Genomic DNA, 57,671 nt, shown 5'->3' on the forward strand with positions numbered 1-57,671 from the left:
AACTGGCTGCGGTCGTCCAGACCGCGAAACCGCTGGTCATCTCGATCGCCGCCGGCATCCGCATCGCCCAGATCGACGCCTGGCTCGGCGGCGGCCTCGCCATCGTGCGCACCATGCCGAATACACCGGCACTGATCGGTGCCGGGGCCACCGGCCTGCACGCCAACCCGGCCACGGGCACCGACGCGCGCGCCGAGGCCGAAGCGATTCTCGCCAGCGCCGGCGCCACGGCCTGGATCGACGACGAAGCGCTGATGGACGTCGTCACCGCCCTGTCCGGCTCCGGTCCAGCCTACTTCTTCCTGCTCATCGAGGCGCTCGAGGATGCCGCGGTCGCCGCCGGCCTGCCGCGCGACATCGCGCGCCGGCTCACCGTGCAGACCGGTGTCGGCGCCACGCGCATGGCCGCCGAGGACGGTGAACCGCCCGGGCGCCTGCGCGAGCGCGTGACTTCACCGGGCGGCACGACCCAGGCCGCGCTGGACGCATTCGCCGCAGGCGGCCTGCGCGACCTGGTCGCCAGCGCGATCGGCGCCGCGATCCGGCGTGGCCGCGAACTGTCCGATCGTTTCGACGCGGAGGGGGCATGAGCTACTTCGCCAACGCCGGCATCATCCTTGTCGGCTTCGCTTTCGGCATCGCCATCGGCCTGATCATGCTGCGCGTGCTGCTGCAGCTTGTGCGCGCGAACTTTCACAACCCGATCTGCCAGTTCCTGTACAAGGCGACCAATCCCGTGCTCATGCCGCTGCGCAAGCTGATCCCGGGCTGGCGCCGCCTCGATGTTGCCGGCGTGCTCCTCGCGTATATGCTGTTCGTCGTCGAGCATGCGGTCATCAGCGCCCTGCTCGGCCGCCTGCCGGCGCTGCCGGGCCTGCTCGTCGGTGCGTTGGCGAATCTGATCGGCTGGCTGCTCGTGCTGATCGGCGTGCTCATCTTCGTGCGCGCGATCCTGAGTTTCGTCGGCAGCGACAGCCGCCACCCTGTCGTGCCGCTGCTAATCCAGTTGACCGAACCGGTACTCGCGCCGATCCGGCGTCGCCTGCCGAACCTCGGTGGCCTCGATTTCTCGCCGATGCTGGCCATCCTTGCGATCCTGTTGCTGCGCGCCCTGGTCGTGCAGCCGATCGCGGACCTGGGCGCGCGCTTGAGCTGAACGCCACACTCCACAACGGCATATCGGCACTTGGCGATCATCCGCGATGGCTGCGCCGTGGCGCCCGGCATCGCCCGCACCAGAATCTCCGACCAGAGTCCAGACCATGCGCTTTCTCGCACCCGCCGCTTCCATTCCCGTCACATCGACCGCAGCGGCCGAGGTACCGACCTCGCGACGCATCGACGGCTACGAGCTCCACTACAACGCCCTGCGCACCAGCTTCCTCGATGCGGCGATGGCGCGGCGGTACGGCATCCAGCGCTCGTCGCGCGGCGGCATGCTCATCATCTCGGTACAGCGCATCGGCGACGATGGCTCCACGCACGCGCTCGCGGCGACGATCAGCGGCGAGGCGGTCAACCTGCTCGGGCGACGCACCCCGATCACGTTCCGCGAGATCCCCGGCGACTACATCAGCTACGTCGGCCTGTTCGAACTTGCCGGCCCCGACACCTGGACCTTCGAACTGTCGATCACGCCGACTGGCGCGAGCCGCCCGATGGCGCTGCGTTTCAGCCAGGATTTCACTGCCGACTGAACCGCCGCGCCCAGGCCTCGATGATCGCGTGGATCGCGGCCAGGCCGTCGAACAGCGCGGCCGGCCCGGGCTGCAGGATGATCGGTGACTTGATCTCGTGCAGCTCGCCATCGCGCACGGCGGGGATCGCATCCCAGCCGGAGCGTGCGGCCAACCTGTCGGGGCGGAACCTCTTGCCGCACCACGAGGCGAAGATCAGGTCCGGCGCGCGGCGCACGACTTCGTCGCCATCGGCGAGGATGCGATCACGAGCAAGCGAACAGGCCGCGCGCTCGGGAAAGATATCGTCGCCGCCGGCGATGCGAATCAGTTCGGCCACCCAGCGGATGCCGACGATGATCGGCTCGTCCCATTCCTCGAAGTAGACGCGCGGGCGGCGCGGCAGTTTCGCTGCCGCTGCGGCGACGGCGGCGATGTGCGCTTCAGCTTGGGCGGCATAGGCTTCGGCGCGCACGCTGGCGCCGATCAGCGCACCGAGCCGGCGGATGTAGTCGAGGATGCCCTCGACCGAGCGATGGTTGGCGATCCATACCTCGACACCGGCGCGCACGAGTTCGCGCGCGATGTCGGCCTGGATGTCGGAAAAGCCGATCGCGAGATCCGGCTCGAGGGCGAGGATGGCTTCGATCTTCGCGCTGGTGAAGGCAGACACCTTCGGCTTCTCGCGGCGTGCGCGCGGCGGGCGCACGGTGAAACCCGAAATGCCGACGATGCGCGCTTCCTCGCCGAGCGCGTAAAGCACTTCGGTCGGCTCTTCGGTCAGGCAGACGATGCGCTGCGGCCCGATCATCCTCACGGATACAGCAGGCCGCGTTGCCAGACTCCGTCGCTCAGCACGTGGACGACGCGTTCGTGCAGGCGGTAGCGCGCGCCATACCAGAACTCGACGCGGTCCGGCGAAAGACGGTAACCGCCCCAATGCGGCGGGCGCGGTACCGCTGCACCCTCGAAGCGGCGCTCGAATTCGGCATAGCGCGCCTCGAAGGTCGCCCGATCCGGCAATGGTTGCGATTGCAGCGAAGCCCAGGCGCCGAGCTGGCTCTCGCGTGGGCGGGTGGCGAAGTACGCGTCCGAATCCGCTTCAGTGAGGGTCGCGACGATGCCCTCGAAGCGCGCCTGCACCTGGTCGCCGAGCGTCTTCCAGTGGAAGGTCAGTGCGGCCTGCGCATGCGCGGCGAGTGCCGCGCCCTTCGCGCTCGAATAGTTCGTGAAGAAACGCAGGCCATCGGCGGCGACACCCTTGAGCAGGACGATGCGCGCGGCCACGCGGCCTTCCGCATCGACGGTGGCGAGGTTCATCGCGGTCGGTTCGGAATCGCCGCTTGCACGGGCCTCGGCGACCAGGCGTTCCAGGGTGGCGACGATTTCAGCGGGGAGGTCGGCGAGTGCGCTCATGCCTGCAAGTCTACACGCTGCATGACGGATACTCGCCGACATGCCAGTACCCGTGCCTTCCTCCTCGCGCCCCCGTGGCCACGGCTTCGACCCCGCACTGGTCGATGCCGTGCTCGATGCGATGCTGCCGGCACGTGCCTTGCGCCGACCGTTGCTGGCTGGTTTGTCGGGCCTGCAAGGCAGCGGCAAGAGCACGCTCGCCGCGCAACTCGTTGCGGCGGCACGAACGCGCGGGATCGATGCACTTGCGCTGTCGCTCGACGACGTCTATTTCGGTCGACGCGAACGACAGCAGCTCGCACGCGATGTGCACGCGCTGTTCGCCACGCGCGGCGTGCCGGGCACGCATGACCTCGGCCTGCTCGAACGCACGCTCGACGCGCTTGCACAGGCGTCGCCACAGCGACCGGTCGGCGTGCCGCGCTTCGACAAGGGCCGCGACACGCGCCAACCGCCGTCGCGCTGGCGTCGATGCACGCGCGCACCGGCCCTGATCATCCTCGAAGGTTGGTGCCTCGGCGTGCCGGCGCAGGCCGCGGCCGAACTGGACCGGCCGCTCAATGGCCTGGAACGCAACGAAGACCCGGATGGATGCTGGCGTCGCCACGTCAACGCCGTGCTCGCACGCGACTACGCACGCCTGTGGCGGCGACTCGACCGCCTTGTCGTGCTGCAGGCACCGGGCTTCGACGTCGTCCGCCGCTGGCGCGGCGAACAGGAGCGCAGGCTGCGGCACCGGAACAACGCACCGCGGATCATGGATGCCAGCGCGCTCGCGCGCTTCATCGCCCATTACGAGCGCCTGAGCCGGCACGCCTTGCGCAGCCTGCCCGCGCGCGCCGACCTGGTCGTTCGCCTCGACCACGATCGGCGTGCGGCGATTCGCGCCGCTCCCGCTGCCGGGATCAACCCACGCCGGTGATGCGCAACATCGTGCGCACGAACCGTTCGATGTGGATCGGCTTGGTCAGGTAGTGGTCGCTGCCGGCGGCCAGGGCCGTCGCACGCGCTTCTTCGGTCGGCGTGGCGGAGAGGGTCACGATGCGCCCCTTGTAGCCTTGCGCGCGCAGGCGGTAGACGACGGTGTTTCCGGACATGCCCGGCAACTCGACGTCGACCACGAGCACATCAGGCGGGTCGGCCAAGGCGAGATCGACCGCACTGGCCGCGTCGCCGGTGGTGCGCACGTGGAAACCAAGATCATCGAGCAGCAATGCGACGAGCTGGGCAATATCGGGATCATCGTCGACGACCAGGGCCTTGCAGCCGTGCAGCCAGGCCGTGGCACCGGTTTCGCCCACCGTCGGGGGCCGGTCCGGCTCGGCTTGGCCGAGCGCCGGCAGCACGACGGTGAAGGTCGTGCCGCGACCGGGAGCCGAATCGAGAACGAGGCTGCCATGCAGCTGCGCCACCAGACGCTTGACGATGCTGAGACCGAGCCCGGCCCCCTTGCTGCCACCCTGCCCCCCGCCATTGAAGGCGACGAAGACACGCTCGTGATACTCCTCGGGAATGCCGATACCGGTATCGCGCACCTCGACCGTGAGTGCGCCGTCGCGCCACGTGAGGCTCGCCGACACCTCGCCCTCCAGCGTGTAGCGCACCGCATTCGACAGCAGATTGACGAGGATCTGGCGCAGGCGCATCTCGTCGAGCACGGGTTTGCGCACGTCCTCGACATGCACGGCCATGGCGAATCCGAGATTCTTGTCCGCCGCGAGCGGGCGAAACATCGCCACGAGATCATCACGCAACGCGGTGAGGTCGACGATCGCTGGATTCAATACGCGCCCCCCGCTCTCCCGGCGTCCGTACTCGAGCAGGTTCTCCGCCAGGGCGAACAGGTAGCTCGCGTTGCGGCGTACCGCGCGCACGTGCTGGCGTGCGGACTCGTCGAGACCGGCGTTGCCTTCGAGCAGGTGCAGGTAGCCGAAGATCGAGGTCAGCGGCGAGCGGAAATCGTGGCTCAGGGTGGCGATCAGCGCGGTCTTCAGCGCATTGGCCTCCTCGAGGCGCGTGCGCTGTTGCTCGAGCTGCTCGCGGATGTGGCGCAGCTGGTGGATGGCCTTGGTTTTCTGTGCCGAAGCGATCGCCGCCTCGTTGCCGAGTTGTTGCTGGCTGCGCTGGCGGTCGTGTTCGTCCTGCGCGTCGAGCAGGATCACGCGAAAGCCGCCATCGCCCGCAAGCAGGTGCACATGTGCGTTGCGCCCGTTCGGCAACTGCACGAACGACAGGTCGACGCCTTCGTCGAGAGGCATGCCCAGAAACAGTTCCTGCAGTCCGCGCAGGGCCGCGTCGGCCGAACCCCCATCGAAGCCGAAGCGCGCCGCATCGCCGGCAATGTCGCGCAGATTCCAATCGCGGTCGAAGTCCAGTGTCAGGGGATTTGCGCGCTCGATCAGCAGACGCGCAAGCTCGAGATCGACGCCGACGGTCGAACTGGCCGGCGCGCCACTCATGCCAACCGCCTCGCCAGTTCGGCGAAGGCCGCCTCGACACCGTCACCGAAGCGCGCACTGGTCTCGAAAACAGGCAGGCTGCGGCGCAACTCGGCCAAGGTCGTCGGGGCTACTTCCCAGCGATCGATGATGTCGAGCTTGTTGACCAGCAGCACGACCTCGGCACCTGGCAACAGGTCGCGCGACTGCATGAGCAGATCGAGGGCGACGCGCAGAGTCGCCTCGCGTGTGCCATCGGCGACCAGCAGCAGGCCGCTCGCACCACGCAGATAGTTCATGTTGAGCGCGTCTAGGGCGCTCTTCCCGGCAATGTCCCAGACCACCAGCTTGAGCACGTCGCCGGAAGGCAGCGCAACCTCCTTGCTGTCGACCTTGGCGCCGACCGTGGTCAGGTACTGCTCGGAAAAGGTATTGCGCACGAAGCGCGCGACCAGGCTGGTCTTGCCGACGCCAAAGTCGCCGAGCATGCACACCTTGCGGGCGAGGGCACTCATCGCACTTCAGGCTCGGTCGACAGGCGCACCATTGCGCCGCGGAACTTCATGTTAGCGCCAACCGGTTCCACCTGCGCATCGATCGGACGGAGCAATTCGGATGGCACGCCTCCCGCCAGAAGTGCGTCGCGCAGCCACAGCGCACGCGACCGCCGCATGTCTGCATTGATCTCGTCCGAACCGGGCGCATCGTTGCAGCCGATCACGTCGACGCGGATGCCGACTCCGGCACGGTCGGCCAACTCGATCGCTTCGTGCAGGCCGATGACGATGGCGGCAACCGTCGCTTCGTTGCCGGGCAACGATTCGGCATCCCGCACGAAGCGCACCCGCAGGCCGGCCAGGCGCTCGGCGAGGTCGACCAGTCCGGCCCGCGCAACGGCCACCGGGTCGATCTCGTCAGCCGTCCCGAACACGACCTCGCGAACCCCCGGCACCCAGCCCGCACGTTCGCGCGCGCCGGCAATCCACGCCGCCGGCGCGCTGCCGCCCAGGCGCAGCTGGCCAGAATGTGCCTCTACCGTGACACTGGACGGCGCATCAAGCAGGCGCCGCGTACGCCGCACGACGATGGCATCGTCGGTCGAGACGTAGCCGGACAGCGTGTAAGCAGGTTCGATGCCGACGATCTCCGCCTCGGCCAAACGCGAGGCGATCGGATCGGCATCGGCATCGATCAATCCACGGATCGCCAGAACACCGCCACGCGCGTCGAGTCCGGTGAGGACAAACCCAGGATGAGCGGCCAGGATGCCGCGCAGGGCGTCGACCCGAGATTGCCAGCGCCATTCGCGCAGGCCGTACCAGCCGAGCGCGCTGATGGCGAGGGCAACCAGGATCAACGCCGGCCAGTAAGACGGGCGACGCTTGGCATCGCGTTCGGGCGCACTGGACCGCGCGAGTTCAGTCAAGTCGAGATCGACGGCGGCGACGTGCTCCGACGCCAGCGTGTCGATGCCCTCGATGCCGGCATGGATCGACTCGAGGCGCTGTTCGAGCACCTCGCGCAGGCCGTCCGGAGGCACGCCTTCGATGAAACACGCGATCGAGGCACGCGGACCGTCGATCAGCCACAGCAGATACTCGCCGACGCGCGCCTCCTCCAGCGAATCGCTGTTGGCACGCCCGACCGAGTCGCGCACGAAATGCCCGATCGCAGTCAGCATGCCGGCGATCGCGTCGGCGTCGAGGTCGGGCAGGCCGGGCGCCGATTCGCGGCGCAGGACGATGCCGGAATCGCGCTCGATCACGAACAGGTGGTCGATGCGGTAACGCAAGGTGTGCTTGAGCACGACCTGGGCATAGGGCACACCGCTGCGCCAGGCCTCGAGGCGCCAGCGCAGGCCACGCACGGTCAGGCTCTGTTCGAGCGCACCGTTGATGTCACCCATGAGACCACGCAGGGCCTCGGCGATCGATTTGCGGATCAGCGGGCCGATGACCGGGAACAACGCGTCCACGATCGAGCGCGATTGCGAACGCACCGCGCTGCCGAGCGCGCTCGCTACCGGCGTGGCCAGTGCATCGGCCATCGGTTTCGGCGGCGCTCGACGCACGATGCCCGGCAACTGAGCCGGCAGATCGTCGCGCACGCTGTCGAGCCGGTCGAGGCGGCGTTCGGCGCGCGCAAGCGCCTCTCGTTCCTCGGCGAGCAGCAGCTCGCGCAGACGGTCGAAGTCACTCATCGCGGCGGCCGCGGGGCGGTCAGCGCGTCGGCAGATCGAACTCGCCCTTGAGGCGCAAGGCCAGTTCGGTGAGCAAGCTGGAGAGGTCCTCGCGGCCGACCTTTTCGGCACGCAACTCGGCGTTCGCGCGGGCAAGCGCAGCGCTGGCTTCGCTGGCGCGCGCACCCAGCGCGCTGGACAGCTCGGCGATCGCGTCACGCAGCCGCTCGTCCGTCGCCGCCAGCTCCTGCTCGAGCGCTCCGATGGCGCCATTGACTTCGCCGCGTGCGGTGCGCGCCGCTTGCTGGACGCGCGTCTCGAGGTCATCGACGGCCTGGGTGCGGTCGCTCACTTCCTGGCGCACCTGCTTGCCGAGTTTTTCGAACTGCTCGTCGAGGCGACGCTCCATCTGCGCCATGCGCTTGTCCTGTGCCTCGCGCAGGCGTTTCATTTCGGCTTCAAGGCGCTGGCCAAGATCATCGAAGCGGCGTTCGTAGTCGCGCATCTGGCCGCCGAACAGGATGTCGCGAATCTGGTCGACGTTGCGGTCGGCCGAGGCGTCGGCGGCGGGCTTCTTCGGGTCGGACATGGACTTCTTCCTCGGGGGCTTGATGGCCACGGCCGCGCGACGCGGCGGCGGCACGGTGCGGGCCTTGCCACGGGAGGCGGTGCGCGCTCCCGGCTTGCCCTTGCGCGAAGCGGCTGTGGTCACGGTGCGGGTCTCCTCATCATGTTCCCACGGCACGCACGATACACGCCATGCCCTGGCACGTGCAGCTACGGCTTCAAACCGGCTCCAGGCGATAACCGTGCTGGTAGATCGCAGCGAGACGCCAACCATGCTCACCGTTGAGTTCGAGCTTCTTGCGCAGGCGGCTCACATGCGTGTCGACCGTGCGCGTCGATACCGAAGCGGTCAGATTCCACACGTTCTCGAGCAAGGCATCGCGGCTGACGATGCGGCCGTGGCGACGGAACAGGAAGGTGGCAAGGTCGAACTCACGCTGGGTCAACTCGACCTCGTTGCCGGCGAATGCGATGCGGCGGCGCTTGAAGTCGATCGCGTACGGAGCAACGTCGAGCGAATCACGCCCCCCGTCGTCACCGCCATGCCGACGCAGCACGGCCGAGACACGCGCCAGCAACTCGGCACGGCGTGGGGGCTTGACCAGGTAGTCGTCGCCGCCGACCTCGAGGCCGCGCACGATGTCGGCTTCGGCGCCACGTGCGGTCAGGAAGATGATCGGCAGGGTCGAATTGGCCGATTCGCGCACGCGCTCGGCGATCTCCGGGCCAGTGGAGTCGGGCAGCATCCAGTCGAGCAGGAGCAAGTCGACCGCCGCCGAACCCTGGCGGCGGTGGAACTCCGCCGCGGAGCGGAACAGGCGTACCGCATAGCCGGCCTCCTCGAGCCAATGCGACACCAACGCGGCCTGGTCGGGGTCGTCCTCGACGATGCCGATCACGTGATCCGATGTGTTCATCAGGTCTCGATCCTTTGCCGCACGACAGCGCCGCGCGGACCGGCACTGTCCGAACGGATTATTCGACGACGAAGGTCACGCGCATGTTGACGCGCCATTCCTCGATGGTGCCGTCGGCACGCGTTTGCACCTTGATCTCGTTGACCCAGGCACCTTGGATGTTCTTCACGGTCTCAGCAGCCTTGCGCAAACCGGACTGCACGGCATCCTCGACGCTCTTGCTCGACGAACTGCTCAGCTCGATGACCTTGGCGACCGCCATGGCTCTACTCCAACGGATTCGATGGGAAGCGAAAGAGTACCGCAAAGCCGCCGGTGCGAGAGCATCCTCAGGGGCTGGCGGCCCCCGCTTGGCGCATGGTCGATTGCACAGAGCCCAGCCGCGGCACCATGCGCAACCAGACGAGGAACACGATCAGCGCATCGAGCACGATCAGGGCCTGCCACAAGTAAAGGTGGAACCATTCGAACCACGTCCGGTGCCACAGGCCGAGAAAGAACAGGCTGACGATCCGCACGATATTGAGCAGCTGGACCGCCACGAGACCGGCGCCAAGGCCAGCAATCTTGTGCTTCCACGGCGCCGGGAAGGCGAGGATCGCCGCAAACAGGATGATCACCGCCTCGATCCCGTTGCAGCCGCGCTCGATCGAGACCAGGAAGGTCCCGTCACCGCCCTCGATGAACTTGCCGCTCGACCGTGTCGACGGGTCGAACCAGTGGATGATCCAGGCGCATGCGTCGGCGAGCATCGCGGTGAACGGCTCGATGACGTAGTGCTCGACCGGCGGGGTCAGCTCGGCAACGAACATCACCAGGAGAAGGACGAGAAAAATGAGAAGGAAGCGCAACATGAGGCCATTATCGCGGTTGGCCCGGAATACTTGTAGCACCCGGTTGCCGAGGTCGAAGGTGACATGGCTGCTCGGCGAGGTGTCCCTGATTCGCGCGGCGCGAGTTCAACTCTGAAGCGCAACACCTGTTCGCGTGAGGAGAATCAGGTGCCGGCACCAGCACTCGGCTGGAACGACGCATCAGGCAAACCGAGACCGCGCCAGCCAAGCTATGATGCCGACCGTCATGAATCCTGCGGCGAATCTCTATCTCGTCGGCCCGATGGGCGCCGGCAAGACCTCGATCGGCCGGCGTCTCGCCGAGGTGTTCGGCATGCCCTTCGTCGACCTCGACCAGGTCATCGAGGAGCACAGCGGCGCCAGCATCACCCTGACCTTCGAGATCGAGGGCGAGGCTGGTTTCCGCCGTCGCGAAAGCCGCATGCTCGGCGAGCTCGTGCAGCGTCGCGGCATCGTGCTGTCGACCGGCGGCGGCTGCGTATTGTCGCCGCACAACCGCGAACTGCTGCGTGCCAACGGCTTCGTGCTCTGGCTCGATGCCGATGTCGACTCGCAGCTTGCCCGGTTGCGCCATGACCGCAAGCGACCGCTGCTCGGTGTCGATGACCGCCGCGCGCGCCTCGAACAGCTCGCCGTGGAACGCAACCCGCTGTATGCCGAAGTCGCCGACCTGCGCATGCCGTCGACCGGCCAGGGCAGCAGCAATGCGCTCGCTTTCCAGGTCGGCCTGCGCCTCGAAAGCCAGTGGCGGCGCGAACCTGTGGAGCCAACCGCATGAACCTGTGCGTGGATGTGACCCTCGGCGAGCGCAGCTATCCGATCCGCATCGGCCGCGGCCAGCTCGCCGACCCGGCCAGCTGGCGCGCGGCGATCGGCGGGCGCGACGTTCTCGTCGTCACCGATGCGACGGTGGCGCCGCTCTATCTCGGTCATGTCCTGGCCGGCCTCGACGGCTTGCGCCACGCGAGCCTGATCCGTCCGGACGGCGAGGCGCACAAGACACTGGCTGGCGTCGAAGCGGTGTTCGACGCGCTGGCTGCGCTCGGCGCGAACCGCGACGCCACCGTGATCGCGCTCGGCGGTGGCGTGATCGGCGACCTCGCCGGCTTCGCCGCGGCCTGCTGGATGCGCGGCGTCGCCTTCGTGCAGATGCCGACCACCCTGCTGGCGATGGTCGACTCCTCGGTCGGCGGCAAGACCGGGGTCAATCTCGCCGCCGGCAAGAACCTGATCGGCGCTTTCCATCAGCCGAACGCGGTCATCGCCGACATCGACACCCTGGCCACCCTGCCGCCACGCGAGTACGCGGCCGGCATTGCCGAAGTGGTCAAGTACGGCGCAATCGGCGATGCCGCGTTCCTGGCCTGGCTCGAAGCGCACGCCGATGCGCTGGGCGCACGCGACGGTGACGCGCTGGTGCAGGCGATCGCGACCAGTTGCCGGCACAAGGCCGGCGTGGTCGCCCGCGACGAGCGCGAGCAGGGCGAGCGGGCGCTGCTCAACTTCGGTCATACCTTCGGCCACGCGCTCGAGGCGGAGGCGGGATACGGCCGCCTGCTGCACGGCGAAGCGGTCGCCATCGGCATGGTCCTCGCCGCGCGCCTGTCCACCCGTCTCGGGCACGCGCCGGCCGAAGACGGCGAACGCCTCGCCACCCTGCTTGCCCGGCTGGGTCTGCCCACCGCCCTGCCGCCCGGCTTCGACGCCGATCGCCTGCTCGCGCGCATGCAGCTCGACAAGAAGAACCAGAGCGGGCGCCTGCGCCTGATCCTGTGGTCGCGCCCCGGCAGCGCCGCCATCGTCGACGGCGTCGAGGCCGCTGCGATCCGCGACGTGCTGCTGGGGAAGCCCTGATCTGTTCCACAACGGCGACGCCGTCCTGTGCGGGCGCGGATCAGGGTGCAACGGCGACGTCAGACTGGCCGTCCGTCGAGCCGGCGCAACGCCGGGCTGAGCCTGCGCAGGACGGCCCCGGCCTTTTGATATCCCGCGACGGGGTGACGCGCCAACGCCCGCTTTACACGCAAGGACGCGCGCTTGCCTATGCTGCGCGCCCCGCGCCTGCACCCACTCACGAGAATCCTGTGTCCACCATCGTTCGCCTGCTCGCCTGCTTGACCGTCGCCTGTGTTTCACCGGGCATTCCAGCGCAGGAGCCGGCGGCGGCCGAGCCCGCCGTGCTCGAGGCCGTCGTGGTCAGCGGCGAGCAGCCTGGACCGGGCTTGTGGAAAGTCACGCGCAACGGGCACGTGCTGTGGATCCTCGGCACGACGCGACCACTGCCGAAAGACATGACCTGGCTCTCGCGCGACGTCGAGGCGGTGATCGCCGAATCCGGCGAAGTCATCATGCCGCCGCACGCCAGCATAAACGTCAAGGGCGGCCTGCTCGGCGGCCTGCTGCTGGCGCCGTCACTGATAGGCGCACGCAACAACCCGGACGACAAGACGCTCGCCGACGTCATCCCGGCCGACCTGCATGCGCGCTGGAGCGTGCTGCGGCAACGCTACCTGCCGCGCGACAAGGGTGTGGAGAACCGCAGGCCGGTGTTCGCCGCGTTCGAACTGTTCGAGGCGGCGATCGATCAGGCTGGCCTGAGCTTCAAGGACATCGTCACGCCGGTCGTGCGGCGCGCGGCGAAACGCGCAAAGGTCGCGATGACCGAACCCGGCGTTGTTCTGAAGATCGACAAGGCACGAGCGGCAATCAAGGAGTTCAAGAAGGCCTCGCTCGACGACCTCGACTGCCTGCGCAAGACCCTCGACCTGGTCGAGGGCGGGCTCGATGTGCTGCGCCAGCGCGCCAACGCCTGGGCCATCGGCGACGTCGAAGCGCTGGCCTCATTGACCTACGTCGATCACTACCGCCCTTGTCAGGATGCCCTGATGCGCTCGGCCGTCGCCGAACAGCGTGGTATCGATGAACTGCCTGACCAGGTGCGCCAGGCCTGGCTCGATGCGGTCGATCAGGCCCTCACCCGGCACGCAACCAGCTTCGCCTCGCTCGGCGTGGTCACCCTGACTGAAGCGGGCGGATTTCTGGAACACCTGCGCACGCTCGGCGTGGACATCGAGCCGCCGCCCTGATCCGGCACGCGTCAACGCGCCCTGCGGTGCGCGCTCGAATACCGGCTAAAATCGGCGCATGCGCATCTTCATGCAGACGCCGGCCCTCAGCAGCGAGGCGCCCCGCTACTACCAGATCGTCCTCCAGCAGGATCTGCTCGGCGGCTGGACGCTTTATCGCGAGTGGGGTCAGCAGGGCGGGCGCACCAGCAGCAAGCGCGAGATCTACCTCGAACGCGATCGCGCCGTCGCCGCCTTCGAGAGCGCGCGCGACGCGCAGGTCAAGCGCGGCTTTCGCGTGATGTTCAGCCAAGGCTTCGACGGTCCCCATGGCAACTGACACGCCACTGCAGCGCTGGCTGGCGGCAGCGGCCTGCGCCCTGCTGCCGATGCTGGCCAGCGCTTTCGAGCCGGGTCGCGAGCGCATTTGCGAGCCGAGCGCAGACGGCCGGCGCTTCGAGTGCCACGACAAGGCCACCGGTGCAGCCGATCCGGTCACCGACCGGGTGGACCGGATACCGCGCAACCCACCGTCGGCGCCTGCGCACATGTCCCATCCTGCCGAACCGGACCGTCCCGCCGCCATGGCGGAATCCGCGCGCGCGGCCTCGTTGCCAAACTATCTGCGCTCGACACCGGCACGCGACATCGATCAGTCGGAAACCGTGCCGGCCCACGCGGCTTCGACGCAGGTTTCGGCGGCTGCGGAACCTGCTGCCGCTGCAAGGCCCTCGAGCGCCGTCGATGTGTCCGCTGCCGAAGCCCAGCCCTCTGCTGAGCCGGTGCGCACCGCCGAAGCGCCGATCGAGCCTCCGCTGATCGAGGCCGTCACCGAGACCGTGTCGGCACAGCATGACGAACCCCCGCCGCCCGCGCCAATCGAGGCGATGCCGGCTCCATCCGCGGCAACCGGGCCGGCACTGGCCGATGCACAGGCCTTCCGCCGGCTCGATGCACGCCGCTACACGCTCGAACTCGCCCACGCCGTCCGGCGCGAAGCACTGCTAGCCATCGCCGACGCTTCCGGTCTGCTCGACGGCACGCTGTATCTGGTCGCCCTGCGCACGCCCGACGGCACGACCTGGCGCCTGTTCTGGTCCGATTTCGCCGATGTCGATGCGGCACGCGCCGCTCGCGCGAGGCTGCCCGCTGGATTCACCGGCAACGCCGTCTGGCCGCGCCGCGTCGGGCCGCTGCAAACCGAACTGATTTCCCCATGACGGATTCCCGATGAACGACTTCCGCTTCCTGCGCGCGCTGCGGCGCGAGCCTGTCGACACCACGCCGGTATGGATCATGCGCCAGGCCGGCCGCTACCTGCCCGAATACCGCGCCACGCGCGCGCGCGCCGGCAGCTTCCTCGCCTTGGCCAAGACGCCCGAGCTGGCCTGCGAAGTGACCCTGCAGCCGCTCGCCCGCTTCGAGCTGGACGCGGCCATCCTGTTCTCCGACATCCTGACCGTGCCCGACGCGATGGGTCTCGGCCTGCACTTCGTCGAAGGCGAAGGCCCGAAGTTCGCGCGCCCGCTGCGCAGTGCCGCCGATATCGCGCGTCTCGGCGTGCCCGATCCGGCGCAGGACCTGCGCTATGTCACCGATGCCGTGAGCCTGATCCGCCGCGAGCTCGGCGACCGCGCGCCGCTGATCGGCTTTGCCGGCAGCCCATGGACCCTGGCCTGCTACATGATCGAAGGCGAAGGCTCGTCAAGCTACGCGCGCGCCAAGGCGATGATGTGGAACGACCCGGTCAGCCTGCACCGTCTGCTCGATGTCAACGCGCGTGCCGTCGCCGCGTATCTTCTTGCCCAGATCGAGGCCGGGGCGCAGGCCCTGCAGGTGTTCGATACCTGGGGCGGCCTGCTCGCGCCCGCCGCATTCCGCGAATTCTCGCAGCGCTATCTGCACCAGGTCGCCGCGCTGGTGAAGGCCGACCCGCGCGCCCGCGACGTGCCGCTGATCCTGTTCTCCAAGGGCGCCAACGGCCACCTCGAAGGTCTTGCCGCGAGCGGCTGCGACGCGCTCGGTCTCGACTGGACGATCGGCCTCGACGAGGCGCGTGCACGCGTCGGCGACCGCGTTGCCCTGCAGGGCAACCTCGACCCGGCCACCCTGCATGCCTCACCCGAAGCGATCCGCAGCGAAGTCCAGGCCACCCTCGCCAGCTACGGCCGCGGTCCGGGCCATGTCTTCAACCTCGGCCACGGCATCACGCCGGACATCGACCCGGCGCATGTGGCGGTACTGGTGGATGCGGTGCACGAATACGGGCGGGGAATGGGGAATGGGAAATAGGGAATGGGCGCAAGCCATCCCTCCGTTCTTCCGCAGGAGCCCCTTCAGGGGCGAGGCTTCTCCCCAACAACACGCAGATCGCCCGATCGCCCGCGAACGCGCTCCTACATGGGCGTCCACGAGCTGAGCGCCGCAGCAAGCGTGTGGGCCGCAATCGGCTTGCGCAGGAAACCATCCATGCCGGCTGCGCGGACCAGATCTTCCTCGTCCCCGTGGGCGCTGGCACTGAGCGCAAGCAGTGGCAGGCGCTTTCCGCTGTCGCCCTCGCGCTCGCGCAACAGACGTGCGAGCTGCAGGCCGTCGATGCCCGGAAGGTCGAGGTCGATCAGGGCCAGATCCACTTCGACCCGGCTCAGCTCGGCGAGTGCGGCGAGGCCATTGCCAACATGACTTGCGCGATGACCCAACGCGCCGAGCAGGTCGACGAGCACGCGGGCGATGGTCGGATCATCCTCGACGACGAGTATGCGCAGGCTTCCGGCGCGGCCTGCCTGCTCCGCTGGAGCGGGCATGTCCGGGCTGTCGACAAGCTCGAGCGGCACTTCGACCGAGAACAGGCTGCCGTGGCCACGTTCGGTATCGACACCGATGCGCCCGCCCATCAGCTCGACCAGTTCGCGCGCGATGGCAAGACCGAGGCCGGCACCGCCCAAGCGCCCCGCGGCGCTGTCGGACTGTTCGAAACGCCGGAACAGGCGCTCGCGCATCCGCTCGGTGAGGCCGGGGCCACTGTCGGCGACGTGGAACACGAGCTGGTCCGGGGTGCGCGAGAGGCGCAGTTCGACACCGCCATGCTCGGTGAACTTGAGCGCGTTGTGCACCAGGTTGAGCAACACCTGGCGCAGGCGCAAAGCATCGCCACGCACGCAGGACGGAATGTCGGCGGCTACCTCGGTGCGCAGTTCGAGCGCCTTGCGCGTGGCCAGAGCGCGACCATGCGCGGCAACATCGCGCACCAGGGCGCGCGGATCGAAGGGGCGCGGTTCGAGCACGAGACGCCCTGCGCCGATGCGGGCGAGATCGAGGCTGTCGTTGACCAGGCGCAGCAGCAGTTCACCGGAACTCGCGATCGCATCGACATACTCGCGCTGGCGCGCATCCAGATGACTGCGCTGTAGCAATTCGGCCATGCCGAGCACACCGGTCATCGGCGTGCGGATCTCATGGCTCATGTCGGCGAGGAAGGCTGATTTCGCGGCATCCAGACGCTCGGCATTCACGCGCCGTTCCTCAGCCAGGGCCAGGCGGTGACGCTGTTCGACGCGACGATGCTGCATGCGCCAGACGAGGATCGCAGCGAGCGCGACCAGGAGCGCATACGCAACCCACGCCAACGGATGTCGCCACGGTGGCGCGGTGACGCGCACGATGAGCGGTGTGGCCAGCTCGCTGCCGCGGCCGTCCGCATTGCTCACACGCACAGACAGCTCATGCGTACCGGCCGGCAACTGCGAGAACGTGCGTTCACCGCCCCTGCCTGCGTCGATCCAGTCGGACTCGTCCGGCTGCAGGCGGAAGGCGTAGCGATGGGATCCCGGCATGGCAAACGACAAGGCGCGCGCCTGCACGTGCAGGTCGCGATCGTCGTGGCGCAGCACGAGCGGCGCTGCGCGCATATCGAGCTCGAGCAGCGCACCGTCGCGCCGCAGCGACACCGACGTGATGCGCACCGGCGGGGGCGCGCCCTCGGACATCGCCTGCGGATCGAAGGCGACCAGGCCACCGAGCGTGGCCGCATACAGCGTACCGTCGGCACTGGCGGCCAGCGGGCCGCCGACCAGCTCGGCACTCGGCAGGCCATCGTGCTCGCCGTACATGCGCAGGCGCCGCAGCACCGGCTCGACGCGCCACAAGCCCTGGTAACCGGCGACCCAGATTTCGCCGTCGGACGCAACATGGATGTCGCGCACCTCCATCGATGGCCAGCCGTCGTCGATGTCGAACGCATCGACACGTTCGAGCCCGCGTGCGCCGGCTCGATACCGTTCGAGCGCACCGAGACGATGCAGCCAGATCGAACCATCGGCGGCGAAATCGAAGGCCTCGATCGGTGCACCTTGCACCGTACCGACGCTGACGAAACGGTCGGCGCCCACGTCGAAGCGCTCGAACCCACGACTGCCGACGGTCCACGGCCGACCATCGCGATCGAAGCGCAGCGCGGTGATGTCGGCGTGGCCGAGCGTGCCGAACGCCGGTGCCCAGGTGCGCACGGCGCGCGTACGCGGATCGATGCGGCTGACACCGCCACCTCGCGCGACCGCCCAGACCGCGCCATCGGGTGCCACGCGCAGCAGCACCACCGGCGCTTCCGGCAGCACGCCTTCGGCCGCGCCGACGGCGATTTCCTCGACCTGTCCGCCGTCCGGCGCGTAGCGCAACACGCCGCGCCAGCGCCCGATCCAGACCTGCCCGTCGGTTGCGGCGATCGAGCGCAACGCCGCGTCGTTGGGAATGCGCGTGCCGTGCCGCGTAACCGTGCCATCCGCTGCAACGTGGTCGAGGCCATGGTTTGCGGAAACGATCCAGGCACCACCGCGTGGATCGGCGGCGACGCCAGCGAGGCGGCTGTGGGTGAGACTCGCCGTTGCATTGCGCCGGTGCCGCCAGACCGCGAAACGCCGCACCGACGGTGACAACCGCGCGACGCCACCATCGGCGAAGGCGAACCACAGGTTGTCCTCGCGGTCGCGCATCGCATCGAACACGCGCATGCCGGGTACATCATCCGGCGCGTGATCGCCGGCGGCGAACACCTGCCAGCCATCACCCTCGGCGCGCAACAGGCCTTGCTGGCTGGTCGCCGCCCACAGGCGACCATCGCGCTCACGCACCAGTGCGGTGACGGTCGCATTGACCGGCGCGCCGACCCTGCCCTCGACGCCGAGATCGTCACGCACGCGCACCACGCCGCCGCGCAGGCCGACCAGCATGCTGCCGTCATCCTCGGCGAGGAACGCGCCGACCATGCTGGCCGCATCCGGCGGCAGATCCACGGCGGTCCAGCGTCCGTCCGAAGTGCGCACGTCGAGGCCACGATCGGTACCGACCCACAATCGGCCCAACGCGTCGACGGCCAGTCCGAGGACGAAGTTCGAGCGCGGGCCCGCGGGCGTTTCCGCAGAATGCTCGAATCGCTGGACGCGTCGGTCGACACCGATACGGGCAAGGCCACCGAGATAGGTGCCGACCCAGATCGCGCCATCCGCATCCTCGGCGAGCGCGAGCACGTCATCGCTGCCGAGCGAGCGTTCATCGCCCACGACATGCCGAAAGTGGCGGAAGCGCCCATCGGCCTGCATCAGGCTGACCCCGGCACCCTCGACGCCGCACCACAGCTGCCCGTGGCGGTCGACCAGCAAGGCCACCACACCATTGCCGGACAACGATGCCGGATCACGCGGATCGTGCAGCCAGTGACGGAACCCGATACCGTCGTATCGCGCCAGCCCATGCCGCGTGCCGATCCACAGATAGCCTTCGCGGTCCTGTCGGATCACCTGCGGCATGTTCGACGGCAAGCCGTCGGTGGTGCGCAGCACATGGAAGCGCGGCGGCCCCGGCGGTACGGCCAGCACCGGCATGGCCATCGCCAACCCGAACAGCGCAGCGAGCATCCGGTTCATCGTCGGCACTCCTTCGCGGCGATGCGGGATTGTTGCATGCGGACCGACTTTCGGGATGGCGCGAGGCACGCCACCCAAGCGCCCGACGCCGCCCAGCCGTGGTGCGCGCGGCGGGCCCGCTGGCGAGGGCGATTCCGCACTCCGGCTTTCCCATCCCCGATCGCGGACCGATACCATCCGCGCATGTCCAGCAACCGCCTGCCATTGCGCCTCGTCCTGTTCGTCGTGCTCGCACTCGGCGCGGCCGCGCTGGTCGGACTTGCGGTCGGCACGGTCAACAGCCTGCTCGAACTGGCCGAGCGCCTGGCAGCCTTGCCGTGGTATGCGCGACTGCCATTGCTGGGCGTGCTGGCCGTGGCGGTTGCAGGAATCGGCGCGCTCGCCTGGAAGCTGCTGCGTCCGGCTCCGCGCCGGCATGCGCGGCGCGATCCGGCGAGCCTGCCGAGTCGACCCGAGATCGAGGCGCGGGTCGCCGATCTGCGCATGCGCAGCGAGGATGCAGCCAGCCTCGAGCAGGAACTCGCCGAACTCGATCGCCGCCGTCACGAAGGTGATTGTCATGTCGCCGTGTTCGGCGAGATCAGCACCGGCAAGTCCAGCCTGGTGCGTGCGCTGGCGCCGGCCGCGGCGACCGACATCGACGTGATCGGCGGGACCACGCGCCAAGTCCATCACTTCCGCGGCGAACTGCCGGATGGCCGCGTGCTCGTGCTCGCCGACGTCCCGGGCACTGGCGAGATCGACGGCCAGCAGCGTGAACAGCTCGCGCGCGACGAGGCGCTGCGCGCGCACGCCGTCGTCTACGTTGCCGCCTCCGACCTGACCCGTGCACAGGCCACCGAACTGGGCTGGCTGGCCGGATTCGGCAAACCCCTCGTGCTCGTGCTCAACAAGCTCGACCAGTACGACAGCAACGAACGCCGCGCCTTGCTGCATCGCTTCGCTGAACGCCATGGCCAGCAGGTGCAGGCGATCGTCGGCGCCGCCGGCGGCGGCCTCGAGCGTTTCGAACGCGACCTGCCCGATGGTCGCCGTGAACGCGTCGAGCGCGAACGTACGGCGGATGTCGATGAGCTGCGCAAGGCACTCGCGCGCCTGACCGCCGGCGGTGCCGCCGCGCTCGAACCGGCGCGCGAAGCGGCCGTGCTGGCGCGCATCGACGAACGCGCCGGCGAGTTGTCGCGCGAACTGGCCGCGCGCGAATCGGAAGCGACCGTGGCCAAGTACACGCGCCGCGCCGTGGTCGGTGCACTCGCCGCGGTCGCGCCGGGCAGCGACATCCTGATCCAGGGCGCACTCGGCACCGCCCTCGTGCGCGAACTCGCGCGCATCCACGACGTGCCGGTGCGCGAACTCGATGTCGAAGCCCTGCTCACGCGCCTGGGCCTGAGCGTGCGCAATGCCAGCGCGATCGTGCTGGCGATTGCCGGAAATGCGCTGAAGGCCTTCCCCGGCCTCGGCACGCTCGGTGGCGGCGTGCTGCACGCGATCGCCTATGGCCTGGTGTTCGACAGCGTCGGTCGCGCGGTCGCCCTGACCCTGGCCGAGCACGCACGCCTCGACCAGGCCAGCGCCGAAGCGCACGTGAAGCGCCTGCTCGCCGAACCGGCGGGCGAACGCATCGAGCGCGTGGCCCGCCTCGCCCTCGACAGCCTGCGCGAGCGCGGAGATTGATTCCGCGCCGGAAACGAACTGTCGAGTGGCATGCGCCGGGGCTTTTTGCCAAGCTCGCCGCATGCGCGTCCCGCTCATTCCTGCATTGCTGTCATCGCTGTTCCTGTGCTCCCTGGCACCGGCCAGCGAGGTGCCGACGTGGCGTTTCGATCCGGTGCACAGCCAGGTCGTGTTCTTCGTCGACCATCTCGGCTTCTCCAAGGCGATCGGCCGCGCCCGCGTCGACAGCGGCCGCCTTGCCTTCGACCCCGAGGACTGGAGCACGGCCTCGATCGACGTCACCATCGCCCTCGACACGCTCGACATGGGCGAGCCGAAATGGACCGCGACCGTCAGGTCCGCACAGTTCCTCGACGCGGATCGCTGGCCGGGCGCGCGCTTCCGCAGCACGGCGGTTGAGCAGACCGGCGCCAATGCCCTGCGCGTGCATGGCCTGCTCTCGCTGCACGGTCGCGAGCAGCCGCTGACGATCGAGGCGACCCTGAACCGGGTCGGTCGCGACCCTTACACGCGCAAGCACAAGGTCGGCTTCAGCGCCCGCGCGAAGCTCGACCGCTTCGCTTTCGGCATCGAACGCTACCGTGACGCCGTCGGCGCCGAGGTCGATCTGCGCATCGAGATCGAGGCCGTGCGCACCGGCCGCAACGCAAAGGAGAACAACGATGACATTGCGCAGTGACCAACGCCGCTGGGGCGGCGTGGCGAAGACGTTCCACTGGCTGATGGCGCTCGGCATCGTCGGTGCCGGCGTGCTTGGCCTGGTCATGACCGGCATGGAGCGCGGCATGGCCAAGCTCAATGCCTTCGCGCTGCACAAGTCGATCGGCCTGACCGTGCTCGCCCTGTTCGTGCTGCGCCTGGCCTGGCGCTTCTTCGACCGTCGCCCGGCCGACCTGCCGATGCCGCGCATCCAGCGCATCACCGCACATGCGGTGCACGGAGTGCTGTACCTGTTCATGCTGGCGATCCCGTTGTCGGGCTGGATCTACAATTCGGCGCGCGGCTATCCACTGCAATGGTTCAAGCAGTTCAACCTGCCGGCCCTGGCCGAGAAGAGCGATGACCTCGCGCAACTGGCGATCGGCGTGCACGTCTGGCTGTTCTGGCTGCTCGTCGTCGTGCTGGCCGCCCATGTCGGCGGCGCCCTGTTGCATCATTTTTTCGAGCGCGACGACACCCTGCGCCGCATGTTGCCGTTCGCGCGCCTGCGCGCAACACCTCCCGGAGATGCACCATGAACAAGTCGCTCATTCTCGCCCTCGTGGCCATGCTCGCCGCACCCGCGTTCGCCGTCGACTACAGCGTCGGCGCGAACAGCACGCTGGGCTTCCGCGCCGATTTCCAGGGCGAGAAGTTCGATGGTCGATTCCAGCGTTTCGATGCCACGATCCGCTACGACGCCGATGATCTGGCCAACTCGAAGTTCGATGTCGACATCGACCTCGCCAGCGCCGTCACCGGTGACAGCGACCGCGACGAATCCCTGCCCGGCAAGGATTTCTTCCACGTGGCCAAGTTTCCGAAGGCCCATTACACGACCACCGGCTTCCGCAGGAACGGCGACACCGTCATTGCCGACGGCACGCTCGATCTCAAGGGCACGAGCAAGCCGGTCAGCCTGGTGGTGAAGTTCGCCGCGTCCGGCGACACGGCCACCCTCGAGGTGACGACCACTCTCAAGCGCCTGGACTTCGACGTCGGCAGCGGCGACTACGCCGATACCTCGACGATCGGCAATGACGTGGCGGTGACCGGGCGGCTCGAGTTGACCGCCAAGTAGGCGCGGCGGCTACTCTTGCTGCATGACCGACCGCAGCAGTCTCTGGACCCGCCTGACGCGCCGCTTGCGACGCGGCGACACCGCCGCCGGCACGGGCAATGGCGGCCAGGATCACCACGCGCAGGCCGCCGACAGCCTGCGCGCCCTGCTCACGGACGAACGCATTCCCGGCCCGGTGCGGCGCACACTCGCGGCAGACTTCGCCCGCCTCGAGGCGATGTTGCGCAAGCTCGACAACGACGAGTTGCACATCGCCGTATTCGGTCGCGTCAGCGTCGGCAAGTCGGCCCTGGCCAATGCCCTGCTCGACGAGCAGGCGTTCGAAGTCGGCGTTCTGCACGGCACCACCCGTGCAGCGACACCACGAGCGTGGCGCGCCTTCACCGGCAACGGCGTGCACCTGATCGATACGCCCGGCATCGACGAGCTGGATGGCGAGACGCGCGAGAAGCTCGCCTTCGAGGTTGCCGCCGTCAGCGACCTCGTGATCTTCGTCGTCGACGGCGACATGACCGTGCGCGAACGCGACGCGCTGGGCGTTCTGGCGCGCACCGAACGGCCGTTGCTGCTCGTGCTCAACAAGGCCGACCGCTACAGCGACGACGAACGTGAGCGGCTGCTCGCACGGCTGCGCGAACACGTCACCGGGCTCGTCAACGCCGGTGACGTGGTCGCGGCCAGCGCGAGCCCGGCACCGCTGCGCCGCCTGCGCTGCGATGCCGAGGGTCGCGAGCACGCCGAGACGATCGAACGCGCACCCGACATCGAACGCTTGCGCGAACGCCTCGCCGCGATCGTCGAACGCGAGGGCCGAACCCTGGCCGCGCTCAACGCCAGCCTGTTCGCCGGCCGCGTCAGCGACGACATCGGCACGCGCATCGTCGAGGCGCGTCGCGACATCGCGGCGAAGGTGATCCGCCAGTACTGCATCGCCAAGAGTCTCGCCGTTGCCCTCAATCCGGTACCGGTCGCCGACCTGCTCGCCGCCGGCGCGCTGGATGCCGGCCTGGTCATGCACCTGGCGCGCGTGTACGGCCTGCCGCTGACGCAGCGCGAGGCCGGCGGTCTGATCGCGACGATCTGCGCCCAACTGGCCGCGCTGATGGGCGCGATCTGGGGCGTCCACCTCGTCGCCTCCGCACTCAAGGGCCTGAGCGCGGGCGTCTCGACCGTACTCACCGCCGGCGCGCAGGGCGCGCTGGCCTGGTACGCGACCGAACTGGTCGGCCGCGCCGCCGAGCGTTACCTGGCCGCCGGCAAGTCCTGGGGCGAGCAAGGCCCCAAACGTGTCGTCCGCGACATCGTCGAAAGCCTCGACCGCGACTCGATCCTGCGCGAAGCTCGCGACGAGATCCTCGCGCGCCTGCGCGGCTCCGATCGTGGCTGAGGCCGCTCCTGGAGGCGCCCGGAACGGGAAACACGGAATAGGGAGTGGTCACAAGCAGGGCTCTTGCCTTCCCTGTTCCCGATTCCCCCATCTTCCGTGGGCGGCTTCAGCCGCGACCGAGAAATGCCGTGACCGCCGCCGCATCGAACGGCCAATCCAGCTCGCGCCCATCGGCAACGGCGAACAACACCGGCACGCGCGCACCGTAGCGTGCCTCGAGCATGGCATCGCCGTCGATGCCGACGCATTCGAAGTCCGGCGCATGCGCCTGCGCGAGCACGTCGACGGCCTCATCGCACAGGCAGCAATCGGTGGTGACATAGAGTTTCAGCAGGCCGCGGGTTGGCACGCTCATGGATCCTCGGGTGATGCACGCATCGCGACGTGATCCTAGCCGGGTGACGAAAGGGCGTCACCTTGCCGATGTCCGCGCCCTTGTCGCAACGACGTAGAATCCGCGCATCGCGGTCCTTGGCGCAAATCATGTCCATCAGCGTCTTCGACATCTTCAAGATCGGCATCGGTCCGTCGTCCTCGCACACGATCGGACCGATGCGTGCGGCGGCGCGTTTCGTGCAGCGCTGGCTCGACGAGCGCGGCGTGCTCGAACGGACCGCGCGCGTGCGGGCCGACCTGTACGGCTCGCTGGCCCTGACCGGGCGCGGCCACGGCACCGACAAGGCCGTGCTGTGCGGCTTCGAGGGCGAGTGGCCGGACCGCATCGACCCGGACATCATCGAAGCCAAGCTGGCGCGCATCCGCAAGGACAAGCGCCTGCTGCTCGGCGGCCGCCACGAAATCGCCTTCGACGAGAAGGCCGATCTCATCTTCAACAAACGCCAGAAACTGCCTTACCACACCAACGGCATGCGCTTCACCGCGTACGCCGCCGATGGCAGCGAACTGGCCACGCGCGACTACTACTCGGTCGGCGGCGGCTTCGTCGTCAACCACGACGAGGCGGCCGAGGACCGCATCGTGCCGGACACGACGCCGCTGCCCCTGCCCTTCCATTCCGGCGACGAGCTGCTGGAACGCTGCGAAGCGAACGGGCTGTCGATCGCCGGGGTGATGCTCGAGAACGAAAAGGTCTGGCGCAGCGAAGCCGAGGTCCGCGCCGGCCTGCTGGCAATCTGGGCGGCGATGAAAGGCTGCGTCGCACGCGGCCTGCGCGAACCCGGTGTCCTGCCGGGCGGCCTCAAGGTGCAGCGACGCGCCCCGGCGATGTACGCGGAACTCTGCTCGCGCCCCGAGATTGCCCTGCGCGACCCGCTGACCATCCTCGACTGGGTGAACCTTTACGCGCTCGCGGTCAACGAAGAGAACGCCGCCGGCGGCCGCGTCGTCACCGCGCCGACCAACGGCGCGGCCGGCATCATGCCGGCGGTCATGCACTACTACGACCGCTTCGCCCCCAATGCGAACGAGGACGGCATCATCGAGTTCATGCTGACCTCCGGGGCGATCGCCATCCTGTACAAGGAGAACGCCTCGATCTCGGGTGCCGAGGTCGGCTGTCAGGGCGAAGTCGGCGTGGCCTGCTCGATGGCCGCCGGCGGGCTCACCGCCGCGCTCGGCGGCAGCATCTACCAGGTCGAGAACGCCGCCGAGATCGGCATGGAGCACAACCTCGGCCTCACCTGCGACCCGATCGGCGGCCTCGTGCAGATTCCCTGCATCGAACGCAATGCGATGGGCTCGGTCAAGGCGATCAACGCCCAGCGCATGGCCATGCGCGGCGACGGCAAGCACCGCGTCTCGCTCGACAAGGTCATCAAGACCATGCGCGACACCGGCCGCGACATGCAGGACAAGTACAAGGAAACCTCGCGCGGCGGGCTGGCGGTGAATGTGATCGAGTGCTGAGCTCGACGAAACCGCCGCGTACCTCGGGATGCTCTGATCAATCCCTCGTCGAACCCGCGCTGCGGAAAAAGGAACGGGCCGCATGGCGGCCCGTTCAGAGGTGCTGCGGCCACGGTCTCTGCGCCGTGGCCGCGTCACTGATACCGACTACGGAATCGTGATCGGATTACCCGCGCTGTTGTAGGCATAGCTCACGATCGTTGCCGGATACCCGCTGGTACCCGTTGTCGTGATGCGCGCGTAGCCGTAGTTCACCTGGCTCGTGGCGGTGTTATAGAAGCGGAAGCCGAAATATCCGTCGACGTTGCTGGCAGAGCGCCAATTGGCCGACGCGGCGATTGAGGTGCTGGCGATGAATGTCGAAGCCGGTCCGATCACCGCTCCCGAGGTGAGCACGCTGTACGCGCCACCCGATGACACGCCACCATATGTGTTCGCCGGGGTCTGGGTCACGAAGTAGAACGCCGCCGAACCACCGCTCTGCCAGATGTTGAAGTGGTAGTCGCCAGCATCGCAACTGCAGGTGGTGTTGGTCAGCCAGTTGATCGAACTGCCGGTCGCGTTCTGCGCAACCGTGAAATTGACGTTGTCGACCACCACGATATCGGGATCGACCACCTCGTCCGGATCGAAGCCATCCCTGAAGATGCCGTCGCGCGTGCCGCGCACGGCAACGGTCAGGTGCTCGACCGGCGAGACCGCGGCAACCGTCGGCGTCAGCACCACATACCCGAAGGCCGGCGTGTTCGGCAACTGCGTGCCTGGGCCGTAGTCGTCGAGTTCGACAGTGAAGTTCACCACTTGTGTGCCGCCGGCGCCGATCGTGAAGCTCGCCGGCGAGGGCGTGACGGTGACACCGTAGTCCGACTCGGAGGTGATGTTCCAGGTCGATGCGGCGCCGAGCGTGCTGGTGAAGGTGCGCTGGAACGTGCAGTTCGGCACGCAATTCATGTTGCGCATCGACGGCAGGTTGAGCTCCTTCATGTTGATGGAGCCACCGCTCGGGTTCGCCGCCACGAAGCGCGCATAGGTCTCGTTCATGACAAGGCCAGCCGCCACCGCCCTGTCGACCTGGGCGCGGCCACTGCCGACGTCGTCCGGATGCCACGGACTCACGCCGTCTTCCTTCACGCCATTGCGCTTGGCCGTCATCTGCAGGGCCGACTTGACCATCATCGGCGTCCAGCTCGGCCTTGCCGCGCGCACCAGGACACCGGCGCCGGCCACGTGCGGGCTCGACATCGAGGTGCCGCCGAGGTAAGCGTAGTTGTTCGGCGCGATGTAGCCGGCGTAGATGTTGTCGCCCGGCGCCGTGATGTCCGGTTTGGTGAGGTCGGCGGCGATCGGGCGACTCGGACCACGCAGGCTGAACGACGACAGCATGTCGGCGATCTTCGCCGCAGGCGTGAAGTTGACCGTGGTCGGCGTGACGCCGTTGGCATCGATGAAGGCGCGCAAGGCGAGGCCTTCGGCCTGCAGGATGCTGTAGGACGGCAGCGACGCCGTGCCGATCGCCATGTTGAGGGCGCCGCCCGTGTTGTTGTAGATGATGCCGGCCACGGCGCCGGCGGCGGCGGCGTTGTTGAGCTTCTCCTCGAACGTGCAGCTGCCGCGCGGGATCAGCGCGACCGCACCCGAGAAGAAATTGGCCGGGAAGCCGCCAGTCGACGTGCAGCCGATGTCGTTGGCGGGGTTGTAGCGGATCGGGTAGATGCCCGCGGTACCGGTGTTCACGCCGGCGATGTTGAGTGCGATGTTCTGCGTGTTGGCCGGTGGCGTGCCCGGGCCAGCCGCCGAGATCTCGCCGCCGTACGGGTTCTCATCATGGGTCGACGAGGCGACCGACATCACCCAGGGACCGAGATGGTTGACGTTGCCGACCGGATTGGGGGTCTCCGCACGCGTGTTGCCGGCCGAGGCCGAAACGAAGATGTCATTGTTGACGAAATCGAGGAAGGTACGGTCGTTGTCGTTCCACGGCGAGCCGCCGCCCGAGATCGAGAAGTTGATGACGTCGATGTCGCCGTCAACGAGGACATTGTTGAACGACGCCACCAGCGCGGCACCACTGCAACTGTTCGTCTCGCAGACGCGATAGGTACGCAGGGTGGCGCACGGGGCAACGCCACTGATCTGGGTATAAGGTGCCGGGATCAGCGGCGGCGGCGTGACCGACGTATTGATGACGTTGCCGCCCGAGGTGCTTGCTGTGTGCGTGCCGTGGCCGGTCGCGTCGGCAGTGCCATTCGGGCCGGTGCAGACGCCGCCCGAGCTGGACGAGCAGTCGCGCATGCTGCGCATCTTCGGGTCAGCGGCACTGAAACCGCAACGGGCGTCGTTGGCGAACGAGGGCAGCGTCGAGTTGACGCCGGAGTCGATCACGCCGAGGACGATGCCCTTGCCGAACTGGGCGGCGGTTGCCGGTGTCGGCTCGGCTGCGCCCCAGATCGATTGCGCGCCAATGAAGGACGGACCACGGAAGGTGTCGAGCTCGAATTCACGATCGCGCTCGATACTCGTCACGCCGGGCAACGCGGCCACGAGAGCGGCCTCGGCCTCCGTCAATCGCGCCGAGATGCCGCTGTGGGTAATCTGGAAGGTATGCGGAACCTCGACATCGCGTCCGACGCGCAAGCGCATGCCCTCGATGTACTCGGCCTGGCGCTGTTCGAGGTACTCGCGGTAGGCGCGCGAGGCTTCGCTCTTCGCATCGAACCGGGCGCTGCCGTCGGCTGGCGCCGCCGTCGCCTGCAGCGAACCGACGCCACCGCGGTATTCGAGCGCACCGGGTTCACCGAAACGGATCATGTAGAGCTGGTAAGGCGAGGTTTCCACCGCACGCGCCTGACCATCAGTGACGGTGGCCACCGACCAGACCGTCGGAGCGGCCATGCCGCCGAGGCTGGCGACGACGACCGCGGCCAGCGTTTTGACACGAAGTGAATTTCGCATGACAGACCCCAAGACAGAACCCCAGAAAGATGACCCGCGACGGGGTCACCGCTTTGACATGCAGGAAAAGGTTGCAACCGCGCCCGACCTGATCCGCGGAGTTATAGCATCGGCCCGTGGGCGCGGCAATTCGCTATGCGGCAGAGGCCGGCAGCGATCCGCCGATACCCCCACCGCGATGTCGACCCGGCCTTCGCGGGGTTGATCGGCACGTCCCGTGGCGGCGCACAGGATCAATGGCCGCTCACGCCTCGCCCCTGTCCTCCAGCCGTTTCGCCACCTCGGCCAGCCGCGCGGCATGGCGGCGGGCCGGGCTGGCGGGTGGCTGCAAGGGCATGCGCACTTGCGCCGCGCTGGCGGTACGCACCTCGCGGCGCGTTTCGTGGAATTTGAGGCAGGCCGCGTCGAACGGCAGACCGCAGGCGTCGAGCACGGCACGGATCGCCGCCTCGGGTTCACGCAGCAGCGCGTCATGGTCGTGGTGGACGAGGGCCTGCGGATGACGCCCGCGCCAGGTGCGCAGTGCGCGCGTGCAGTCGCGGTGGAACGCCACCAGTTCGTCCAGGTCGTAGCTGAAGCCCTGCCCTTCGGCGAAATGGTGACGGAAGCAACTCCACACCGTGTCGAGCGGATCGCGTACGCATTCGATGATTCGTGCGCCGGGGAGCATGCGCCGGATCGCGCCGACGAGCTGCCAATTGCTCAGCGTCTTGTCGGTGAGCAAGGACTGGCCACCGCGCAGGTCACCGACCTCGGCCAGATAGCGCGCGCCGAGCCGCTGCCAGTCCACTGGCGTGGCCTGCGCCACCCACTGCGGGAATGGTCGGCGACGGTGCAGCGACTCGGCGTGCAGAAGGCGTGACAGCGCATTGCGCTCCCCTCCCGCAGCGACCATCGAATGCGACGCAAGGATCTGTTCGAGCAGGGTCGAGCCCGAACGTGGCATGCCGACGATGAAGACGATGCCCTCGCCCGGCCCACTGGGTGGTTCGGCGCTCGTTTCGGGAAAGGCATCAAGGATCGCGTCGACCAGGGCGCTGACCGCCGACGCGTCCCAGCGGATTTCGCCGCGCTTGCGCCTGTTCGCCAGCAGGTATGCGTCGAAGGCCTCGTCGTCACGACCGCAGCGTTCGAGCAGGGTCGCACAGGCAAAGGCGAGACTGGTCGCGTGTGCCGGCGGCACGCGCGACGATCCCCGCAGGGCGAGCACCTGGGCCAGTTCGCCGGCATCCGGCCGCCAGGCGGGCAGGCTGGCCAAGCCGACCCAGGCCGGCACCGAATCGGCGGCACTGGCGAGCACGGCGCGCCACAGTTTTTCGGCGGCGGCGAGATCGCCGCCGATCCGTTCCTGCTCGGCCAGGCGCAGGCATGCCGGCGCGTGACCCGGTGCCAGCGCGACCGCATGCGCGAAGGCCGCGCGCGCCTCGGCGCCGGCGTTACGCGCCTCGAGGACGAGACCGAGGTTGTACCAGGCATCGACGAGCCCGGGTTCGACCGTGCAGGCCGCGCGGAAGCAGCGTTCGGCGCCAGCCAGGTCGCCGGTCTGGGCGAGCGCGCCGCCCAGCTGGGTGGCGACGAGGCCGTCATCGGGCCAGCCGGCATAAGCCGTGCGCAGGCGTTCGACAGCGCGTGCCGCATCGCCGAGATGCAGATCGGCCAGCGCGCGCAGGCGCAGCACTTCCGGATGGGTCGGTGCAGTGCGCAGGACCGCGTCCAGATGGGGTGCAGCCTCCCGTGGCGCAGCGTGCCGCAGGGCCGTGGTCGCCATGGCGACGCGTTCACGCCATGCGCCATCGAGTCCATCGAGGCGGTCGCCACCCGTCGCCTTGGGTGAACGCGCGCTCATGACGGCTCCGCGAAGAAGGCGACGACCTCCTCGACGCGGCGCGTGCGCGGCATCGGCGGCAGGCTGGCGAGGAAGGCCTTGCCGTAGCCCTTGCCGGTCAGGCGCGGATCGCAGAGCACGAGCACGCCGCGATCGTGGATGTCGCGGATCAGGCGGCCGACGCCCTGCTTGAGCGCGATCACCGCGTTCGGCACCTGCCATTCGGTGAAGGCGTTGAGACCGGCTTCGCGCAGCGCGTCGAGGCGGGCGACCAGCACGGGATCGTCCGGTGCAGCGAACGGCAGCTTGTCGATGACGACCACGCTCAAGGCCTCGCCAGCGACATCGACACCTTCCCAGAAGCTCGCCGCGCCGAGCAGGACGCCGTTGCCGGAGGCACGGAAGCCCTCCAGCAGTCGATGCCGCGGCGCCGTACCCTGCACGAACAGCGGGTACGGAACGCACCCCTCCAGACGCTCGGCGGCGCGACGCAGCGCGCGATGCGAGGTGAACAGCAGGAAGGCGCGACCGTTCGAGGCTTCGAGCACCGGCAACACGGCCTCGACCACGCGATCGGTGTAAGTCGGGTCGGCCGGTTCGGGCAGGCCGGTCGGCAACCAGGCCAGGGCCTGGCTGGCATAGTCGAATGGGCTGTCGAGCAGGAGCGTATGCGGATCGTCGAGGCCGAGCTGGCGCGCGAAATGTCCGAACTGGCGATCGACGGAAAGCGTCGCCGAGGTGAAGATCCAGGCCGCATGGCTCTGCTCGCGCAGCTCGCGCAACGGACCGGCGAGGTCGAGCGGCGTCGCATGCAGCGTGAATCCATGCGGCGTCAGTTCATACCAGTGCACGGCATCACGCGCACTGCTGTCGAGCAGGTGGGCAAGCCGCGCGGCGAAGCCGAGCGTGCGTTCGTGCACCGAGGCGAGGCCGCGGCTGCGTTCGGCATGTCGTTCGAGCGCATCGGCGAGCGCGCCGAGCAGTTCGCGCAGGCCTTCGAGTTCCTGCATTGCCGCGGCATCGCGCTCGATCAGCGCGAAGGCACCTTTCGCCGGGAGTCGCTCGAGTTCGAGGCGCAGGCGACGCAGCGCCGGCATGAGCGGATCGATCGCCGGCTGCAGCAGGGCCAGCGCGCCGCTGACGCCGGCGCACTCGGCGAGCGCGTCCTGGGCGAGTTCGGTGAGCTGGCGCATGCCGAGACTGATCGAGAAGAACTGGCCGGCGAGTTCCGGAATCTGGTGCGCCTCGTCGAGGATGAAGGCCTGCGCACCGGGCAGGATCTCGCCGAAGCCTTCCTGCTTGATCGCCAGGTCGGCGAACAGCAGGTGGTGGTTGACGACGACGAGGTCGGCTTCCTGCGCGGCGCGGCGCGCGCGCACGACGAAGCACTCGGCAAACAGTGGACATTCACTGCCGAGGCAGTTGTCGGTGGTCGAGGTCACGCGCGGCCACAGCGGCGAATCCTCGGGTACGTCAGCCAGTTCGGCGCGGTCGCCGCTCGCGGTCCTGGTCGACCAAGCGTGGATGGTGCCGAGCTGGGCGACTTCCTCGCGTGAGGCGAGGCGGCCATCCTTGCGCACCTGATCGAGACGATGCAGGCAGAGGTAGTTCGCGCGCCCCTTGAGCAGGGCAGTCGACAGGCGCGCGCCGAGCACCGAGCGCACGCGCGGCAGGTCGCGGTGGAACAACTGATCCTGGAGTGCCTTGGTGCCGGTCGAGACGATGATGCGCTTGCCCGACACCAGCGCCGGCACGAGGTAGGCGAAGGTCTTGCCGGTGCCGGTACCGGCTTCGGCGATCAGCGCATGGCGTTCGTCGATGGCCGCGGCAACCGCCGCAGCCATTGCCTGCTGCACGGCGCGCGGCACGAACCCCGGAACCTCGCGCGTGAACGGGCCATCGGAACCGAGCAATGCCTCGACGGATTCGTCCACGCCGCACCGGCCTCAGAGCCGAACCGGACGCTTGACCTTGCAGGCGTCGCGTTTCGCCGCCGCCGTCGCCTCATAGCCAGGATCGTTGAAGATGCGACGCGCCTCGACCGAGGTCTGCCAGTTGCGCGCACAAAGCGCGCCGAGCTGGGGTCCTTTCTTCCAGCTCTCGTAGGCGAGCTTCTCGGCCTGGACGACGTTGCCGCGCAGGAATTCGATCTCGGCCTCGAACTGGATGAGGTCCGGCGCGTCCGGCGCCAGTTTGCGTGCGCGCGCGATCGCAGCGAAAGCGTCGTCGTAGCGGCGCTCGCGTTCGGCCTCGGCGGCCTGCCGCAAGTACCCCTCCACTGCCGGATCGCGCAGCGGCGTCACCTGCAGGGCGGAATCGGCGTCATCGCCGCTCGCGCGGATCGCCTGAACCACGGCAGTGCGATCAACGTCGGGCCGCGCCGACACCCGTCCGGTCGGCGACGTCGACGAACATGCAGCCAGCAGGAAGGTCAGGGTGAGCAGAGCGGTCGGTCGAAGGATGGTCATGATGGAACGGTACCGGGGACTGGCGGAAAGCGTACAAGGATGCGGGCGGCCGCGTGAAAACCGCATGAAGCCTGCGGGAGCGGCTTCGGTCGCGACGCGCCCGGGGCGGCGATGCAAGCAGGGGAACGATCGCGGCCGAAACCGCTCCCGCAAATCGACCTCATTCATCCCTGCGCCGCCCCTCGCTGCCCGCACATTCGCGCCACTCGCGCGGCGCGTAGCCGGCCGCAAAAGGCACGCGTCGCGCACTGCGGCAGCTCTGGTCGCTGCGCTGGCCGGTCGAGGGATCGATCCAGACGGTTTCGATGCCGTCCTCGGGAATCACCAGATCCTGGCCCGGCAGGCGCTTGAACAAGTCGATCCACACGCGCAGTGCGCCGGTCGAGCCGTACAGCGCAGTCGGCTTGTTGTCGTCGCGGCCGATCCAGACGACGCCGAGGCGGCTGCCATCGAAGCCGGCGAACCAGGCGTCGCGTTGCGTGTCACTGGTGCCGGTCTTGCCGGCGATGTGGCGATCGCCGAGGCCGGCGACGCCGATCGCGCGCGCGGTGCCGCGCTCGACGACCTGCTGCATGCCCCAGTTGACGAGGCGCGCGGCGGTCACATAGTCACCGGCACCGGCCTTGGTGCCATAGCGCGACAGCGTCCGCCCAGCCTTGTCGACCACGCCGCGCACGGCACGCAGCGGCAGGGCATGGCCGTCGGCGGCGAAGTACTGGTAGAGCTGGGCGACGTCGAGCGGACTCAGCTCGACCGCACCGAGCAGCAACGACGGATTCGGGTTGATCGTGCGGTCCGGCGCCAACGACTGCAGCAGGCCGCGCACCGCATCAACGCCGAGACGCAGGCCGAGCTGCACGGTGGCGAGGTTCCAGCTGTTGGCCAGCACGTCGGCGAGGTTGACCGTGCCATGCTCCTCGCCGTCGGCGTTCTTCGGCGTCCAGCGCGTGCCGTCGCGCTGCGGCAGGCTGACTGGCGCGTCATCGATCAGCGACGCCCACGAATGGCGCTGCGGCTGGGCCAGGGCAACCAGGAAGACGAAGGGCTTGACCAGCGAGCCGATCGGCCGGCGCGCATCGAGCGCACGGTTGAATCCCTGCGCATCCGCTTCACGTCCGCCGACCAGGACTTCCACTTCGCCATCACGCGCGCCGGTGACGACGAGCGCGGCTTCGAGCGCCTGCTGGCTCGGGCCAAGCGTTTCCAGCGTCCGCTTCAGCGCATCTTCGGCGACGAGCTGGCTCGACGGCGCCAACGTGGTGTGGATCGTGAGACCGGCCGCGTCGATGCCTGTCTCGGGAAAATCGCGCGCGAGCTGGGCGCGCACGAGGTCGAGGAAGGCCGGGAAACGGTTGCGTGGCAGGGCGCCGGTCGCGACCACACCGAGCGGCTGCGCGCGCGAGCTGGCGAGCAGCTTGGCATCGATCAGGCCGGTCTCGGCGAACTGCCCGAGCACGCGATTGCGCCGTTCGAGTGCACGCTGTGGTGCGCGGCGCGGGTCGTACCAGCTCGGCCCCTGCACCATGCCGACGAGCAGGGCGATCTCGGCCGGGCCGAGCGTGGCCACGTCGCGACCGAACCAGAACTCGCTGGCGGCGGCGAAACCGTGGATGGCCTGGCCGCCCTGCTGGCCGAGAAAGATCTCGTTGACATAGGCCTCGAGGATGCGCCGCTTGTCGTAGCGATACTCGATGATCAGCGCGAGCAGCGCCTCGTTGATCTTGCGCAGCGCGTTCTGGCTGCGGTCGAGGTAAAGATTCCGGACCAGCTGCTGGGTCAGCGTCGAACCGCCCTGGACGACGCGCCCGGCGCTCAGGTTCGCCCAGGCCGCGCGCAGGATCGCCGTCAAGTCGATGCCGTGATGGTGCTTGAAACTGCGATCCTCGACCGCCTGCAGGCCGGCCACGAGCAAGGTCGGCAACTGCTCGAGCTGGACGACGCGACGCTCCTCCTGGGTCGTGCCGTACAAGGTGGCGATGCGTGCCGGATCGATTTGTTCGGTGGCGATCGCGGCACCGGTGGTTGCATCGATCAGCGCGCCGATGCGCGTGCCGGCGAGGTCAATGGCGAAACGGCGCGCGCCATGTTTGCCGTCGAGGCCGACGAAGGCGCGACGGTAGACCACGAAACGCGCGCCGTCGCGCACGTAGGTGCCGGGCAGCGCGGCGCGCTCGTCGCGGCGGTAGCGCGCAGCGGCCAGCTCGAGCTCGATCAGTTCGGCACTGATCGGCTGCCCGCGTTCGAGGGCGAGCGGACGCGCGAGTACGCGGCTCGGGATCTGCCAGCTCAGATCGTCGAAACGCGCGCGCACCTGGTGATCCAGGTAGGCGACATAGGGCACGAGGAAGCCCGCGGCAAAACCGACGGCGAGCCACAGCGGCGCGCGCAGCAGGCGCCAGAGACGACGAAGAAAGGACGACACGCGAGGGGAAAGGCCAATCCGGTGAAAATGCCGGTGCAGTGTAGCCGAGCCGGGAATGGGGAATGCCGAATCGTCCGGGCGGAGCGGCGTGGCGCTCGTCGCACCGCCCATCCGTGCGACCGGCGCCCACCATGGACTCACTCCGGCAGGCGCCACCTTCCCTGTTCCCCGACCGCCCAATCCCCGATAATCGCCGGCCGCTTCCGACCGGGATCATCGTGTCCACACCGCTTTCGCCACGCTCGTGCCTGTGCGTGCACGGCACGACGGCCTGCAGTGCTTCGTGGCTGGCCGCGGTGCGCGCGCAGATGCCCGCCGACCATGTGCTCGTGCTGGCCGGTGCGAGTGCGGCGCTGGCGATCGAGGACGCGACCCGCCTGTCGACGCTGGCGGCGGAATCGGCCGAGTCACTGGCGACCGCACTGGCCGCGCAGGCAAATGCCTCCTGCTTCGTCCTCGTGCGCAGCGATGCGGAACTGCCGCCGTTCGCCTTGACCCGCCTGCTCGATGCACTCGCCGAACCAACGGTACTCGCGGCCGGGGCACTCGACCTGCTCGACCCCGCACGTTCGCCGATACCCGCCGGCATGGCGGCCAGCGTTCCGAGCGCGCGCCTCGATGCGCTCTGCCATGCCTGCGCCGCACGGCGCCTCGTCGACACCGACGGCATCTCGCCGCTGGCCAGCGCCTGGCATGGCGAAGCGCTCGCCGGCCATGCCCCGCAGCGTCGACGCAGGGTCACGCTCGATCACTTGTTCGTCGGCAGCCCAGCCGCGATCAGTTCGACCGCGACCGAGCCGACAGACCCACGCGACCCACTGCCACCCTCACCCTTCGCCGGCCTGCGCGCAGCGCTGGCCGCCATGCTGCCGACCACGGCCACGCCCGCGCTCGCCGGCCTCGACGGCAAGCCGGTGTTCCTGCACGTGCTGCATGGCTGGGGCGGCGGCGCCGAGCGCTGGGTGCGCGATTTCTGCGCGAGCCATGCACCGGCCAATCATCGCGTGCTGATCGCGCGCGGCAGCCACGCGCGCAAGCGCCACGGCGAATGGCTGGAACTGCACGACGGCGCAATGGATGGTCCGGCACTGCGCCGCATCGCCCTGCCCGTGGCGATCGCCGACACCGACGAACGGAACCCGGCCTATGCCGCCTTGCTCGATGAGATCATCCGTACGCAATCGGTCGGCGCGATCATCGTCTCCTCGCTGATCGGCCACAGCCTCGATGTCTTGCGCACCGGATTGCCGACCGTGCGCATCGTGCACGACCACTATCCGCTGTGGCCGGTCCTGCACCGCGACTTCGGCGACCGCACGCTGGCTTTCGACGACGCGCAGCGCGAACGCGACCTCACCGCGTCCGCGCACACCGCAGTGTTCACCCGGCACGATGCCGGCTACTGGAAGTCGCTGCGCGACGCCTGCTCGGGCGCTCTGGTCGAAGCGCGCACGATCCTCGTCGCGCCGAGCCGTTCGGCGCTCGCCGACGATCTCATCCTCGCCCCCGAACTCGCCTCGCTCGAGCATGCGATCGTGCCGCACGGGCTCGCCGCCTGGCCGGAGCCGAACGCGCGACTGCCCGCACCACCGGCACGCGAGCGCCTGCGCCTGCTCATACTGGGCCGCGTGCGTGCCGGCAAAGGCGCCGACCTGCTCGAACACCTGTTGCCCGCGCTGACGCCGTTCGCCGACGTGTTCCTGCTCGGTGCCGGGGCCGACGCACATGCGTTCTTCGGCCGTGGCGGCGTGCACATCGTGCTCGACTACGCACGCGCCGAGCTGCCGGCCCTGCTCGCCACCATCGCGGCCGATGCCGCCCTGCTGTTGCCGACGGTGGCCGAAACTTTCGGCTACACCCTGTCGGAGCTGCGCTCGCTCGGCCTGCCGGTGATCGCCACGCGCATCGGCGCACTGGCCGAACGCATCGAGGACGGCGTTGACGGTTTTCTCGTCGAGCCCGATGCAGCGGCGATCGCCGCGCGCGTGCGCACGATCGCGGCCGACCGCGACGAGCTGGCACGCATGCGCGCAACGCTGGCCGACCGCCACGAGCCCGACCTCGCCGACATGGCCACCGGTTACGCGCGCGTGCTCGGCAGCATCGCAGCCGCGCCACGCGCGCGGGCGACGCTGCTCGACCTGGACAGCCAGCAGGCTGCCGCGGGCGCGACCGAGCTTGCATGCAGCCAGGTCCGGATCGCTGCACTCGCCAGCGAACTCGCGGCGGTGCAGGCGGAAAGCGCCCGCCGCGGCGACTGGGGCCATGCCCTCGACCGCGAGCTGGTCGGCGTGCGCGCGGAACTCGAATCACGCACGGCCTGGGCGCAGGCGCTCGACAGCGAATTGCAGGAGCTCAAGCCGGCCTACCAGCGCATCATCGCCAGCCGCTCGTGGCGCCTCACTGCGCCGCTGCGCGGTGCCGCCGCGCGCCTGCGCGAACTGCGCACGCGCCTCGCCTTCCGCAAGGCGCACGTGGCCAGCGTGCTGCATCGGCTGCGCGGCAGCCTTGCGCGCAACGGCGTCGGTGGCACGCTCGCGCGCATCCGCCGCGAACTCGGCGGCGGCGCGGTACGCACGACGCGCGTGCGCTACGCCGAGCCGAGCGAGGCGTTCTCGCCGTTCGCGTTGCCGGTATCCGACTCGCCACGTGTGTCGATCGTGATTCCGGTCTACAACAAGTTCGCCTACACCGCCGCCTGCCTGCGCTCGCTCGGCGAACACGCAGGCACGGTGCCGTTCGAGGTCATCGTCGTCGACGATGGTTCGACCGACGCGACTGCGCAACGCCTCGCCCAGGTCGGTGGCGTACGTGCCGTGCGCAACGCCGAAAACCTCGGCTTCGTGGGCTCGTGCAATGCCGGTGCGGCGCTCGCTCGCGGTGAGTTCGTGCTGTTCCTCAACAACGATACCGTGGTCACGCCGGGCTGGCTCGAAGCCCTGCTCGAATGCTTCGAACAGGAAACCGACGCCGGCCTGGTCGGCGCCCAGCTCGTCTACCCGGACGGGCGCCTGCAGGAAGCCGGCGGCATCGTCTTCGACGACGCGTCCGGCTGGAACTATGGACGTTTCGAAGATCCCGACGATGCGCGCTTCGCGTTTCGCCGCGAGGCCGACTACTGCTCGGGCGCGGCGATCCTGGTGCGCCGCGCGCTGTTCGACCGGCTCGGCGGCTTCGACACGCGCTACGCGCCTGCCTACTACGAGGACACCGATCTCGCCTTTGCCGTACGTGCGGCCGGCTTCAAGGTGTTCTACGAACCGCGTGCGCGCGTGATCCACTTCGAAGGCATCTCCAACGGCACCGACACCGGCAGCGGCCTCAAGCGCTACCAGGTGGTCAACCAGGCCAAGTTCCGCGACAAATGGCACGCTGCGCTTGCGCGCCAGCCGGCGCCCGGCACGCCGATCGCGACCGCCGCGACGCATCGCGCGCGCAGGCGCGTGCTGATCGTCGACGCGACCACGCCGACGCCGGACCAGGATTCCGGTTCCCTGCGCATGCAGAACCTCATGCGCGTGCTGCGCGCGAACGACTGCCACGTCGCCTTCCTGCCGAGCAACCACGCCTGGATCGAGCGCTACACGCCCGCCCTGCAGGGACTCGGCGTGGAGATGCTGTACCAACCCTGGCTCGTCGGCGCCGTGCGCTTCTTCCGCGAGCGCGGTGCGGAGTTCGACACGATCTTCCTCTCGCGCCACTACGTCGCACGGGAGTACCTCGGACTTGCACGCCTGTACGCACCGCGCGCCAAGCTGGTGTTCGATACGGTGGATCTGCATTACCTGCGCGAGCAGCGCGCCGCCGAATTGGAGAACCGGCCCGAACTCGCGCGCCTGGCCGAGGCTACGCGACGACAGGAAATCGGCCTTATGCGCGAATGCGACCTTACCGTTGTGGTCAGTCCGGTCGAACAGGCGATCCTCGCCCACGATGCACCCGGCGTCACGGTAGACGTGCTGTCAAACGTGCACGAGGTGTACGGCTGTCGTGCGCCCTTCGGCGCACGCCACGATCTGGTGTTCGTTGGCGGCTTTCGCCATCCGCCGAACGAGGACGCCGTGCTCTGGTATGCGCGCGAAGTGCATCCGCGCGTGCGTGCCGCGCTGCCGGATGTGACCTTGCACGTGGTCGGCAGCGAAGTCACCGCGGCCGTGCAGGCGCTGGCCGGCGACGGCCTCATCGTGCACGGCTTCGTCGACGATCTCGCCCCGTTGATGGACCGCTGTCGCATCTCGATCGCACCGCTGCGCTATGGCGCCGGCGTCAAGGGCAAGGTCAATATGGCGATGAGCTACGGCCTGCCCGTCGTGGCCACGCCGATGGCGGTCGAAGGCATGCACGTGCAGGTCGGCGAGGACGTGCTCGTCGCCGCCGATGCGGAGGCCTTTGCCATCGCCGTCGTCGCCCTGTACCGCGACGAGGCACTGTGGAACCGCCTCTCGCGCAACGGCCTCGCCAACGTGGAACGCCATTTCTCGTTTGCCGCCGCGGAGACGGCGATCCGACGCATCGTCGGCCTGCCGGGGCTGGGCGATCGGCAAGCGCCGTCCAGGATGCCCTGATCACAACGGACGTTGCTGCCACGGAACGTATCCCTGGCATGCGGGTTCAGCCGCAGCAGGGCCGGCGCGGCGCGCCCGCGCGGATCGGGTTGGGGTTCCCGGCGCCATTGCGCGTATTCCACGGCAACACCGTAGGAAACCACGCCCATGCGCCATCTGATCCTGCTCGTCCTTCTCGCCAGCGGACCCTGCCTCGCCGACGACACCTTCATCGTCAACACGACCAGCGATGACGGTGCCGGTACGCTGCGCGCGGCGATCAACCAGATGCAGGCCAGCAACGGCACGCAGACGATCCGCTTCGTCCTGCCCGCGAATGCGCAGATCAACACGAGCACGCCGCTGCCGCCGCTGGTCGGACAAGGCATCGTGCTTGACGCCACGCAGGCGCCGGGCCTGGTCGTCAATGCACAGGGCTGGCCGCTGTTCCGCTTCCTCACCGGCGGCAGCTCGCAGACGATCCAGGTGCTCGGCCTGAACCTGCGCAATGGCTCGAGCGGCGAAGGTGGCGGCTGCATCGACGTGCGCTCGCAGGGTGCCCTGCTGGTGTTCGACTCGAGTTTCGATGGCTGCGTGAACTACGGTCCCGCGGCGACCGGCGCCGGCGGCGGTGCGATCCGCACCAACGGCAACCTGCGCCTGACCCGCTCGCGTTTCAGCAACAACCAGTCCAGTGACGGCGGCATCGTCAACCTCGCCAACGCCGGCGGCGCCGTGCGCGTCAACGGCGCAACCTCGGTACTGGTCGAGCGCACGCAATTCATCTCGAACAGGACCGTCGCCACGCCGGCCAGCGCGCAGTCCTGTATCGGCGGCACCGGCGCTGCGCTCTCGCTGGACCTGCCGGTGAATGCCTATGCCCTGCTCAGCGACGTGCAGTTCGTCGACAACGCGACGACCTGCTTGACCACCGGCTCGCGTCGGGCCGGAGCCGGCGGCGCCATGGCCGTCTTCGGCCAGGGCCCGTCCACCATCGTTGCCCTGGAACGTGCCTGGTTCGGCCAGAACGAGGCGCGCGAAGGCGGCGCGATCGGCGTCGAAAGCGCGCGCCTGGATGTCACCAATGGCACGTTCTTCGAGAATTCGGCACTCGCCAGCGGCGGGATCTACCTGTTGACCCGCACCGGCCGGCCGCCGACCACGGCCAACATCCGCAACAGTACCTTCGCGCGCGGCTCGGCCAACTTCGGCAACTCCGCCGCCTACCTGCAGGCACAGAACGGCGCGACCATCAGCGAGATCCGCAACACGGTGTTCGCGCCACCCCTGTCCGGCCCGGCCTGCACGCCGAGCACGATCGACGTGCAGGCCGGCGACGCGGTCTTCACCGGCTCGGCCTCGTGCTACTTCTACACGCCCGGCAACAACCTGATCTCATCCGAGTTCCCGAACAACGGCTTCGGCCTCGGCGAGGCCGTGCAAACCCACGGCTGGGTACCCGCGCTGGCCCTGCCGGCCGGCAGCGTGCTGATCGACAACGGCAGCAACACGAACTGCCCGGGCACCGACGCACGCGGCCTGCCGCGTCCGCTCAACGGTGGCCAGGCCACGCGCTGCGACGTCGGCGCGGTCGAGTACAACCCGGACCGGATCTTCGCCACCGGCTTCGAGCGCTGACCGGCCCACGTCAACATCGGTACCCGGAACGCTGCATGTCCGGGCCCATCCCGTGCCTCAGGCCATCCTCGCGAACGCCCGCACGACCAGACCCGGATCGTCGGTGAACACGGCATCGACGCCGGCGGCCGCCAGGGCCCGTGCTTCGGCCATCGCGCCCGGTTCGCAGCACGTGGAATCGTCGCCGCCACAGCGCAGGGCCGGCGGCAGGAAGGCGTTCTCGGGACGCAGCGTCCACGCGTGCACGGCGAGTCCGGCCGCGTGCGCGGCAGCGACGAGCGGCGTCGGCCCGCCCAGCGCACCGTTCGCGTCGAGCGGCACGACCATGCGCGACGGTGGCGCGAGCACCTTCGCGTAGCGGGCGATCGCGGCAAGCCCCGGTGGCGTCAGCATCGAGGCGTACGTATGCGCCATGTCGCCGGCGAGGCGCCGATCGGCCGGGACATCGGCCGGCGCGCCGACGAGCTGCACGAGGAACACGTTGGGCCAGGCGGCGATCCGCGCCGCGAGGCGTTGCAGATTGCCCACCTCGAACGACTGCACGCCGAGCGGCGCGCAGCGCAGGAATGCATGCCGCGCGATCGCATCGAGCAGGGCCTGCTCGGGATCGAGTCCACACGCATGGTGATGACTGGAATGCTTGATCTCCGGGATCAACCCGAGCGGCCGCGAGCGGCCGAGCGAGCGCCGTTCGACCAGTGCGACGATCGAGTCGAAGGTCGGAATCGCGTATTGGCCGTCGAAGGCGGTCGAGCGCAGCCGCGGCAGGCGTTCGCGCGCGCGCAGCGTGGCCAGTTCGGCCATGCTGAAATCCTCGACGAACCAGTCAGTCAGGATCTCACCATCGATCGTGCGCGTCGTGCGGCGCGCGGCGAAGCCGGGGTGCGCGGCGACGTCGGTGGTGTCGCCGAGCGCGTTGTCGTGGCGCGCGACGAGCACGCCGTCGCGGGTCATCACCAGATCCGGCTCGATGAAATCCGCGCCATCGTCGATGGCCTTGTCGTAGGCGACCAGGGTGTGCTCGGGACGCAGCGCACTGGCGCCCCGATGGGCGATGACCAGGGGCACGCTCATGGCGACTCCCGCCACAGGCACAGCCCTGTGGTCGATCCAGCGGGCCGTGGCAAGCGCGTGCGCGGGCACGGCGACCCGCGTCGGCGAATTTCAGCCGACCGGACGACCGGCACGCGCAAGGCCGGCGCCGATGGAGGACGATCCTTTGGCCTCCCTGCGACCCTTTCGCGCGACCGCGCATCCTTGCATGCCGTGACCAGCCCATTCCGCATCGATGTCCCCGATACCGTGCTCGCCCGCGCCCGGCGCGGCGACGTGCGGGCCTTCGAGCAGGTCTACCGCCTGTTCGAGCGCCCGGCCTGGACGCTCGCGCTGCGCCTGTGCGGCGACGCCGAGGATGCGCGTGAGGTCGTCCACGACGCCATGCTGCACCTGTTCCAGCGTATCGGCCAGTTCCGTGGCGAATCGCCGTTCTGGGGCTGGGTACGCCGGATCGTGGTCAACGAGGCGTTGATGCGCCTGCGCCGCGAGCGCGGCAAGGCGTTCGAGGATCTCGATGAGGGCAACGAGCCGGTCGACGACGGCAGCATGCCGTGGGCCTGCCTCGATCGCGGCCGGCTCGATGCTGCGCTGACGCGCCTGTCCGAAGCCGCGCGCAGCGTGATCTGGCTGTACCACGTGGAGGGCTATACGCACGCCGAAATCGCCGACATGACCGGCAAGTCGGTGAGCTTCTCGAAATCGCAGCTCGCGCGCGGCACCGCGCGGCTGCGCGAACTGCTCGGTGCCGGCGAGGTGGACATCCCATGCACATCCCCATTGGCGGCGACCGCATGAACGGTCGCGACGAGCTCGGCGAAGCCCTGCGCGCCCTGCCCCTGGCCACACCGGCCGGCGACCTGTGGCCAGCCCTCGAACGCTCGCTGGCGCCGAGGCGCCCGCGCTGGCACGTGCCGACCACCATCGCGGCTGCACTGCTGTTCGGCTTCGTAGGTGTGCGCCTGGGCCTGCACGAATCGGACGATGCGTCCAACCGGCCGGCAACCACGATCGCCGACGCGACACCGGTGAACAGCGAACTCGAACGCCTGCGCACACAGTCGCGTGAACTCGAACATTGGCTCGCCGCGCGCCCGGCGCAGACCGATCTCGGCGCATCGACCCTGATGGCCGCCGCCGAAGTCGAGGATCTGGTCGGCTTCGTCGACGTGCAGCTCTCGGCCGCACGCGACGACGGCGAAGCACTGCCACTGTGGCGCCAGCGCGTCGGCCTGCTCGAAGACCTCGTCCTGATCCGCAGCACAAACCAATTCGAAACCGCCGCACTCGCCGGCGACCCCGCCTTCATGCCGGTCTCGCTGTAGATCGCCCTGCACCAAGGAAATCCGACCATGAAACCGACTCTGCTCAGCCTGTCCCTGCTGCTCGCCCTGCCGCTCGCCCACGCGGCCGATGCGGAACCGCCCGCTCCCGTCGACCGTGCCGCCGCGCGCGCGGAGCTCGCCGAACTGCGCACGCAGATCGCGGAACTGTCGCGGCGCATGGCCGAGCTCTCGACCGAACTCGGCGACATCGGTCCGCGTGCCTACGCATTCCGCTACATCACCGACCCGGACCGCGCGGTGATCGGCGTCGTCCTCGCCGCGGAAAAACGCGGTGCACGCATCGAGGCGCTGACGCCGGACAGTCCGGCCGAGCGCGCCGGCCTGCGCAACGGCGACATCATCACTTCGATCGACGGCAAAGCGCTCGCCGGCAAGGACGAACACGCGAATCTCGCCGAGGCACGCGAACGCCTGGCCGGCCTCAAGGATGGCCAGGAAGTGCGCATCGCCTACGAGCGCGGCGGCAAGCCCGGCAAGGAACTGCGCATCACCGCGCAGCGCCGCACCGCGCAGAGCTGGCCGCGCCTGCTCGTTGACGAGGATGGCGTGACGCAGATCGAGATCAACCGCGAATTCCGTGAAAGCATTGCGCAGGCGCGTGATGAAATGGCACGGGCGCGGGTCGAGATGCGGCGCGCGCGATCCGATGCCAATCACGCCCGCGCGGACGCCAGCCTTGCCCGACTCGAAGTGCTGCGTGACATCCGCGCGGGCTGGAATCTCAACCTGAGCACGCTCAACCCCGGGCTCGGTCGCTACTTCGGCACCGACGAGGGCGTGCTCGTGTTGTCGGCCGACAGCGAAGCCTTCGCCGGCCTCGAAGCCGGCGACGTCATCCGCAAGGTCGACGGCCGGGCGGTTGCACGCCCGGAGGATGCCTTGCGTGCACTGCGCGACCAGCCGACCGGCAGCGAAGTCAGTCTCGACGTACTGCGTCAGCGCAAATCGCTCGCGGTGAAGGTCAAGGTGCCCGAGTACAAATCGATCTTCCGCATCGGTCGCAGCGCACCGCTGCCCCCCGAGCCGCCGCTGCCACCCGAGCCGCCGGTCGCGCCGCAGGCACCGGAACCGCCCGCAGCCCACCCGGACTCCGCCGAGCCTCTCTGAAACCGGGTCCTGCAGGAGTGTCCTTCCGGGCGGCTGTCGTGGGACTTCAGCCGCGATCCCTTGCGCTGCGCGAGCGACTTGAGTCGCTATGGCTACCGGGTTGCGGAGCGGCGCCGAAGTGCAAGGGATGCCCTGGTCAATCCCGCAATGGCGTCATGACATCCGCAAGGTTCGCTGCGGGCCCTGCGGATGTCACCCCGTCATTGGGAATCAAACGATTGGGGCGCCTCCACTCCGGCGCCTTGCCAGCCGCGCCCCTTTGCTATGATCCGGGCCAGCCTGTCGGTTCGCCCGACGCGGCGGATCCTGCACCCGCAGGTCGTTCCGCGCACGCCTGGTCGCCCCGCGATCACCACGTCGCGCAGTACGGGCCGGTCCGGCCTCCGCCCGTTGCCGCGGATCCGGCCGGGCGTCGATCGGGATGGGGCAATGGCCGGCAAGTTCCAGGAGATTCCTGGCTACGAGATGCTCAGCGAGCTCGGCGAGGGCGGCATGGCCACCGTCTATCTCGCCATTCAGCATTCTCTCGACCGCAAGGTTGCCATCAAGGTAATGCGCCGCGAGCTGCGCGTCTCGAACGGGCCGATGCCCGAGTTCGAGCGCCGCTTCCTGCTCGAAGGGCGCACGATGGCCAAGTTGCCCCATCGCAACATCGTCGCCGTCTACGACATCGTCACCCGTGACGACATCGCCTACATCTCGATGGAGTACCTCGAAGGCGGCACGCTGTCCGAGCGCATGCGCGAGGGCGTGTCACTGGGCGAAGCGATCGGCATCGTCGTGCAGCTCGCCAACGGTCTGGAGTTCGCCCATCGCAACGGCGTGATCCATCGCGATCTCAAGCCGTCCAATGTGATGTTCCGCGACCCGACGACGCCGGTGCTCACCGACTTCGGCATCGCCAAGCAGTCCGACGTGATGGCCTCGCGCATCACCCAGACCGGCCTGGTGCTGGGCACGCCCACCTACATGAGCCCCGAACAGGCCAGTGGCCGCGAGACCGACGGGCGCTCCGACCAGTACAGCCTCGGCATCCTGTTCTACGAGCTGCTCACCGGGCAGCCACCGTTCACCGGCGACAACCCGATGAACGTGCTGATGGGCCATGCCCTGCAGCCACCACCGCCGCTGCCGGCCGACCTCGCTCCGTTGCAGCCGGTATTCGACCGCATGCTGGCCAAGACACCGGCCGATCGCTTCAAGAACCTGCAGGACTTCACCCGCGCGTTGCGCACGATCGTGGTCGGCAACGACACCCTGGCGAAGAAGCTCGGCGACATCACCGCGTCGAGCACGTCCGAGCGCCTGCGCGCGCTCGGCTTCTCCGGCGAGCTGACCGGTGGCGACTCCGGCTTCGCCCTCGACCTGCTGCGCATGCCGCGTACCGACCCGTCGCTGCGCAATGCCACCTCCGGCGTGCAGCGTGCGCTGCGCCAGCGCCCGCGCCTGTTCGCAGCGATCGCCGCCGGGCTCGGCGCGCTGCTCATCGGTGGCGTGCTCTGGCTCGCATTCGCCCCGCGCCAGTTGAGCCAGGACGAGCAGGTCCTCGTGCGCACCCTGCTGCGCGAAGCCGACCGCTTCGTCGAAAGCGGCGCCCTGCTCGATCCTCCCGGCGAGAACGCCTTCGAGGACGTGCAGAAGGTGCTGCAGAAGGATCCGGCCAATGCACGCGCGCTAGAACTGCTGCAGCAGATCGGCGACAAGGTGCGCGCGCAGGCCGAGGCCGCGCTCGCCGCGGGCAACCTCGAAGACGCCGGTGAACGCGCCAACCAGGCCCTGCTCGTGGTGCCTGATGACGACGCCGTGCAGGCGCTGGTCAAGCGCATCGGCGACGAACAGGCCGCGCGCACCCGTGCGCAGCGCGTCACCGAATTGCTCGCCAAGGCCGACGAAGCGGAAAAGCGCGGACGCCGCAACGGCCCGGACGGCGCCTATGCCCTGCTACGCAATGCGCTGGCCCTTGCACCCGACAACGCCGGCGCACTGCAACGCCTCAAGGTGATCACCGACGCCGAATTCCGCCGTGTGCGCGACCTGCTCAAGCTCAACCGCGCCGACGAGGCCGCCCAGGCGCATGCCGCGCTCAAGGCCGATTTCGGCAGCGATGCGGCCTTCATCGCACTCGGCGAGGACATCGTGCGCGCGCAGGGCGAGGCGACCCGCACGCGCCAGGTCGCCGAACGACTGGCACGCGCGCAGGCCGCATTCGCCGCCGGCCGCATCAGCGAACCGCTTGGCGACAACGCCTTCGAACTCTACGAACAGGCACGCCAGCTCGACGAGAAGAGTGGTGCGGTCGCCGCGTTCCGCAAGACCCTCACCGATCGCCTCATCACCGACGCGCGTGCCGCGCGCGAGCGCGGCGACTTCGTCGCCACGCTCGATCGCGCCGAGCTGGCCCTGCGCATCGACCCCGCGCTCGCCGGCGCCAAGGCGATCCGCGACGATGCCGAAAGCAAGCTCGATGCGCGCCTGATCCGCATTGCCGGACTGCTCAACAACGCGCGTATCGCCATCACCGCCGGTCGCCCGCTGCCACCGGCACGCGACAACGCGCGCGACATCCTCGATGCCTTGCTGCGCGAAGACCCAGCCAATGCCGACGCGCGCACCCTGTACAGCGCCCTGCCGCAACTGACCGCCGAAGCAGTGCGCGCCGCGCTTGCGCGTGACGACCTCGATGCCGCGACCGCCCTGGCCACCGCCGGCACGGCCGCCTACGCGGACGATGCCGCGCTCGCATCACTGGCTGGCGACGTGCGCCAGCGCGTGCTGGCGCGCGATGCGACCCGCGCCCTGCAGGAGCGCGAGCAGCGCATCGCCGGCCTGCTGCAGCAGCGGCCACTGAGTGCCGACGACGCCGCCAATGTCGCCCGCGACATCCTTGCCCTGCGCGAAGCGCGCATCGCGTCTGCCGAGCGTTACGAACAGCAGCTCGCCGACGTGCTCGCCGACGACGTGCGCACGGCCAATGACGCGACCGTCGCCGATGCCAGCCTGGCGGCGATCCGCGCGACCACGGCCGCACTGGCCAATAGCCGCGTGCTCGCCGCGATCTATCCCGAGGCGGAGGCGCGCGTGGTCGCCTTGCAGAAACAGCGTGCCGAACAACTCGAGGCGCAGAAAGGCACCCTGGTCATCAACGCCATGCCGTGGGGCTATGTCGACCAGGTGCTCGACGCCGCGCGCAAACCGATCGAACTGCCGCAGGAGCGCAGCACCCCGCTGCAGCTGAACCTGCCGGCCGGCAGTTACTACGTTACCCTGCGCCACCCGAACTCGAACAAGACCGTCTCTGCCTTTGCACGCGTGCAGGCGCGCCAGCGCAGCCAGACCAGCGGCAGCTTCCCGAGTCTCGGCACCGACGAGTACCTGCGCAATGCGGGCTTCTGACTTCCTGCGCCCGCTGCTGGTGCTGGCCGCACTCTTCGCGGCGCCGGCGTTGGCCGACTGGAAGGACGATTACGCACGTGGCCTGGCTGCCGCACGCGAGGGGCGCTGGGCCGAAGTGAGCCGACTGATGCAGAGCGCGCTCGCCGGCAACGCGCAACCGGCCGCACGCCTGCGCCTGTACGGCCAGCGCTACGAGGTCTATGCACCGCAGCACTATCTGGGCCTCGCAGCCCTGCGCAGCGGCGACTGCGCGGGCGCGCTGCGCTGGTGGAACGACCCGGCCCACCGCAGCTTCGTCGCCGGCAACGCGGCCCTGGCCGGGGTCGAAGCCAGCGGACGCAGCGACTGCGGCAGCGCCATCGCCGCCGAAACGAAACCGCCCGCGACTCCGCCCGTGGCCGAGACGAAACCGCCGCTCGCGCAGACCCCACCCGCCAAGCCGCCAGGTACGCCGACGCGTCCCCCCGCCGAACCCACGCAACGGCCAGTCGTGCAGGCACCACCGGCCGAGTCGCCGAAACCTGTCGCGAACAGCGCAGGTGACATGCTGCGCCCGGCCATCGATGCCTATCTCGCCGGCCGCTACGCCGAAGTGCTGCGCCTGACCGCGAAACAGGATGCGAACGCGCGCATCGGCTGGCACCAGCAAACCCTGCGCGCCGCCTCGGCATGGCAACTCAGCCAGCTCGACGGCGCAGCCAGCGACTCGGCCACCACCGCACGCAACGCCGCCACCGCCGCACGCAAACTCGACCCCGCGCGCCGTCCCGACGCCGCGTTCTATCCGCCGCGCTTCCTGACGTTCTTCAGCGGTTCCTGAGCCGGCCTGGATTCCATTGCGGCCGGAGCCAGCCGTGGTATCAGGGCCTTGCGGGAGTCGCTTCCACCACGCAGCGATGCCCTCAGAGTCCAGCGAAAGCCAGCGCCTCGACCTCGTGCGCGTGGCAGGCGCCGACGGCATCGCCGTGTGCGCCGATCGCATCCTCGACCGCACGCAGGCGTGCCGGATCAAGGCGGCCGGTGCGTGTTTCGCCGCTGGCCTGCGAGAGCTGCCAGGCCTGCGCCGCGCATGGCCAGTTGCCCAGACGCACGTGCGCGTCGGCGAGCTGGAAATACGGCAGGTAATCGGTGAACCACATGCCATAGAGGCGCTTGTCGGCACGCGGTTCGGGGTTGAGCTCGACCGACTGGCTCAACTGCACGACCGCACGTCGCGCGTCGCCAGCCTGGAGCAGGGCGCGGCCGAACTCGAAATGGAAGTACCACGGCAAGGTGTTGCGTACACCATCCAGTCCACACTGCGCGAGCACCTTGCGGCGCAGGGCATCGACCGTCGATGCGGCCAGTTGGATCGACACCGATTCACTCACGCCCGCCTCGACGACCGTGGCCGAGGCAGTCGGCACGAACGTGACACACCCGGCCAGGGCGACCCCCAGGGACAACGACAGGGACTTCGACATCGGACACCTCGCGCAACCGGCGGCAACACCGCATGCGCACATCATACGCCTGCCACGAGCGGCGTCACCCTCCACGGAAATCGTGGGCAGTGCCATCGAGGATGCTCCGATCGCCCCCCGACGACCCCGAGCCACTGCTTTCCGATGACGGAGTGCGCCAAGTATCCCCAACCGAAATGACATGTTCGCGCGCCGAATGGCGTACTGCGCTCTGTGCGACCGCGATCGCAAGGAGGAACGCCGGACCAGCCGGCAACTTCGCTTGACACCGGTTCGACTTCGGTGCTGTGATCGTTTCGCCTTTGAATACCAATCACTTGCCATCATCCAAGCGCCGCCGGGCAGGTTCAGGGCGACGCATCCATCGGGGAGAGAACCATGTCAGTGTTCAAACGCACCGCGATGTACTGTGCCGTCGCCAGCCTGGGCTGGTCCGGTTTCGCTTGCGCCCAGGGCCAACCTCAGGACTGCTCGGAGTTCTTTCTCCTCTCGCTCACCGATCCCGCCTACGCGGCCTGCGCGCCCAACATCTCCGCAATCCCGTTTGACCTGCTGGCGCCCGGTGCGCGCGCACTCGGCCTCGGCGGTGCTTTCGCGGCGGTCGCCGACGATGCCACCGCGGCCGAAGCGAATCCGGCCGGCCAGACCATCCTCACCAGTCCGGAAGTCTCGGTGCACGTGCGCAACGCGGACTACAACGTGCGCTTCTTCGATCCAAACTCGATCGACGCCATTCCGCCGGCATCCTTCCCGGGCTATATGCCGGTCGGCGACGACCCGATCGGCCGCTTCAGGGACAGCAACACCAAGGTCTCGTTCCTGAGCTTCGTGTACCCGTTCGAGCGCTTCGTGGTATCGGCCTTCTATCAGAACTCCGGCGCCCTGCGCGCAACCAGTGAGATCGTCAACGTCGAATCGACGTTCCGCGACACCTACGTGGCCAGCAGCGGCATCGACGTCGAGGTCGAAGCCTTCGGCCTGTCCGGCGCGTTCCGCATCAATGACCTGTTCTCGATCGGCGCATCGATCAAGCACACCTCGCTCGACCTCCAGTCGTACTCGGTCTCCAGCGTGTTCGGGTTCCGCGACTACGACCTCGACTTCCCGCCCGGCGTGGTCAACCCCAACAACGACCAGATCACGCTCGGCAGCCGCGTCGTCGGCACCGATCACGACCTGACCTGGAACCTCGGCCTGCTGGTCAACCCGAACGGCAAGTTCTCGGGCGGCGTTGTCTACAAGTCGGGCGGCGACTACCGCGTGGTCAATCAGCTCTACGTCATCGACCGCTCGACCTGCCCGGCCGATTTCTGCAGCTTCGATTTCTACGGCGACGGCAGCCGCAAACAAACCATCCGCCTGCCGGACGTGCTCTCTTTCGGCGTCGCCTGGCGCCCGACCGACACCTGGCTGGTATCCGCGCAGCTTGATCGCGTCGACTACGGCAGGCTGCCGGACGGCTCGCCGACAGGCTTCCTGTTCGGCAGCACCACCGGCAATGCGATCGACATCGACCCGCTCGGCAAGGAAACGGTCTTCCATCTCGGCGCCGAGAAGACCTTCCTGTTCGATGCGCCGGTGATGGGCATGAAGCTGCTCTCGGTCCGTCTCGGCGGCTTCACCGATCCCGACCACGACGGCTACCGCGCGCTCAAGACCCGCGACACCCACTACACCTTCGGTCTCGGCACGGTGTTCGGCGAGAAACTCCAGGTCGACCTCGGCGGCGAATTCTCGGACCGCGTCGATGCCGTCGTCGCCTCGGCCGTGTACCATTTCTGATCCACCGCACCCGCTTTACCGAATCGAAGCCCGGCCCTGCGCCGGGCTTCGTCGTCTGGGTATGCGAGCAGACGTCCGCTGCACAAACACCATACAGACCTTGCACGATCCGTAGGAAACGGCTTTAGCCGTGATGCTTTTCTTTGTGGGGTTGTACAGACAGGGCATCACGGCTGAAGCCGTTTCCTACGCCGCCCGCCCCAACCCTGCCCCGGCACGCCGCGCCAGCGCCTGTTCGACGACCTCCCAACCCGCATCGGCACGGTGCGCCTGCTCGCTCAGATGGCGCCGCCACGCGCGCGCGCCGGGCAGGCCCTGGAACAAGCCAAGGATGTGTCGGGTGATGTGCTGCAGGCGCTCGCCGTGGGCGAGATGCGTCTCGACGTAGGGCCGCAATCGCGCAATCACGTCGTCGCGAGCCGGCAACGGCACGCCGAACAATGCGTACTCGAGTTCGGCGAGGCGATACGGCTCATGATAGGCGGTGCGGCCGAGCATCACCCCATCGACCCGTTGCAGTTCATCCACGCAATCGTCGACGCGAGCGAGCCCTCCGTTCAGCACGATCGTCAGTTCCGGCAGGCGCTGCTTCAGGCGATGCACGCGTGCGTAGTCGAGCGGCGGGATGTCGCGGTTCTCCTTCGGCGACAGACCCTGCAACCAGGCCTTGCGCGCATGCACGATGAATACCGCGCAGCCGGCCGCGCGCACCGTGTCGATGAAGCGGTCGAGATCGGCTTCAGCGTCCTGGTCATCAACACCGATGCGACACTTCACCGTGACCGGAATCGACACTGCATCGCGCATCCTGGAGAAACATTCGGCCACGAGTTCCGGCTCGCGCATCAGACAGGCGCCGAAGCGACCGGATTGCACGCGATCCGACGGGCAGCCCACGTTGAGATTGATTTCGTCGTAACCGAAACCCTCACCGATGCGCGCCGCCTCGGCCAGCTCGGCCGGCTCGGAGCCACCCAGCTGCAAGGCCAGCGGATGCTCGCTCGGATCAAACCCGAGCAGGCGCACGCGATCCCCATGGATCACCGCCGGCGCGGTGACCATCTCCGTGTACAGCAAGGCATGCGGCGCCAGCAGCCGATGGAAGACACGGCAGTGGCGATCGGTCCAGTCCATCATCGGGGCGACGGAGAGGATTCTTTGCTCGGGGGTCAATGGATTTCCAGGCGTGCGCGGATCGGGCGCAGGCCATGCTATGCGAGCAGGCCAGCCTGCGCCACGTACCGACGCGCTACCTGACCACCTTGCCGTTGATCAGTGGGTAGTACAGCGAGAGGTTCGGGTCGGTCACGTCGATTTCGAGCAGGCTGGTGTCCCAGTGGTCGACGGTCAGTTCCCAGCGACGCTTTTCACCGGCGACATAGGCTTCCGTGTCGGGGAAGAGCTTCTTGATGAGCTCGCCACGCGAGAGGCCGAGCGGCTTCGGATTGGCCGGCGAGACACTGATGATGACGAAATCATAGGGCGACCCGATCTGGTGGTTGCGCAGGGCGTAGACGGTGCTGCTGAGGGTGACACCGGCCTTGATCTGCGCCTCCATGATCGGGCGATGCCACTTCTGGTACAGCGCGAGCCATTCGTCGTGCTTGCCGGGCGGCACCTTGTAATAGCTCACGCCGACGCGCGGGCGATCGGGCAGGTCGCGGCCGGACAGGGCCTGGGCGAACACGTTCTGGATGGCGAAGGCGAACAGTGCGGTGGCGGCGAGCAGGGTGGTGCGGCGGTACTGGCGGATCATGTCGTTGTCCTCGGTGGTGGATGGGGCAGGTGCTCAGAGCTTCACGCTCAGGCCGACGAAGTACTGGCGGCCATAGATGTCGTAGGTGACGTTGTGGGTGGTGCCGGGTGTGTTGCCGACCTGTGGCGGCGCCTTGTCGAACAGGTTGTTGATGCCGGCATCGAGCACGAGGTGTTCGCCGAAGCGCCAGCGACCGAACAGGTCGTAGTAGCTGTGGGCGTCGACCGGCGGCGCGGTCGATGCCGGGTTGAGCACTTTCGACGAATGCTCCATCGAGCCGATGTAGCGCCAGCGCAGGCCGAGACTGCCGCGGCCGCGCGCATGGCGCAGGTGACTGACCGCCTTCCAGGTCGGCAGCGTGCCGACGTAACCGGCATGGTCGTAGGCCTTGCCGCCCTTGGTCGTGCGCACTTCGTAGCGGTCGACCCAGCCCAGCACCGTGCCGAGCGCCAGTTCGCCGTCGCCGATGGCGCGGCGCCAGTCGACCTGCACATCGATGCCGCTTGTTTCCAGACTGCCCATGTTGAAGGTCGGCTTGTCGATGTTGTCGATGCGACCGGTTTCCGGGTTGCGCCGGATCAGGCCGCAATGGAAGTTGTCGACCGCGAAGGTTGGATTGGAGCCATCCTGGTTGAAGCAGGACGCAAGCACCTGCGTGGCGGTGAGCGTGCCGATCACGTCCTCGACCCGGATGTCGTAGTAGTCGACCGCCAGCGACAGGTCGATGGTTTCGGGCGACCAGACCACGCCGACGGTGTAGGTGTCGGCACTTTCTGGGGCGAGGCCGGTGTTGCCGGCGCGCGTGGCCAGCGATTCGCGTTGCGTGTCGACATAGGTCGGCAGCAGTTCCGCAGGCACGCCATGCGCGATGCACAGGGCTTCCACAGCCGCCGCATTCGGGCCATTGCGCAAGGGGCTGGATGCGTCGCACTGGTCGCCCTGGCCGTTCGCGACCAGGCCGTAACCGTTGGATTCGGTTTCCGCGGCGACATACAACTCGCCGACGCTCGGCGCGCGCACCGCGCGCTGGTAGCCGCCGCGCACCCGCAGGCTCGACACCGGCGACCAGCTGAAGTCGATCTTGAAGGTGTCGACACCGCCGGATGGGTCGTAGTCGGAATGGCGCCAGGCCAGGCCGAGATCGAGCGCATGCGCAAACGGCTGGTCGTAGAGCAGCGGCAGCAGGGTCTCGACATAAGCCTCGCGCACGCGGGTGCTGCCGCGGCTCGGGCCCTTGGCCGGCACGCCGACGATGCCGCCCTGCTGGAGCAGGCGATCCGGCCGGAACGCGTAGTGGTTGCGGCGCCAGCCGAGGCCCGCGGCGAAGCGCACCTCACCCGCCGGCAGCGCGAACAGTTGGCCCTGCAGGTTGGCTTCCGCCACGTCCTGCTCGAAGCGCGTGTCGCTGACCGTGGCGGCGACCAGATAACGCCGGCATTCGTCCGAAAGAACGGAAAGGCCGAACGGGTTGTAACCGCCTTCGCAGAGGCTGGCGCCGCCGTCGGCGGCGTCGAGCAGCGTGCGCAGCGAGTCGATCACGACCGCGCCGTTGTTGACCTCGTGCGCACTCGTGCTGCCGCGGCTGAGGTAGACATCCCAGGATCCGTCGATCGCATCGACGTGCCCCTTCACGCCGGCGAGGAACTGCCAGATGTCGAAGTCGCGCTCGAAGGTGCGCGGTCCGGCTTCCTGGAAGCGCTTGTGCAAACGGAACGGCGCGTCGGGATTGCTGCGCGAGGCGAGGATCGTGCGCAGGTCGGCCGGAATGAACGGGTTCGTCAGCGGCACGTTGATGCCGGTGTTGCCGGCCTCGGCCGCCACGTAGCTGTGCAGGTCGGCCCAACTGAACTGGGCATAGCCTTCGATGCGGTCGCTGATGTCGTAGCGCACGCGCCCGAATGCGGTCTTGCGCTCGAGCGGCACCTGGATCAACGAGAACTGGTTGAGGTTGTTCAACTGCGTGCCGGTGTCGTGCAGCTGGCCTTCCGGCCCGCGCCAGTTGAACGGTCCGTTGTTGGCAAGGAACAGGCTGCCGTCGTCGTTGAAGCCGAGATAGGTCGTCGGCGTCACCGGCACACGGCCCGGAGCGGCGCCGTACTGGCCGAACACGAGATCCAGCGCCTCCTGTGTCGGCAGGTTCGCACCGAACTCGTAGGTGCCGGTCTGGATGCGAAAATCGGTGCCGCCGGGATGCCTGCGGAAAAACTCGCGCGCCATGAAGTCGACACCCTCGCGCTCGGCACCGGAGAAGCTCAGCACTGCATTGCCGCGCTCACTGGCGAAATGGCCGCCCATGGTCAGCGCGACGTCGTGCGTATCGCCGTCCCCTTCGGCGTAGCGGGCATGGCGTGTGTCGAGCTGGATGCCCTCGAAGCGGTCGTTGAGCAGCACGTTGACCACGCCGGCGATCGCATCCGAACCGTAGACCGCGGAAGCCCCACCGCTGATGATCTCGATGCCGGCGATCAGTGCGGTCGGAATCGCGTTGACGTCGACGATGTTGTCGGTCGTGGACGGTTGCAGGCGGCGACCATCGAGCAAGACGAGGTTGCGTTGCGCGCCGAGGCCGCGCAGGTTCAGCGTCGCCTGCCCGGTGCCGCCCCAACCGGCGTTCGCCTTGCTGGCGCCGAGGCCGAGTTGCGGCAAGGCGTTGAGCACATCTTCGACGGTGACGCGGCCGGTCGAGTCGATGACTTCCTTCGACACCGTGGTCAGCGGGCTGCTGCCAGCGTAGTCCATGCGCACGATGCGCGAGCCGGTGACGACGACGCCACCGAGCACGGTGGCCGCTTCGGTGGAATCGTCCACAGGCACGGACGCCCCGCTGCGTACATCGTCGGCAGCGGCTGCGGCATCGGCGGCGAACGCCGCAACCGCGCCGGCGGCACAGGCCGGCACCAGCACTCCCTGCGACAGCAGCAGCGCCAACATTCCGCCGTGCCATCCGCCGAATCGCGGACGCATCCCTTGGCGTCCACCGCGCGGGGCGGACGCATTCGATGTTCGCAACGACATGGTTCTCGCCTTGGTCAGGTCGGGGGCGACCGCCGCGGCAACCACTTGCGTCACCGTCAGCGGACGCCAGCGAATCTGCCACTCGCGCTGCGCTGCACAAAATGAGCAGAGGCAATATGTTCAGAGCGTGGCGCAAGGCAGGGCGAGGTTGTCGAAGTGCCGGCGGTGCGCAGGCGCAACCTGCTCCGTCGCCGTGCGCGCATGCGCGATGAACCATTCCGCCCTGCGCGACTCTGAACTGCACCCCGACCGGGGGACAACGAAAATCGGAGGAAACATGTTCCAGCGCAGATCCATCCTGGCAGGGTTCGGCCTCACCCTGTTTTCGATCGTCGCCTCGACGGCGATGGCGGCGCCGTCGAAGAGCAAGGCGCCACCGCCAGGGATCATCATGTACACGACCCAGACCTGCAGCTATTGCGTCAAGGCGCGCAACTACCTCAAGGCACGCAATCTGGCCTGGGACGAGCGCGACATCGAGCGTTCCGAGGCGGCACGCAAGGAATGGGCTGCGCTCGGCGGCAAGGGCACGCCGGTGATCGTCATCGACGGCAAGGCGTTGATGGGTTTCTCGCAAGCAGGCGTCGCTGCCGAACTGGCCAGGCACGGCCTGTAGCATCATGGGCGCCCGCTTCCGACGAATGGGACGCCCATGAGCTTTTGCCGTCTTGCCGGATACCTTGCTTCCCTCCTCGCGGCGTCGCTCGCACTGGCTGAATCGGCACCGCTGTCGACCCTTGCCGAGCAATCGGGCTTCGTGCGCACCGGCCGCTACGACGAAGTGATCCGCCTGTGCGCGGAGTTTGCGAAAACCTGGCCTGACTCGGTCCGCTGCGTCGAGTTCGGACGCACGCCGGAAGACCGGCCGATGCTCGCCCTCGTCGCCGGTGCGGCCGATGCACTGACGCCGGAAGCCGCGCGCGCGAAGCGCCGCCCCGTGCTGCTCGTGCAGGGCGGCATCCATGCCGGCGAAATCGACGGCAAGGATGCCGGTTTCCTCATCTTGCGCGAACTGTTCCAAGGCAGGCTCGCCAAGGGCGCGCTCGACAGGCTGACCCTCGTCTTCGTGCCGGTGTTCAACATCGACGGTCATGAGCGCTTCGGCGCGTGGAACCGGCCGAACCAGCGCGGCCCCGAGCAGATGGGCTGGCGCACGACGGCGCAGAACTT

At 68.5% G+C, this 57,671-nt stretch carries 47 protein-coding genes and 1 pseudogene (2 of these 48 only partly in view); 27 read left to right on the forward strand and 21 right to left on the reverse strand.

All coding sequences use genetic code 11. The annotated features are described in order from the left end of the window. The 3 genes from proC to KF907_RS01740 all read left to right on the forward strand — a co-directional run. Nucleotides 1-590 carry the 3' portion of a pyrroline-5-carboxylate reductase gene (proC, locus tag KF907_RS01730; protein WP_291217538.1) on the forward strand. The gene continues 244 nt to the left of window position 1, outside the view, so only the last 590 of its 834 coding nucleotides appear in the window; its start codon lies off the left edge, out of view; it ends in the stop codon at nt 588-590. Further along, entirely contained in the window at nt 587-1,156 is a 570-nt protein-coding gene (locus tag KF907_RS01735) for a YggT family protein (RefSeq protein ID WP_291217541.1), read from the forward strand. Before proC ends, KF907_RS01735 begins: the two co-directional genes overlap by 4 nt. A gap of 106 nt (nt 1,157-1,262) precedes the next feature. Beyond that, entirely contained in the window at nt 1,263-1,697 is a 435-nt protein-coding gene (locus tag KF907_RS01740) for a DUF4426 domain-containing protein (RefSeq protein ID WP_291217543.1), read from the forward strand. Here KF907_RS01740 and KF907_RS01745 read toward each other — a convergent pair. Together KF907_RS01745 and pdxH are read right to left on the reverse strand one after the other, a co-directional pair. Further along, nucleotides 1,684-2,487 carry an ABC transporter substrate-binding protein gene (locus KF907_RS01745; RefSeq protein ID WP_291217546.1) on the reverse strand — a complete coding sequence of 268 codons (804 nt, stop codon included), beginning with the start codon at nt 2,485-2,487 and terminating at the stop codon, nt 1,684-1,686. The genes KF907_RS01740 and KF907_RS01745 overlap by 14 nt on opposite strands. Nucleotides 2,488-2,489: 2 nt before the next feature. Next, on the reverse strand, nt 2,490-3,092 hold the full coding sequence (pdxH, locus tag KF907_RS01750; RefSeq protein ID WP_291217548.1) for a pyridoxamine 5'-phosphate oxidase: 603 nt from the start codon (nt 3,090-3,092) through the stop codon (nt 2,490-2,492). A 40-nt stretch (nt 3,093-3,132) separates the two neighbouring features. On the opposite strand from pdxH, the gene KF907_RS01755 reads away from it, so the two are divergent. Then, nucleotides 3,133-4,014 carry a kinase gene (locus KF907_RS01755; protein ID WP_291217550.1) on the forward strand — a complete coding sequence of 294 codons (882 nt, stop codon included), beginning with the start codon at nt 3,133-3,135 and terminating at the stop codon, nt 4,012-4,014. Here the strand turns inward: KF907_RS01755 and KF907_RS01760 are convergent. The 7 genes from KF907_RS01760 to xrtH form a co-directional block, all read right to left on the reverse strand. Further along, on the reverse strand, nt 3,998-5,551 hold the full coding sequence (locus KF907_RS01760) for an ATP-binding response regulator (RefSeq protein ID WP_291217553.1): 1,554 nt from the start codon (nt 5,549-5,551) through the stop codon (nt 3,998-4,000). The genes KF907_RS01755 and KF907_RS01760 overlap by 17 nt on opposite strands. Further along, nucleotides 5,548-6,045 (reverse strand): Rab family GTPase, encoded by a 498-nt coding sequence (locus KF907_RS01765; protein WP_291217554.1) that lies wholly within the window; start codon nt 6,043-6,045, stop codon nt 5,548-5,550. Before KF907_RS01765 ends, KF907_RS01760 begins: the two co-directional genes overlap by 4 nt. Continuing rightward, on the reverse strand, nt 6,042-7,730 hold the full coding sequence (locus tag KF907_RS01770) for a hypothetical protein (protein ID WP_291217556.1): 1,689 nt from the start codon (nt 7,728-7,730) through the stop codon (nt 6,042-6,044). The genes KF907_RS01765 and KF907_RS01770 overlap by 4 nt, the downstream gene beginning before the upstream one ends. A gap of 19 nt (nt 7,731-7,749) precedes the next feature. Further along, the gene (locus KF907_RS01775; RefSeq protein ID WP_291217558.1) at nt 7,750-8,421 is read right to left on the reverse strand and encodes a hypothetical protein; all 672 of its coding nucleotides are present in this window, start codon (nt 8,419-8,421) and stop codon (nt 7,750-7,752) included. Between the two features lie 73 nt (nt 8,422-8,494). Further along, nucleotides 8,495-9,193: a response regulator transcription factor gene (locus KF907_RS01780; protein WP_291217560.1), complete on the reverse strand. Its 699-nt coding sequence runs from the start codon at nt 9,191-9,193 to the stop codon at nt 8,495-8,497. A 58-nt stretch (nt 9,194-9,251) separates the two neighbouring features. After that, nucleotides 9,252-9,455: a dodecin family protein gene (locus KF907_RS01785; RefSeq protein WP_291217563.1), complete on the reverse strand. Its 204-nt coding sequence runs from the start codon at nt 9,453-9,455 to the stop codon at nt 9,252-9,254. A 67-nt stretch (nt 9,456-9,522) separates the two neighbouring features. Next, entirely contained in the window at nt 9,523-10,047 is a 525-nt protein-coding gene (gene xrtH / locus KF907_RS01790; protein ID WP_291217565.1) for an exosortase H, read from the reverse strand. Between the two features lie 214 nt (nt 10,048-10,261). On the opposite strand from xrtH, the gene KF907_RS01795 reads away from it, so the two are divergent. The 6 genes from KF907_RS01795 to hemE all read left to right on the forward strand — a co-directional run bounded on the left by KF907_RS01795 (nt 10,262) and on the right by hemE (nt 15,404). Then, nucleotides 10,262-10,825 (forward strand): shikimate kinase, encoded by a 564-nt coding sequence (locus tag KF907_RS01795; protein ID WP_291217567.1) that lies wholly within the window; start codon nt 10,262-10,264, stop codon nt 10,823-10,825. Next, complete coding sequence (gene aroB / locus KF907_RS01800; RefSeq protein ID WP_291217569.1) at nt 10,822-11,901, forward strand: 3-dehydroquinate synthase; 1,080 nt, start codon at nt 10,822-10,824, stop codon at nt 11,899-11,901. Before KF907_RS01795 ends, aroB begins: the two co-directional genes overlap by 4 nt. A gap of 230 nt (nt 11,902-12,131) precedes the next feature. After that, nucleotides 12,132-13,133, forward strand: a complete 1,002-nt coding sequence (locus KF907_RS01805) for a TraB/GumN family protein (protein WP_291217570.1) — start codon at nt 12,132-12,134, stop codon at nt 13,131-13,133. 58 nt (nt 13,134-13,191) lie between these two features. Then, on the forward strand, nt 13,192-13,452 hold the full coding sequence (locus tag KF907_RS01810; protein ID WP_291217572.1) for a WGR domain-containing protein: 261 nt from the start codon (nt 13,192-13,194) through the stop codon (nt 13,450-13,452). Next, complete coding sequence (locus KF907_RS01815) at nt 13,442-14,332, forward strand: hypothetical protein (RefSeq protein WP_291217574.1); 891 nt, start codon at nt 13,442-13,444, stop codon at nt 14,330-14,332. Before KF907_RS01810 ends, KF907_RS01815 begins: the two co-directional genes overlap by 11 nt. 10 nt (nt 14,333-14,342) lie before the next feature. Continuing rightward, nucleotides 14,343-15,404, forward strand: a complete 1,062-nt coding sequence (gene hemE, locus KF907_RS01820) for a uroporphyrinogen decarboxylase (RefSeq protein WP_291217576.1) — start codon at nt 14,343-14,345, stop codon at nt 15,402-15,404. Between the two features lie 104 nt (nt 15,405-15,508). On the opposite strand, the gene KF907_RS01825 is transcribed toward hemE, so the two are convergent. Continuing rightward, the gene (locus tag KF907_RS01825) at nt 15,509-19,030 is read right to left on the reverse strand and encodes a two-component regulator propeller domain-containing protein (RefSeq protein WP_291217578.1); all 3,522 of its coding nucleotides are present in this window, start codon (nt 19,028-19,030) and stop codon (nt 15,509-15,511) included. Between the two features lie 183 nt (nt 19,031-19,213). Between KF907_RS01825 and KF907_RS01830 the strand changes: the two genes are divergently transcribed. The 5 genes from KF907_RS01830 to KF907_RS01850 all read left to right on the forward strand — a co-directional run bounded on the left by KF907_RS01830 (nt 19,214) and on the right by KF907_RS01850 (nt 23,871). Then, nucleotides 19,214-20,704, forward strand: a complete 1,491-nt coding sequence (locus KF907_RS01830; protein ID WP_291217580.1) for a GTPase — start codon at nt 19,214-19,216, stop codon at nt 20,702-20,704. Between the two features lie 61 nt (nt 20,705-20,765). Further along, the gene (locus tag KF907_RS01835; RefSeq protein WP_291217582.1) at nt 20,766-21,383 is read left to right on the forward strand and encodes a YceI family protein; all 618 of its coding nucleotides are present in this window, start codon (nt 20,766-20,768) and stop codon (nt 21,381-21,383) included. Next, a complete protein-coding gene (locus tag KF907_RS01840; protein ID WP_291217584.1) occupies nt 21,367-21,942 on the forward strand; it encodes a cytochrome b in 576 nt (191 codons plus the stop codon). The genes KF907_RS01835 and KF907_RS01840 overlap by 17 nt, the downstream gene beginning before the upstream one ends. Next, on the forward strand, nt 21,939-22,484 hold the full coding sequence (locus KF907_RS01845; RefSeq protein WP_291217586.1) for a YceI family protein: 546 nt from the start codon (nt 21,939-21,941) through the stop codon (nt 22,482-22,484). Before KF907_RS01840 ends, KF907_RS01845 begins: the two co-directional genes overlap by 4 nt. A gap of 22 nt (nt 22,485-22,506) precedes the next feature. Next, nucleotides 22,507-23,871, forward strand: a complete 1,365-nt coding sequence (locus KF907_RS01850; RefSeq protein WP_291217588.1) for a GTP-binding protein — start codon at nt 22,507-22,509, stop codon at nt 23,869-23,871. Between the two features lie 106 nt (nt 23,872-23,977). Here the strand turns inward: KF907_RS01850 and KF907_RS01855 are convergent, their stop codons facing one another. Continuing rightward, nucleotides 23,978-24,226: a glutaredoxin family protein gene (locus KF907_RS01855; RefSeq protein WP_291217591.1), complete on the reverse strand. Its 249-nt coding sequence runs from the start codon at nt 24,224-24,226 to the stop codon at nt 23,978-23,980. 128 nt (nt 24,227-24,354) lie between these two features. On the opposite strand from KF907_RS01855, the gene KF907_RS01860 reads away from it, so the two are divergent. Then, the gene (locus KF907_RS01860; protein ID WP_291217593.1) at nt 24,355-25,737 is read left to right on the forward strand and encodes an L-serine ammonia-lyase; all 1,383 of its coding nucleotides are present in this window, start codon (nt 24,355-24,357) and stop codon (nt 25,735-25,737) included. A 147-nt stretch (nt 25,738-25,884) separates the two neighbouring features. Here the strand turns inward: KF907_RS01860 and KF907_RS01865 are convergent, their stop codons facing one another. From KF907_RS01865 to mrcB, 5 genes are all read right to left on the reverse strand, one after another. After that, entirely contained in the window at nt 25,885-28,689 is a 2,805-nt protein-coding gene (locus KF907_RS01865) for a S8 family serine peptidase (RefSeq protein ID WP_291217595.1), read from the reverse strand. 244 nt (nt 28,690-28,933) lie between these two features. Then, a complete protein-coding gene (locus KF907_RS01870; RefSeq protein ID WP_291217597.1) occupies nt 28,934-30,535 on the reverse strand; it encodes a tetratricopeptide repeat-containing sulfotransferase family protein in 1,602 nt (533 codons plus the stop codon). Continuing rightward, complete coding sequence (locus tag KF907_RS01875; RefSeq protein ID WP_291217600.1) at nt 30,532-32,448, reverse strand: ATP-dependent DNA helicase; 1,917 nt, start codon at nt 32,446-32,448, stop codon at nt 30,532-30,534. Before KF907_RS01875 ends, KF907_RS01870 begins: the two co-directional genes overlap by 4 nt. A gap of 12 nt (nt 32,449-32,460) precedes the next feature. Beyond that, a complete protein-coding gene (locus tag KF907_RS01880) occupies nt 32,461-33,150 on the reverse strand; it encodes a tetratricopeptide repeat protein (protein ID WP_291217602.1) in 690 nt (229 codons plus the stop codon). Next, the gene (gene mrcB / locus KF907_RS01885) at nt 33,143-35,404 is read right to left on the reverse strand and encodes a penicillin-binding protein 1B (RefSeq protein WP_291217604.1); all 2,262 of its coding nucleotides are present in this window, start codon (nt 35,402-35,404) and stop codon (nt 33,143-33,145) included. Before mrcB ends, KF907_RS01880 begins: the two co-directional genes overlap by 8 nt. 1,073 nt (nt 35,405-36,477) lie before the next feature. Here mrcB and KF907_RS15405 point away from each other — a divergent pair. From KF907_RS15405 to KF907_RS01895, 3 genes and pseudogenes are all read left to right on the forward strand, one after another. Continuing rightward, nucleotides 36,478-37,422: pseudogene (locus KF907_RS15405) on the forward strand (glycosyltransferase); the annotation flags it as partial. Between the two features lie 414 nt (nt 37,423-37,836). After that, nucleotides 37,837-39,969 (forward strand): glycosyltransferase, encoded by a 2,133-nt coding sequence (locus KF907_RS15410; protein WP_472843846.1) that lies wholly within the window; start codon nt 37,837-37,839, stop codon nt 39,967-39,969. 147 nt (nt 39,970-40,116) lie between these two features. After that, nucleotides 40,117-41,586, forward strand: a complete 1,470-nt coding sequence (locus tag KF907_RS01895; RefSeq protein ID WP_291217609.1) for a choice-of-anchor Q domain-containing protein — start codon at nt 40,117-40,119, stop codon at nt 41,584-41,586. A 57-nt stretch (nt 41,587-41,643) separates the two neighbouring features. On the opposite strand, the gene KF907_RS01900 is transcribed toward KF907_RS01895, so the two are convergent. Beyond that, nucleotides 41,644-42,660, reverse strand: a complete 1,017-nt coding sequence (locus KF907_RS01900) for a glycerophosphodiester phosphodiesterase family protein (RefSeq protein WP_291217611.1) — start codon at nt 42,658-42,660, stop codon at nt 41,644-41,646. Between the two features lie 192 nt (nt 42,661-42,852). Between KF907_RS01900 and KF907_RS01905 the strand changes: the two genes are divergently transcribed. From KF907_RS01905 to KF907_RS01925, 5 genes are all read left to right on the forward strand, one after another. Next, nucleotides 42,853-43,437, forward strand: a complete 585-nt coding sequence (locus KF907_RS01905; RefSeq protein ID WP_291217612.1) for an RNA polymerase sigma factor — start codon at nt 42,853-42,855, stop codon at nt 43,435-43,437. Continuing rightward, complete coding sequence (locus KF907_RS01910) at nt 43,407-43,964, forward strand: hypothetical protein (RefSeq protein WP_291217614.1); 558 nt, start codon at nt 43,407-43,409, stop codon at nt 43,962-43,964. Before KF907_RS01905 ends, KF907_RS01910 begins: the two co-directional genes overlap by 31 nt. A 27-nt stretch (nt 43,965-43,991) precedes the next feature. Continuing rightward, entirely contained in the window at nt 43,992-45,092 is a 1,101-nt protein-coding gene (locus tag KF907_RS01915) for a PDZ domain-containing protein (RefSeq protein ID WP_291217616.1), read from the forward strand. A gap of 429 nt (nt 45,093-45,521) precedes the next feature. Continuing rightward, the gene (locus tag KF907_RS01920; protein WP_291217619.1) at nt 45,522-48,485 is read left to right on the forward strand and encodes a serine/threonine-protein kinase; all 2,964 of its coding nucleotides are present in this window, start codon (nt 45,522-45,524) and stop codon (nt 48,483-48,485) included. Next, nucleotides 48,472-49,305: a hypothetical protein gene (locus KF907_RS01925; RefSeq protein ID WP_291217621.1), complete on the forward strand. Its 834-nt coding sequence runs from the start codon at nt 48,472-48,474 to the stop codon at nt 49,303-49,305. Before KF907_RS01920 ends, KF907_RS01925 begins: the two co-directional genes overlap by 14 nt. Nucleotides 49,306-49,387: 82 nt before the next feature. Here the strand turns inward: KF907_RS01925 and KF907_RS01930 are convergent, their stop codons facing one another. Further along, on the reverse strand, nt 49,388-49,948 hold the full coding sequence (locus KF907_RS01930) for a hypothetical protein (RefSeq protein ID WP_291217623.1): 561 nt from the start codon (nt 49,946-49,948) through the stop codon (nt 49,388-49,390). 378 nt (nt 49,949-50,326) lie between these two features. Here KF907_RS01930 and KF907_RS01935 point away from each other — a divergent pair, with 378 nt between their 5' ends. Further along, nucleotides 50,327-51,730: an OmpP1/FadL family transporter gene (locus tag KF907_RS01935; RefSeq protein ID WP_291217626.1), complete on the forward strand. Its 1,404-nt coding sequence runs from the start codon at nt 50,327-50,329 to the stop codon at nt 51,728-51,730. Between the two features lie 186 nt (nt 51,731-51,916). Here KF907_RS01935 and dusA read toward each other — a convergent pair whose 3' ends face one another. The 3 genes from dusA to KF907_RS01950 all read right to left on the reverse strand — a co-directional run bounded on the left by dusA (nt 51,917) and on the right by KF907_RS01950 (nt 56,417). Further along, the gene (dusA, locus tag KF907_RS01940; RefSeq protein ID WP_291217628.1) at nt 51,917-52,903 is read right to left on the reverse strand and encodes a tRNA dihydrouridine(20/20a) synthase DusA; all 987 of its coding nucleotides are present in this window, start codon (nt 52,901-52,903) and stop codon (nt 51,917-51,919) included. A 76-nt stretch (nt 52,904-52,979) separates the two neighbouring features. Continuing rightward, a complete protein-coding gene (locus KF907_RS01945; RefSeq protein WP_291217630.1) occupies nt 52,980-53,486 on the reverse strand; it encodes a hypothetical protein in 507 nt (168 codons plus the stop codon). 33 nt (nt 53,487-53,519) lie between these two features. Continuing rightward, nucleotides 53,520-56,417, reverse strand: a complete 2,898-nt coding sequence (locus KF907_RS01950) for a TonB-dependent receptor domain-containing protein (RefSeq protein ID WP_291217631.1) — start codon at nt 56,415-56,417, stop codon at nt 53,520-53,522. A 361-nt stretch (nt 56,418-56,778) separates the two neighbouring features. On the opposite strand from KF907_RS01950, the gene KF907_RS01955 reads away from it, so the two are divergent. Both KF907_RS01955 and KF907_RS01960 read left to right on the forward strand, forming a co-directional pair. Then, the gene (locus tag KF907_RS01955) at nt 56,779-57,117 is read left to right on the forward strand and encodes a glutaredoxin family protein (protein ID WP_291217633.1); all 339 of its coding nucleotides are present in this window, start codon (nt 56,779-56,781) and stop codon (nt 57,115-57,117) included. A gap of 36 nt (nt 57,118-57,153) precedes the next feature. Then, nucleotides 57,154-57,671, forward strand: the 5' portion of a protein-coding gene (locus tag KF907_RS01960) for a M14 family metallopeptidase (RefSeq protein ID WP_291217635.1). The gene runs 1,261 nt beyond the window's last position; 518 of the gene's 1,779 nt are visible here — the first part of the coding sequence; its start codon is at nt 57,154-57,156; the stop codon falls past the right edge of the window.

This window comes from Dokdonella sp., from assembly GCF_019634775.1.
Lineage (GTDB): Bacteria > Pseudomonadota > Gammaproteobacteria > Xanthomonadales > Rhodanobacteraceae > Dokdonella.

Coding starts and splice junctions, on each gene's coding strand:
- KF907_RS01795 (WP_291217567.1), top strand. CDS start 10,262: ATGCCGACCGTCATGAATCCTGCGGCGAATCTCTATCTCGTCGGCCCG.
- KF907_RS01845 (WP_291217586.1), top strand. CDS start 21,939: ATGAACAAGTCGCTCATTCTCGCCCTCGTGGCCATGCTCGCCGCACCC.
- KF907_RS01735 (WP_291217541.1), top strand. CDS start 587: ATGAGCTACTTCGCCAACGCCGGCATCATCCTTGTCGGCTTCGCTTTC.
- KF907_RS01880 (WP_291217602.1), bottom strand. CDS start 33,150: ATGAATGAGGTCGATTTGCGGGAGCGGTTTCGGCCGCGATCGTTCCCC.
- KF907_RS01815 (WP_291217574.1), top strand. CDS start 13,442: ATGGCAACTGACACGCCACTGCAGCGCTGGCTGGCGGCAGCGGCCTGC.
- KF907_RS01840 (WP_291217584.1), top strand. CDS start 21,367: ATGACATTGCGCAGTGACCAACGCCGCTGGGGCGGCGTGGCGAAGACG.
- KF907_RS01870 (WP_291217597.1), bottom strand. CDS start 30,535: ATGAGCGCGCGTTCACCCAAGGCGACGGGTGGCGACCGCCTCGATGGA.
- KF907_RS01740 (WP_291217543.1), top strand. CDS start 1,263: ATGCGCTTTCTCGCACCCGCCGCTTCCATTCCCGTCACATCGACCGCA.
- KF907_RS01780 (WP_291217560.1), bottom strand. CDS start 9,193: ATGAACACATCGGATCACGTGATCGGCATCGTCGAGGACGACCCCGAC.
- KF907_RS01810 (WP_291217572.1), top strand. CDS start 13,192: ATGCGCATCTTCATGCAGACGCCGGCCCTCAGCAGCGAGGCGCCCCGC.
- KF907_RS01860 (WP_291217593.1), top strand. CDS start 24,355: ATGTCCATCAGCGTCTTCGACATCTTCAAGATCGGCATCGGTCCGTCG.
- KF907_RS01895 (WP_291217609.1), top strand. CDS start 40,117: ATGCGCCATCTGATCCTGCTCGTCCTTCTCGCCAGCGGACCCTGCCTC.
- KF907_RS01825 (WP_291217578.1), bottom strand. CDS start 19,030: ATGAACCGGATGCTCGCTGCGCTGTTCGGGTTGGCGATGGCCATGCCG.
- KF907_RS01745 (WP_291217546.1), bottom strand. CDS start 2,487: ATGATCGGGCCGCAGCGCATCGTCTGCCTGACCGAAGAGCCGACCGAA.
- aroB (WP_291217569.1), top strand. CDS start 10,822: ATGAACCTGTGCGTGGATGTGACCCTCGGCGAGCGCAGCTATCCGATC.
- KF907_RS01835 (WP_291217582.1), top strand. CDS start 20,766: ATGCGCGTCCCGCTCATTCCTGCATTGCTGTCATCGCTGTTCCTGTGC.
- KF907_RS01945 (WP_291217630.1), bottom strand. CDS start 53,486: ATGATCCGCCAGTACCGCCGCACCACCCTGCTCGCCGCCACCGCACTG.
- KF907_RS01770 (WP_291217556.1), bottom strand. CDS start 7,730: ATGAGTGACTTCGACCGTCTGCGCGAGCTGCTGCTCGCCGAGGAACGA.
- KF907_RS01760 (WP_291217553.1), bottom strand. CDS start 5,551: ATGAGTGGCGCGCCGGCCAGTTCGACCGTCGGCGTCGATCTCGAGCTT.
- pdxH (WP_291217548.1), bottom strand. CDS start 3,092: ATGAGCGCACTCGCCGACCTCCCCGCTGAAATCGTCGCCACCCTGGAA.
- KF907_RS01925 (WP_291217621.1), top strand. CDS start 48,472: ATGCGGGCTTCTGACTTCCTGCGCCCGCTGCTGGTGCTGGCCGCACTC.
- KF907_RS01915 (WP_291217616.1), top strand. CDS start 43,992: ATGAAACCGACTCTGCTCAGCCTGTCCCTGCTGCTCGCCCTGCCGCTC.
- KF907_RS01920 (WP_291217619.1), top strand. CDS start 45,522: ATGGCCGGCAAGTTCCAGGAGATTCCTGGCTACGAGATGCTCAGCGAG.
- KF907_RS01850 (WP_291217588.1), top strand. CDS start 22,507: ATGACCGACCGCAGCAGTCTCTGGACCCGCCTGACGCGCCGCTTGCGA.
- KF907_RS01930 (WP_291217623.1), bottom strand. CDS start 49,948: ATGTCGAAGTCCCTGTCGTTGTCCCTGGGGGTCGCCCTGGCCGGGTGT.
- KF907_RS01785 (WP_291217563.1), bottom strand. CDS start 9,455: ATGGCGGTCGCCAAGGTCATCGAGCTGAGCAGTTCGTCGAGCAAGAGC.
- KF907_RS01855 (WP_291217591.1), bottom strand. CDS start 24,226: ATGAGCGTGCCAACCCGCGGCCTGCTGAAACTCTATGTCACCACCGAT.
- KF907_RS01755 (WP_291217550.1), top strand. CDS start 3,133: ATGCCAGTACCCGTGCCTTCCTCCTCGCGCCCCCGTGGCCACGGCTTC.
- hemE (WP_291217576.1), top strand. CDS start 14,343: ATGAACGACTTCCGCTTCCTGCGCGCGCTGCGGCGCGAGCCTGTCGAC.
- KF907_RS01935 (WP_291217626.1), top strand. CDS start 50,327: ATGTCAGTGTTCAAACGCACCGCGATGTACTGTGCCGTCGCCAGCCTG.
- KF907_RS01955 (WP_291217633.1), top strand. CDS start 56,779: ATGTTCCAGCGCAGATCCATCCTGGCAGGGTTCGGCCTCACCCTGTTT.
- xrtH (WP_291217565.1), bottom strand. CDS start 10,047: ATGTTGCGCTTCCTTCTCATTTTTCTCGTCCTTCTCCTGGTGATGTTC.
- KF907_RS01765 (WP_291217554.1), bottom strand. CDS start 6,045: ATGAGTGCCCTCGCCCGCAAGGTGTGCATGCTCGGCGACTTTGGCGTC.
- KF907_RS01865 (WP_291217595.1), bottom strand. CDS start 28,689: ATGCGAAATTCACTTCGTGTCAAAACGCTGGCCGCGGTCGTCGTCGCC.
- KF907_RS01900 (WP_291217611.1), bottom strand. CDS start 42,660: ATGAGCGTGCCCCTGGTCATCGCCCATCGGGGCGCCAGTGCGCTGCGT.
- KF907_RS01910 (WP_291217614.1), top strand. CDS start 43,407: ATGCACATCCCCATTGGCGGCGACCGCATGAACGGTCGCGACGAGCTC.
- KF907_RS01830 (WP_291217580.1), top strand. CDS start 19,214: ATGTCCAGCAACCGCCTGCCATTGCGCCTCGTCCTGTTCGTCGTGCTC.
- KF907_RS01950 (WP_291217631.1), bottom strand. CDS start 56,417: ATGTTGGCGCTGCTGCTGTCGCAGGGAGTGCTGGTGCCGGCCTGTGCC.